Below are 53720 nucleotides of genomic sequence, written 5' to 3'. Positions count from 1 at the left end.
GATGGCCTGGTGCTGCAGAGCCAACAATATCTGACCCCGGAGCTTGCGTTGAAAATTGTGCACCTGCGCCCAGACTGGGAGACCGCCCGGTGAGCCACTTTAAAAAGCTGAGTGCATGCCTGCTGCTGAGCTGCTCGATATTCAGCCTGAGTACAGAAATCCAGGCGGCAGTTACGGTAAGCGGTGATGTGGGTAAACCTGGCAATCTGGCGTACACCCCCGGCATGCGACTGCAGGATGTGATCAACCAGGCCCAGCCAAACCCCGAAGGCTACTGGCTGGCTGGCGCATGGCTACACACGCCCCTGCTGGAGCAGCAAACTCGACTCAAGGTCGGAGTACTGTTTGATTTGAAGATGCTGCAGCGGGGTGCTCTGCTCAATAACAACGAAGCTCTTGCTGCTTTGGCAGGCCGCTTGTATGACGAGGTCAACCGCCTGCCCGTTACCGGGCGCAAAGTCGCCGTACTTGACCCCGTTGCAATGGAAGTGGGCTTTGCCCGCAACTATGTGCTGGCCGATGGCGATCGACTGATCTACCCGGCGCGCACCAACAACGTAAAGGTCGTGGGTGCCGTAGAGCATCCGTGCACCCTGCCCTTTCAGGCCCAGCAAGAAGCCCGCGACTACCTCGACAGCTGCCCGCGGCTGGCCGAAGCCGAGGCTGATTTTCTGTGGCTGATCCACCCCGACGGGCGCTATCAGAATGTGCCGATTGCCGCCTGGAATCGCCAGGACGGTGTACATGCGGTGGCTGGCAGCACAATTTTGGTGCCGGTGCGCAACGACAATGTTGATTTACCCACACCCGATTTGAATGAGCAACTGGCCCAGTTTCTCGCTACTCAACCGTTGGCCGAGGTTGCCCCTTGAAGTTACGTTTTGCTGCTGTTGTATTACTGCCCTGCAGCCTGGCCCATGCCGAGCCGCGCTATACCCAGAATGATTTCGGTGGCGTCGGTTTGCTGCAAACCCCGACGGCACGTATGGCCCCTGCTGGTGAGTTGAGCTTCAACGCCAACCGCACCGAGCCTTATTCTCGTTACAGCCTTTCGTTGCAACCCCTTGACTGGCTTGAAGGGACGTTTCGTTATACCGCTATTACCAACCGGATGTACGGGTCTGAAGCGTTGAGTGGCAACCAGAGCTATAAAGATAAGGCGGTGGATGCAAAAGCCCGACTTTGGCAAGAAAGCCACTGGTTACCTGAAGTTGCGCTAGGGTTTAGAGATATTGGTGGTACCGGTCTGTTTTCCAGTGAGTATTTCGTTGCTAACAAGCGCTATAAAGACTTTGACTTTAGCGCGGGTATTGCATGGGGCTATATTGGTAATCGCGGCGATCTGGACAACCCATTGGGTTATCTCGATGACCGCTTTGACACACGGCCTTCTCATACGAGCGTTGGTGACGTAAATACCAGCACATACTTTCGGGGCTCCCCTGCACTGTTTGGTGGTATTACGTATCAAACACCTTGGGCCCCCTTGAGCTTGAAAGTCGAATATGACGGTAACGATTACAAGCATGAGCCGCAAAACAATAATCAGGTGCAGGACTCACCGATCAACATCGGTGCCGTTTACAAACTGAATGACAATATTGATTTGACCGCAGGCTGGGAACGTGGAAATACCGCATTGTTCGGTATCACCCTGCATACAAACTTCGTTAGCCGTAAAGCACCGGTCAAGACCTACGATCCGCCTGCCGCAACGCTACCTGCCCAAACACCAACCACACCACTGGATTGGGGAATGACTGAAAAGGCCAACCCCTGCGCCGGCGTGCGTCGCAACAAAGAAACACCGAGAGACTTTTACGCTGACTCTGCGGTTTGGGATGCGGTGTTTGCGCAGGCAGCGCAAGAACTGAAAGACGCCATGCAGCTGGCTTACCTGACAGGTCAGCGGCCAGCGGATGTGCTGAAGATTTCAGTCAACGATTTGAGTGATGATTTTTTGATGGTGGGGCAAGGTAAAACACAGAAACGGCTGCGAATATCGCTTCACTATGAAGGCATGACAACAAAGCTGAGCTTATATATTGATGAACTACTGGAGCGTAGAGCTTGCAATGGTATCCGCAACTCTCGACTGATCACCAACGCCAGCGGTTTGCGAATGAGCTCGCAGATGTTACGTAACCGATGGGATGAGGCGCGTGCAAAAGCAGTACAGCAGTGTATCGCTGTAGATGACCAGGAGTTGGCCAAAACGATTCGACAGTTTCAGTTTAGGGATATACGGCCAAAAGCGGCTAGTGAAATTGGACTCGATCACGCCAGTCGGTTGCTTGGGCATTCGAAAGAAGAAATCACGAGGAAAGTTTATCGGAGGATCGGGGAGATGGTTAGACCGACTAAATAGGCAGGTTTACGAATCACCCCCAGTCACTTTTTTAAAATCAAAACCTAGAAATGTATAGCCCCTAGCTACCACCTTAAACCTAAACCATTCAATCTCACCAACTAACATAACGAAATTGCATTTTCACCCCGCACTTCAGCAACCAAATAAACTAGCTACTGAAGCACAGCGCAAAACCATTACCTGCACTTATTTGCAACATAACTTCTAATATATAGATCAATTAACTTGCTAAGCTGCTTATTCGCCTCATCGTGCTTTTGCGGACTTCGCATCTTAGACAAATGACGCTCAAGAAATTTTACAGAAAGCTTAACAATCAGCTTATTATGCTGATCGTAAATTTCTTTCATCCACTGCAACTCCTTATGCTTCTCCAAGTTGTCCGTATGATCCCGACTAACTATAAATGCCAGCTGACCATACTCTTTGTACAGATAACCATTTACCTGCCTGTAATCAGCGGCCGTTAATTCCTTATAGTTTTTGATTTCAAAAATAACCTGCCTTGCTTTATAGTCATTCAAAATCCTTGACCAAACCGGGGTATCAGATAAATTTGTAGCTACAATATCACGCTGCTGGAGCCCATTCTTATTAGGATGCAACTCAACATTAGCTAAATTTGTCGCAAAAAGAATTTTAACGGCTTTCAACACCCACGCTTCAAAATCTACAGCGCCAGATGGACCCTCCGGTATACCACTTAGGTCATTTAGCAAAGCGCCTATTCTTTGTTTCCTTTGCTCCTCAGACACAGAGCTCACTTCAATATCATATTCATCATGAATATTTTCAGCAGCCTCTAAGCTCATGCTCGATTCGTGAACGCTAAGGGCTAGCCAATAACATGGATGTAAAAGCAATCGAGATCCACTTAAGAATTCTTTATCAGGTTCTTTACCGTCATGGCAAAACACATAAGAAGACGACTGAACGTTAAACAAGCCAATAAACCCAATACTATACAGTCGCTGAATAACCTGAACAGGCCCTTCAAGTAGAAGAATATCCTGTTGCTTGATCTTGTCTTTCATTAGTGAGCCTTCAAGGGCTGCACTTATTATCTTAGAGGCTTCTGACACTGTACAATCAGGTGATCGGCCGGAAAACAGAGACGTAAACAAATCCAAAGCAGGGAAAACATTTTCATATTCTTTGTGCAAATCATTCAGTCGGTTTTGCGATATAGTATTAGCTGTAGCCTCTATATCAGACATCAATATCTTATCTCGAGAGTGCATTGATGCACGCAAAAACGCATCATTTAAAAGCACTAATATATCTCTAGGCCTATAGAGAGTTAATTTAAGCGCCTCTCTAAACCCCGTTGCCGACTGGAGCTCATTCGCTGTATATGCATTCCACACACGGGCATTATTTTCAACTTTCGAATTAAACGCAGCCCTAATCCTATTGCAAACCAAATTAAACAGATTATATTCATCCCAATGCAACCTAAGAACCTGCCCCTCAATATTACGAGTAAAATCAGGATCCATCTTGGAGATAGCCCTATGGATATTATCGCGAATAAATGCAAACGCAATCAACCTATCACCAAAAACCTGCTTTATATCTATAACCGCCTGCACAAAGCCGTCAACTATAGCAACACCAATATCATCTGGCGTGTATCCCTCATCAAGACGATCCGCAAAAATAACAAACTGATATTTAGAATCCTCTAACGCATCACTAATTGCAGCCTCTAAAGCATCCAGCTCAAACGCATCGGATAGGTCGGCAATACGAGTTGCTGGGGATACGTCTTTATTTTCACTTAATATCTTTAAGAGCTTCTTGCGAATTTTGCCACTTATATTCTGCTTACTCCCGCCCCACTCCTCAAAATGCTTTTCCACGCCATATTTCGAAAGGTTAACTTTCAATTTATAGTGATTTGATATCTCTGTCAAAACCTCCATATATAACGCATAACGCCAGGCCAACTTGCTCCCTGCTTTTATATGAAGAAAATTCTCACCAAACAATGCAACAACATCACGAAGCCCGATTATCTGCTCTTCAATAGGAGTTACAATAACTGTGTGCGTTCTGGGTTTGCTGTGCCAATGCTTAGAAAGCATATACACCAAAGCACTTTTACCTGTTCCCCGCCTCCCCACCACTACGCATCTATCTGAAGATTCTAATAGAGATTTATAATCCGTAGTTTGCCAAAAACATAAATCCAGCATTTTAAAATCATGTTCTGCTCGTATATCACCTAGAACCTTCCCTTTCATTTGAACCTTCCAAAGCTAAATTATTATTAAGTCTTGGGTCAAACAGAAGCAATTGAGCTAAAGAACAGCGATTTCAGTATGCCATCACAAAACGAATAATATCTATCTTCACCGCAATTTTTTACGCATAAGCTGAAGGTATTGTTCAGAAATTTTTCCGGACGAGGACCCAACCATATCAACGCAGTCAAAAGCTTAGGTAAAGAGAAATGAAATTTACAAGCCTGTCAGTGAGCAAACCTAGAAGGAGGGAAGGAATCGTGTGCCGCCACTAAAACGCCGCAGAACATGTCTCATGGCCGGCAAGTCGAGAGCAGGTAAACACAATTTTTCACCCACATGCGGAACACCTGCCAAAAATGCGGAACACATCCCCCCTTTTTCGCAGGCATAAAAAAACCCCGTAGACCAAGGTCTACGGGGCTTTCGAATGTGGAGGCCGAAGCCGGAATCGAACCGGCGTGGGCGGATTTGCAATCCGATTTCAGCTGGCTATTTTATTGAGGCTATCCCCCAAGACGCCTATAAATAAAGGGTTTCGCCTAATACTCATGCATGGCCATTTATGCCTGTTTGGGACATTAGGTGTCCCAAAATTGTCCCACGGGTTTATGCCCCCTCCCCCGGCGTCCTGCCGAACGATCACCCCCTCAGCGCAAACGAAGACAACCGCGAAGAAATCTGGAGATTGACAGGGTTCGTCATGGCAATGCTTACCACAATATCGGCAGTCAGTTTCATGTTCAGCTTTCCGGCCCCGATCCAGTATTAGCAGCACATACTGACCAATGTGGTCCCCAGCATAAAGCGGGGGGCCACATCGCAAGACCGACCGTTATTAATGGACTGTTTCCTCACGCAACGTCAAAACCCCAAGCAAGTCGCAGCCCTCCTGCAAGAGCAGCGACGACGCTTCACAAATACAGCTCAGATCATGGGGATGGCTACTGTTGCCGCCCATAAGCGACAAGCATTGCAGCAGATTTTTTGCAGCTCTGATGCGTTGATCGGCACAGATCAGTAAGGCAGGAGTCGAAGCATGGGTATCAATCAACAAAACGTTAAAACCATCGGGGTTATCGGTTTGTGGCAAATAGTGCGACATAGGTATCTCCTAGATGAGGTTTTACCGTCTTGCCTGCTTGCACACAGACAAAAAGGTGGCGGCTGCACGCGGGTGTGCAAGACCGGTCTAGGAACCCGGCAGATCCGAAAATCTCCCGCGTGCAACCGCCAAAACGCGGACCGAAGGTGCTGATCCTACTAGGCGAAATGACAAGTTGAAATCCTAATTACAGGCTTGCACACCTAATCGCTGATGAAGTCAGCGATGGTTGGGAATGTATGCAGCATCCTTGGGGCATGACAATAGCGGCTCGATATATTCGGATTTATCCCATTCAAACGAGCGAACCGTCTGACTTTTTCAATCCTGCACAGCAATGCGTAAAAACTTGATGTGCTCTTGAGAAAGGTAGTTCGCCGTTGCGCCGAGCTTCTCGTTCAAAGTGTCGGCACGACTGAATGCGGTCCAATGAAGCATTCCACTATCTGCCCCTGCCACACGCCTTGGCGGCGACGCGCGATTACCAGGCAGTCACCAGTACCGGCTGCGCTCACCACCAGATTCCCACCTGGAGACCAGAACGCGCTGCGCCCTGCGCAGGCCCAGCCTCCAGAGGGGCCGCCATGATTGGCCATCAATATTCCCATTGGATGCTCTTTGGCATAACCCTGAAGCAACCCACTGTCGCGTGCGTAGCCGTTTTCGCTGACGAGCACGCTGGTCGCATACACACCTGCACCTTTAAGGGCGGCGGTATTCGCGTGGCTTGGGTAGGTAAAGTCGGCGCAGATGGACAGCGCAACGTGTTCAGATCGAATGTCCAACAACGCACCACCATAACCTGGGCTGAACACAGCCTCTTCTCCTGAGTGAAGATGCTGCTTGGTATAGGTTGTCTGCGAACCGTCTGCGGCAAAAACCAATGCTGCAATCATGATGGCGTCGCTACCAGGTTGGCGCAGCGGCAGCCCAACGACGGTTGTCATCGCCGACTGCCTGGCCAACTCACGCAACGGTTTCAAGACTTCCGCGTCAGGTGTTTGCGCAAGCTCACGAGCGAGAGACGGCTCATAGCCAGTCAGGGATAACTCCGGAAACAACAGAAAGTCAGCACCTTGCCTGGCGGCGATCTCCATAAACTGGAGATGGCGAGCAATGTTGGTGCTGAGGTCGCCTGCTACTGAGCAATATTGGGCAGCGCAAATATCGAGATTTGTCATCCAACTGCACGTCATCAAAATGATGGCTAGTAAATCATGGTTTAGAGTTGGCTTTCATGGGTATTTTTTGGTTCAGTATTGAATGTAAACCCAACGCAAAACGAACGGCGGCATCGGTTGTGGTACTCGAATAGTTAAATCTAGGGTCAGCTAGACCCCTAGCACCCCATGCTCCCTCTTAAAATCTCGTAACTCATTGTAATTAAAAGAAAAAGATAATTATGAATGATGGCAAAATGTACTGCGATTCGTGCGTAGGCAAACGGTAAACCGTGGCCTGCAGAGTAGGTTTTGCGCAGTTTCGGTACCACCTCACCTCCCGCTTTTGATTACAGCCGTTCCCAGACAATTAACGCTGAGCTGACTGCTTTCGGCCAAAAGCAGTCGCCCACGAACGACCACTTCCGACCCAAAGCTGTCGGTCAAGAATGCCGAAGACATGAATGCATTAATGCACTCATGTCGTTCGGACGCATCTCAGATCATTGCTTGATCAAGTCCCCCGGTTTCCATGCCTTGTCGAAGAACGCCTTGGTCGGGCCGTATAACCGCAGAATTACGAAGTAACCTTCGCCCGGCAGGGTTTTGATCCAGTTTTTACCGGTACCCGGTGAGTCTGGGCCGAAGTGCACGTCGATTGAGCCGTCGGTGTTGGTGACGGGTTTGTCCATGGTGTTCAGCGATGGGAACGGCTGGCCGTTATCCAGGCCTGATGCAGTGATCGAGTCATACGCCGTCACCGACCAGAACAATGCCGCCGGAATGCCTTTGGGAAGGTTCAGCGAGTAGCTGTTGCTGCCGGACAGGAATTGGCCTTTGGTATCGACGAAAGTGGCCGGGTACTTGGCGCCGACGTTTTCCATGTTCACCGCCATGCCCGGGCTGGCCGAGTAGGCATTGGTGAAGAAACCGGTGCGCGGGTCGATGTAATTGAAGGTGTCGGCGGTGAACGTCGCATTGCCGGGGAATACGTTCAACCACTTGCGATCCGGATACCAGGTGCCATTGGCGACAATGGTTTGCGGCATGTAGGAAATGGCATGGCCGATCTTGCTTGCAGTTTTCGCTGCCTTGTCGAGCAGGTCGCGGGTGGTAGCCTCCGGCTTGAACGGTTTGCCTTTGACGATACCCAGTGCGGCAAGCATGCCGCGCATTTCCATGTCTTGCGGGTCAACGTATTCGTGGTCGATGAACCGCGACAGCATGTCGAACGCGCTGCCATCGGTGGGGTAGAGCATGTTGACCGGAGTTTTCGAGGCGTTGGGAAACTCCATCGCTTTGGCCGTGGCCTGTTTGCCCAGCGGATAGATACGCGTCTGCTCCATGAGCGCGACCGGTGCCTCCAGTTGTTTCGGATCCTTGAAGAATCCGCGCCAGAACACGAACACGCCGTAAGTGCGCGAGCGGTAGGTCAGATAGCCCGGCGGTACCTCACCCTTGTAGTCCGGTGGCAGCACAAGATACTTGCCACCCTTGCCTTTGTCCGGCCCCGGCAGCCCAACATCACCACACCACTGGCGACCTTCGATCTGACCTTCAGAGCAGATTGGCCGCTGGAAGAAGTCATCGAGAATGCCCTGCAAACCTGGCGGGACCTCGATGACCATCGGGCCGTCCTGCTTAAGATCCAGATAACCCATGGCGTAGATCACGTCGGAGTTGGGCGTGGTGACCCGGGTCTTGGCGTTGAGGCGATCCTTCCAGATCGGCAGCACGTTGTAACCGGTGCCGAAGGCTTTCTCCGAGCCTTCCTTCATGGCGTACATGTTCAACGCCGGCAACGCCCAGATGTACGACTGCACGGCGCGCTGGAACAGCAATTCGTTTTGCAGTTGTTCCACGCCTTCGAGCGTGGGATACCCGCCCGCAAACGGCAAATCGGCCAGTTGCTCATAGTGCGTGGCGGCCTGGGCGCTGGTGCTGATCGACAGGGCCAGGCCCATTGCGGTCAATGATTTTGCAAGTGTGTTCATCTTGAACATCCTGTCCCGGTCAATTGGTTTTCACTACGGCTGGCGGCACCCACTGGCCGTTCAGCGCGGCCGGTTCAGGCCAATAAGCGCGGATGTATAGCGAGAAATCGGCGCCTTTTGGTGTCGGCAGCCAGTTGCTTTCCTTGTCCTTGCCCGGCGAATCGTTTTGCACGTAGATCGTCAGCGAACCATCGGTATTGGCTTGCAGCGATTTGTTTTTGGTGCCGATCGAATAACGCTTGAGTTCATTCGGGGAGAAGAAGTGTTGTTCGTTGTAGAGCGTCAGCGACCAGAAACCTTTCACCGGTGGCAGCTGACCTTTGGCAAAGGTCACGGTATAGCCATTTTGACCATTGAGGCGGGTGCCGGACTTGTCCAGATCCTGATAGAAGTATTTGGTCTCTTTCTGTTGATTGACGAAGATGTTCGAGCGCGCCACAGCGGTACGGCTGAAGTAGTCGGTACCAAACGCCGCACCGTTGCTGATGGTGCTCCAGTGATCAGGCAGTTGCAGGCCGTAGTTGCGAAATTGCAGCAGCGGATCAATCACTTCGCTGTCGGCTTTTTTCGCCTCATCGATCATCGCCGCCTTGAGTTGCGGATCGGCCTTGGCGATGGCAGCGAGGGCGGCCATTTGCGCGTAACGGGCTTCTTCGCCCGGCAACGGTTTGGCGTCCTTGAGCAGGGCCGGCAACTCGTCGAAGAATTTCTCCGGCATCACCCATTTGGTTTCGCCGCTGCCCGCCGCCTGCGCCGGGAATTTCGGCAGTTTCGCCCAGTCGCGATGTTTGACCTTGCCGTCGTATTGCGACAGCGGGTACATGTCCACGCCCGACAGCGACGCTTGAATGGCTGCGCGGTCGGCTGCGGTATCGTCCTGGAATACTCGGGGAATCACGAAGCCGGTGTTGGTGCGTGCACGGAAGACTTTGGTGATGCCCGCCGGAACTTTGCCATTCCAGTCCGGGCCAACCAGCAGATAGAAGCCAGGTTTGCTGCCGTACATCTTGCCGAGTTCGGCAAAGCTGTCGGAGCGCAGGTCCACCACCTGATACACCCAGAAACGGCTGCCGAAGTCCGGCACTTGCAGCACCACCGGCTCCAGATCCAGCGCAATGCTGCCCGCGCCGTACACCACGTCCTGATTCGGGCACGCTACCAGACGTTCGGCCGGATCAATGTAATCGCTGAGCATCGACAGTCGATTGATTGGCGCGACCGGGACGATGCCACCCATCAAGCCAGGTTCGGGCAGGTCTTTGAAAGCCTGGCGACGGTTGAAAATATTGGCCATCGGCCAACCCCAGAAATACGCTTCGCGCGCCATCATGCGTACATAGGGTTCGGTGACTTTGGTGCCGGCGACGGGGCCGGAAACTTCGTCAGCGCGGCTTTGCGGTGCCAGCAAGGTTGTGGTTGACAGTGCACCAATCAACGTCAATGCGAACAGGTTCAGGCGATGGGGCGATTGATTCATAAAGCATCCTTACTTGCGGGATCACCCTTTGCAGGTGAGTCGCAGGAAAGATAGCCCAAGTTTGGCGGGGTGACGCCTGAACGTCTGCTTTTGGCCGATTCTGTTGAAAACAGTCGGTCATCAAAAACTGCCTGATCATCGACCCGTGAAAATGCCTTTTTTACACGCTGCTACGTGAAATCTGCCTCTGGACACCTCAGCCGAAAGTAAAAATTTCAATGTCGGTCGCGTACTTTTCAGCTGCGGAAACCATGGCCGACTTTTTCAACAGAATCGGCCGGGAGCAGCCCTTCGTGATGGGCTGCTATCGGTCAAAAGCGGATGTACAGAACATGGCCAATTGTTGATGGTTGCCATTATTGCCTAGGCCCGCTCATAGATTCACTATCTAGTCACTTTCAGCATTAATACACGCATGTGTGATGTCGGCAACATCCAGTAAGGAAAGGCCAAGCGCCTTATTGTGCTGTGCGAGTATTGCCCAGGCCTGGGCACCATTAATGTGCGGAACATGCTCGACGACACTTAGCTCGCGCCCTCTTTCATCGCACTTGGCGATCGAGTATGCAAAGCCGTTCTGTCGGCTGTTTACCAAGCAGAAGGCTTGGCGCAGTTCGGGTGTGTGGCCAGTTATGGATTCAATGAAGGTGTTGTAGAGCGGCATCGATGCCGCGCCATTGAAGTTCGTGGCCTGTAGGGGGGCTGGGTGTAGGGTAATTAACCAGGCAGTGACCGCGAATGCATCTTGGCCTCGAGCGTTGACAAAAGTCATCACGATAGGAGTGTGATCGCCGTTGCCATAGTCGGGTTCGTGAGGAGCAAATGCGATTTTATTCTCCACGTAGCTGCCAGGAGACGGAGCGTACAAGTAAGACCAGTGTCGTGGCTTCACATCCCCTTTCGGATCAGGTCTTGAGTAGTGTGAGACGGATAGGCCAGCCGGATTGAAGGATCGGGTGATTAGATTATCTCGAATCTTCTCGGGCAAGCGCCATGGCGCGTCGTTGCCAACGGTCAAGAACCACTTGGGTACAGTTGACGGTATCTCAAGTGAGGCAATGGCAACATGCGTAGTCTCGTGTGAGTGCGCAGGCAAAATTGCGCATGCCCCATTCCAGTCATGGAAACCTAGAAGTTGGCTAAGCATTTCTCTTTGAGAGGCTAGCTTGCTGACACAGCCGAGAGATCTGGATGTGGAGTGGAGAATCTGCGATAGCAGTTTTACATCGTGCGAGGAGAGCGCGGGTATCGACATACGAGGCACCAGATTATCGATCCATGTGCATCTGGTTCCCCGGTTACAGACACTAGATCGGGCTGATGTAGGGCCATGCATGAGCTTGTCGCGTCTCCGCAAGCGGAGAAGCAGAAAGCATTTACCGTACACGTTTGTGCGATGGGGGAGGCAGGGGCTTTCAAAACCGCAGTCAGGATATGATCTATTCGAACTCGCTGCAATGGCCTCGTGAAAAAGAGAGCGAGTATATGTTCTTTGGTATGAAGGCCAGCTTTTGGCCGAAAGTAGACTACCCGACATATGAGTTCAGTCGAAGCCTTCGCTCCCTCAGGAACGAGGCCCAAATTTACGGGTTGAAGCGCCTGCTTGCGGAAGCGATAGTCGAATCGCAGGCAAAAAAACACAGACTTCGGTCTGTGTTTTTTTCAAATGAGGAGGCGCAAGCCGAAACTGAACCGGCGGTGCTGAACTGATTTACACCCTATCAGCCAGACGTCAAAGGATAGGGATTCGAACGTTTTCTGCGTGCATTCCGCGCCGCTACAGACCGTGAATGCGGAGTATTTGGTGCATGGTCTAAAGCCTATACCGGCCTGATGAGGCCTCACATTTGTCCTAAGATTGACCTAATTAACGGCCTTACCAAAGTTTGTTATCCGCCTGCCGGGACAGCGGTTCATGATCGTCAGAAATCGGCCAATAGCGGACCCTTTTCTGTTAAGCGTTTCCTCTAAAAGTTGATCTTGAACCCCAGCATCGCGTCATACCCATAGCTGTCGCCATCAAAGCCCTGGCGATAACTGGCGGAGGCGGTAAACGTGGTGCGTCGATTGGCTTGATAGTACACGCCCAGATTGACCTTGCCCTAGGCTCCCTGAATTTTCGATTCGAACGGAATGTAACCCGACTCAGAAGAGAAATCGGTCTTCGGTTACCCTTGAACTCGTGCCATACACTCGGGCGGATCCAGCCATTGGTAGGCTGTTCGCTTTTGTCAACACCTTCCGTGGCCCAGTCCTTGGCTACGAAATTCAAACACCCGTTCTGGCCAACTATGCAAAACCAGTAATTCTCGTATTTGAATAACTTAAAATACAAAAAACACTCTTTAAAAATGATCAAGCTGCCATTTTCATAAAAACTTATGCAGTGAGCGATATTTTAAAGCGCACAAGCTCGAACCCCCCGAGCATAACCTTTGAAACCCCACACGCAACGAGTACACCATGCTAGCCGTTAATAACACTCACTCAACTTCTGTCATCCCTCCTCAACCCCAAGGATTGGAAAACCAAGATTCCAACAGCATAAAGAGTAATGTTACTTCAGCAGGAAACTCCTCTGAATCATTTTCTACAGCAGCTAACAGCCCCCCCACAAACAACACTAACTCTTTATCTATAACAATACCTAAGCAAATCCACAGGACTCCTTTAAAAGAACGCAGAACCCTCAAAGCAAAACAAATATTAACACTAACACGTGCTTTATTTAAAGGCAGCCCATATAAATCCGATAACAAAATCACATCACGTACAACTTTGGAGGAATGGAGCGCAAAAATAAACACAATAAATAAAGTACGCACATCAGGAACTTTGGAAAAACAATTGGAGCACGCTATCGCCTCTAAATCTGGTAACTGTGGAGAAATGGCATGTCTAGCATATATATTTTGGTATCAAATAGGCCTGTGGCCTGAAATGATCGAGTATGATCCAACCAAAGGGACTTTCGACCATCAGGCCTGCGTAATTAAAATTGGGACTGAGGATTTTGTCATTGCCCCTTGGGCAAATATTTTATGTAGACTCGAGGAACATATCGACGCCCTCGCCAACAAAGTCAAGCAATGGGAATCTCAAGAAAAACATATTGTAACAAGATTCTTCTATGCTATGAGCCAAGATAATATCCCTGGTAAAGAGTTCATGCAACGATATGCGACTACTGAAGAACACATTAGACATCTACGCCTTACCGCGCGGTATGAGCATAAGGAATTAGAGAGACTTGCCAATTCAGATTTCTTCCTGCAAATAACGAAAGATCTAGAGCAAAACCCAACGCGCCAACTAGAAATTTAGTTTTCTTTAAACAAGACCACTTCAAACACATAAATACACAACTTTAAATTCTTTTCTTCTTCAAGTTAGTTCTCTTGATCCTAGAGAATGCAACGTATTGGTGAGCAATTAAACTAATGCTCTTTCCTTAAGTAAGGCTTGGTGGCCGAGCTGGATAGTGACGCATCCAGCTTCGGCCGCTCCTTTTATTTCGTGCATGAGACTTCTTTGGCGTAAGCCTGACACGCTTGCAGCGCGATCAATCCCTGATCACCTTCTCCGACGATGCTGAGAATTCGTTCAGCATGCGCTCGGTCAAGTTCGGCTCTCTGGGCTCCATAAACCATGCCGCCGGGGCCGGTGGTGGCTTGCACGCCACTGCAACGGGCTGTATCCGTTGCGGCGAGTAAGGCTGACAGCCGCAGGTCAGCAGTAGCGATGCGATCACGCAAGCGGGCTTGTGCAGTTTGGGCATTGGTCAGGGCTCGATAGTGGACTTGGTCGCTGGCAGCCAACCATTGCTCCAGGGCACGGCGCTTGCCTTGTTCCTCAATGATTAGCGCGGAGTTGGCGTTGGCCAGATCGGTCAGTACGGTTTGGTGCGCGGCTTTCTGTTGGGCTAGTCGCTGGCCATAAGCATTGGCCTGCCACGTCCATGCAGCCAAGGCACTGACTGCCATCAGGGTGAGGATCAGCAACAGCCCTCCTCCCCACTTCATCGCAACAATGTTCACTCCAATACCTTCAGCGCACGGGCGTACAGCGTCTGACGATCCTTCGCGCCGTTCTGGCCGCCGTTGACCCTCTGAGTGATCATTCTGAAGTCGCCTGTATCGGCCAAGGTGTTCAGGCCGTTGCTTGCCCAGAACCACGCTGCTGACATACAGGCGTGTTGCGGTTTCTCCAGCAGCTCGGGTTGCGCCAGCAAATCCAAGGCCAGCGCTTCACCGCATGCAGCGTAATTGGCACGACCTGTGATCTGAATCAGGCCACGACCCCGATACCTGAAGCCATCTCCCGACTTGGTGTTGCCCAAATCAGCCCGTCCCTCGTATCTGGCCTGAGCAGCGGTCGGCCCCCAAACCTCTTTCATATATCGGAGCTGGCCGGACTCATGCCCTATCTGAGCGATAAACGCTGCTACCCGTTTTGTACCGACGATCTGGTACCGGCTCATCGCTGTATTCAGGACAGGAACAAAAACGCCAGCAACTGGGCTGGCGTTTGGGAGGATCAGGGTTAGTTGTTCTTGAGTAATCGGCATTTACGCACCACCCGGATTTTGAGTTTTGAGATTTCCTACGCGCATTCAGGAGTCGTCTGAATTGCTCGATTGACCCTCATTTCTTTACTTTCCCTTCCAGCGCCAGCCTCCGTGGCAGAAAGCTAAACCATGTAAGTCAAAAAGCAGACCAAGCCCTGCCCTTCCCTTTGTAATAGTACATATCCATGAACAGTAATTTCAGAACCGATATCAATGCGCTACGTGCGCTAGCCGTTGTAGCGGTCGTTTTATTCCACTTCAAAATTGCAGGCTTTGACGGGGGATTTGTAGGAGTCGATGTCTTTTTCGTTGTCTCTGGTTTTCTGATGACGCAGATCATCTGCGGCGGCTTGGCGCAGGATCAGTTTTCGCTCGCAGGGTTTTATGCATCGAGGCTCAGGCGCATCGTCCCGGCCTTGCTCTTTCTGTGTTTGGCGGTTTTAGCCTTCGGTTTTATCTATCTGCCACTCGATGATTTCCGAGGTGCCATCAAGGCCATAAAAAGCAGTCTTTTATTTGCATCCAACTTTTCATTTATGGCCAAGGGCGATTATTTCGACGCCCCGCAACAAGCAAACTGGCTGCTCCATACCTGGTCTTTGTCGGTGGAGTGGCAGTTTTATATGATCTTTCCGATCTTTCTTATGGCTTGCCGTAAATGCTTGGGGGAGCAGAACACAAAACACGCACTGGCCCTTGTCGCTCTGGTGTCTCTTAGCGCTTCGGTCTATTTGAGTCGGTCGAACCCAGCCTTTGCGTTTTATATGCTGCCCACCCGCGCGTGGGAGTTGATCTTTGGTGGGCTGGTTTATCTGTATCCCTTACGTCTCAACACCCAGACCAGCAGTTGGCTCGCTGGGATTGGACTGGCGTTGATACTGCTCAGCATCTTCAGCCTGTCAGAACAGAACGCGTGGCCCGGCTATTTAGCCTTGCTACCAGTATCCGGCACTGCATTCATTCTTGTCGCCAATCAGCACAGGCTATTCAGCAGACTCAATCCCGTGCAGTTTATCGGCACCATTTCTTACTCTGTCTATCTGTGGCATTGGCCGTTGGTGGTGTTTCTTTACCACTGCGGGCTGCTGGGTAACGGGCTTTATGTGTCGGCAGCGATAGGACTTTCATTTGTCCTGGGAGCCCTCTCGTTTTATTTGGTCGAGTCAAAGGCCAGCAGAGCCGCCTTTAATTTCACGACGATTCTCAAATATTCGTCTGCCACCCTCGCAGCAGTCGGCATATCTGCCATTACCGCCTCGGTAGCCAAGGACTACCCAGAATTCCGGTTTGCTTATGTGGATCTTGGCCAACCCGAGTACTCCAGCAAAATGTACTCGCGTGAGTGCTACTCAAACCCATATGGCGCAGCAGACTGCGTGCTTGGCGCAGGAGAGGTGTCCGCCATTTTATTTGGCGATAGCCACGCGGAATCAACTGCTGCGGCCATCCAGCTGGAAAACACTGGCAGCGCATTGCTTTGGGCACGAGGGGGATGCCCGACATTATTGAATTTTGAAATGAACGATAAGGAACTGCAGAGTACTTGCCGTACCTTCAATGCTGACAAGATCGAAACGTTGAAGCACTCGTTTGACGGTGTGCCGGTCATCCTGTTCAGCCGCGCCGGGCTTTACTCCACACCGTCCAGAACCAATGGTTACAGCGTGTACTTCAATAAAGTGCTGCAGCCTGCCGGACATTCGTTTGCTGAAACCTACTCGGCCGAGTACGCCAATACGGTATGTTCCATCGCTCACAACCACCCGGTATACATCGTCAGACCTATCCCCGAAATGCCTTTTAATGTGTACAAGGGGCTAAACCTGAATCAACGAATTTTCGCGCAAAAAAGCGATATCACGATCCCATTTGCAGATTATGAGCAACACAACCGTATCGCCAATATGGCCATTGATCGAGCTGCGCGGCAATGCGCCGTCAAGGTGCTGAACCCAGCGCCTTACCTGTGCCCGCAGGGACAATGCATGGGTTCAAAAAATGGTCGGCCGCTGTATTTCGATGACAACCACTTGGTCGACTTCGGCAATGTGCAACTGATAGGGTTGTTTGCCCCCGTATTTGATCGCCCGCTACTGGTTTCAAAGTCTAAGTAGACTTCAGTACTTGATCACATACAGAAGTGCGACGCTTCTTGGCCTAGCCTCTGAACCACCAGTAGCCGTAACCGTTATGCTGTGTGTGTGATCCGCCACCGCTGAAATGCTGACGCTATGTGCATGGTCTGGTGCTTGCGCAATGTTCACGGTATGAATGTGATCAGGCGCAGCATCCGTTGTTATTGAGTGACTGTGGGCGCCCGCAGCTTGGGTGTATTGCGTGCCATAGATGTTAGCGCCACCGCCGAAGGCACCACTGTCCAGATTCGTTAAGCCCATTGTCAGTCCGTGCTGATGATTGCCATCAACCGTCGTCCCACCGCCGTGCGTATGACTGCCAGCCGCTCCGATTGAGGCATTATGCCCGTGGGCCCCTGCACCTGCAGTACTCGCTTCATGTGTATGTCCGCCCGCCGATGCGGCAGAGGCTTCGTGACCGTGGGAAGCATTCTGCCCTTCTGCTGCACTGCCCAAGATCCTGCCGGGGTCAACACCACGGTCATCATCCCAGCCACGCACAAATTCACCGCGCAGATCCGGCAAACCAAACGTAGTGCTGCCATTACCTGCCCCGAAGCGCGTGCCTATCACATCGAATAGCGCGGCATATTGCGTACGAGAAACCACGTCACCATTACACTTGAGCCAACCTAAAGGTGGCTCTTCGGTAGCCACTGTTTTCACATCTCCTACGTCCGCTCCCGCAGCGAGACCTGAAAACTGGCTCCAATAAGCGCTATTACCGGATGCAGGATCACGTGGACCACCACTGTTGGGGCCACTGGCTTGCAGGGCGACATACAGATTGCCGTTAGTTGAAGCAACAAATGAAGGCGCTTGCGCTGCTCCTGGGCCTTGATAGTCGACGTGTTCCGACCATGCCAAACCAGCCGTAGCGTTGACTAACTCCAGCAGCGACGTAATCCGGTACATAACCTCATTAAACTCTGCGGAGTTCACCAACCGCTGGAATGGCCAGCCCAGGCCAATGGTGCTGATGCCACTCACAGGGTCGCGGTATGACACGCCCGGTACCGGGTTGGCCGGGACCGTGATTTGAGCATCAGCGGCAAAAACCCCCGGCGACAGGGGGCGATCGGCATTGGCCATGTAGTTACCTCCAGACGAAAAAAAACCGCCAGCGGCGGTTTCGGTCTAACGACTCAGTTGTATTTATTAGTGCTCACCACAAAAATTCTGCGCCAAACGAGCAGGATCACTTTTTCGCTCCTAGCGTAACAAGTGACTTAGAATCAATCGTTACCCGCACTGAATAAAAGCGCAACCATTGCCACCAGTTGTGCAGTGGAACGCTTGGCCAACAGCTTCAAGCCCTCGGTATCATCCACTGAGGACTCAATCGCCCACATTTTATGACTCTTTCCTGGGAGGCGGTGGTGGGGGCGGTGGCGCTGAAGGTGCCGTTGTGGGCAGTACGTTCCGGGTTTTCTCACGGTTAACATTAAAACCCTCGTTACCCGTTTGGCGCTCCAAAATCATGCGCCGTGCTGCTTCTTGATCATTCATGTCATGTCTCCTGCGGCTCTAGAAACTCAACCCACTGAACCTCAGCATTGGGGATTAGCAGGTGACTGATCCCATCAGTCTCCATTATTTGACCATCTACAAGCCAGCTTGGGAACTCCATCAAAAAATGACCGCCAATAGGTTCTGCAGGCCATGCAAGCGGGTAGCCCATCAGCCGACGGCCGTCACGCATGTTGAGCACTATCCCGCGATCTGGATACTTGCCAAATGCATAGCGCCACTCACCGACAGATGCTTTGGAAGTGAATCCCAAACGCCGTGCAATCCTGTAAAGCACATCGTGTTGGGACAAGTAGGCCAAGCCAAGGCCTATTGTCACGGCCAGAATGATGGACCAGGTCGTGCCGGTATTTTCCGTCCATAGACCAAACGAATACCACTGACCAACGTAACGGAAAAACCATTCAAGCCCATCAACTAACAGCTTGATAACGCCAGTGCAGATCAGTGCCTGAATCACCCTCTCAAACTGATTGGGTTTGGCGGTGTCGGACAGCCAGTAGAAGATGATCGTAGCAACAAAGCCTGATAGCAATGCCTGTAGGATAGGCAATATGTCACTGGCGATCTCGTTCATTTATCTCTCTAGTAAAGACCCATTAGAATAGTCACCACTTTACCTACACGGCCACTGAATGTGCCAGATATGAACTGAAACTGGCCGTTTATAAAGAAACAAACCATAATACCAATGCTAAAACTCCTACATCCACAGCCCCGCTCTCCATATCCGGCCCAAACCCATTGGCGGGTCGCAGGATAATTCCCTTCAGTCGTGCCCCTGCGGGAAGCGGCAACAAATATTGGTGGTCGGCGCGGGTGTTGCTAAACACACTGGTCAGCTCCTGCAGCAGATAGCGTGGGATGTTGTCGCGCACCAGCAACACGCCTTCCAGAGGCCCAATACGTTGCAGGCCGCAGTCGATGCCGAAAGCCTGACGCACGAACCATAGAATCTCCGGCAGTGAGCCATGCCGGGTATGGTTTTTGGCAATCTTGCCGTAGATACGCAGGCGGAATTCGTCATCGTCGGCCCGGCGTTTACCGAATGAGGGCACACCGGTCAGCCATACCGGCGCGTTGTCTGGTGAACCGAGCACATCGTCCGCACGCAACCACTGGGCTTCGCTGCGGCTGACCACTTCGCGGCCCTGGCCTACGATTCGCCCCAGCACATCCAGTTGTTTGCCGAGCGCCCAGCGCAGATCCCGGCCGATCAGTGCTTCCAGCAAGGTGTCGTAGAGTGCCTGAGCCTCATCGAACTGCACTTGTAGCACTCTGGCCCGCACCGTGGAGCGCTTGAGGCTGTAGAGCTGGCGGTCACAGGCCTGGGCGCTGAGATCGCGTCCGTACTCGTTCTGATAGTCCACGCGACTCATAGCAGGTTGACCGTGATACGTGAGGGGTCGAACGAGGCCCAGGCATTCCAGTTGATCGGGATATCTGCGCCTGCTAATGCGTCTGCATTGGTACCGATGCGAATAGCCCGCAGTGCATGCCCCGGGACACTGTTGATCGGTGTGTAAAGTCGCGGTGCAACCACGCTTTCACCCGGGACAATGCCGTCCTGATCGTAACCAGCCGCAGCTGGAATACCGAGGCCAGGCGCGCCAAAGCGTGAGTAGATGACGATGGCGTCGGCAATTCTGGCAGCGTAATCATCGGTCAGTTGGCCATCGCCCAGCGACTGGATATCGACCTCGACATGGATGGGCACTTCGGCGGGTTTGACCCATTGCACCGGGTAGGTGTCGCCCAAGTTGTCGGTGACCACAAACAGGGTGTTACCGTACCACTCGGTCAGCGCCGGGGAGCGCTCCAGCAGCACTTGGGCCACGTCCTTGTCCGCGCCGCCGACCACTACTGCCGCGATGGCCTTGGCCGGAATGCCGCGTTCGTCCGCCTGCAGGGTGTTGTTGATCAGCACCCGAACAAAGTCGACACCCTGCACATTGCGCAGATTGGCGTAGATGGCTTCGACGGGCGAACTGGCCGGGGCCATGGTCGATTGATCGCGGCGTTGGCGTAAGACTGGGTCGCGCTCTTCGATGGCGCCCGGCACCGCTGCGGCGGCATTGCTCACAGAGTTCCAACCCACCACCGGGGTCATGATCACATTGAGTTGCCCGGGTAAGGCGGTGTACGCGCCCTTTTCTTCCGTATGCGCCGTGACGCTGGCCTGCCCCGCACTATCGAGCGTGACATCGGTCTGGGTCAGCCAGGTAACCTGGCGCTGCGCATCGCTAACCCGCTGCCCCTTGCGGATAACCGTGCCAGCCACGCCCGTAAGCTGCAGTTGCACCGTCGACGGCTTGCCATCAGCCCGCTCGATGCCATTCAAACGCACCAGGCCGGACAATGCCGCGCCCGTTGCTGCGTCGGGATCGAACTGACTGAACACGTTGTGCAGCAGCGCCCATGCATCACCCACCGCTTCCAGCGGGATCTTGACCACCTGCATGGCCGGGTCAGCGGCGGAAAAGTCCGGTTGCAAGCGCTCTCCGGTCACCGGGTCCTGGATCAGCGCCAGCGCCGCACTGGCATCGGCCAGCACATCGGCCAGACGCTTGATCTTGAGGCCGTCAGGGGTCACACCGTAGTCAGCCATTGAATGCCTCGGACAGGGAAAGGGTGTCGCCGTGTGTGGTGCGCACCGTGGCCTGAATGGAAAGCTGTCTGCCGCTCTGGCTCACCGCGAATGCCAGCACGGCCTCGACTTCGGGGTCTTTGAGAATCTCGCGGCGAATCAGCGGGCTGATCAAACGGCTGTTACTGGCGCCGAGCATTTCGCCGTCGTACCAGGGCAAACCAAAAGTACGATCGAGAAACCACTCACCTAGATAAGCATGCAGCCGCACGCGCAAACGCTCGGCCACAGCATCCGGCCCCGTCACCAGTTGTAGGCGCCCGGCGATAACGCGAAAGTCATAGTCGATGGCATCAATATGCAGACTCAGGCTCATAGCGGCGCCCCTGTCGAGTCCTGGCCACGGGTGACGCCGCTGTGGGTATGGCTGTCGCCGATGTTCTTGCCATTGTGGGTCAGGGTGCTGCTGCGGATTTCAACAGCATCGCCAAGAGTGATTGATGAGCCGCCTGCACTGAGGGTGATCAGACCGTCCGTAACGGTGATGGTCGAGCTGCCTACCTGCAGGACGATTGCGCTTTCTCGCAGGCTGACGCAGGTAGAGCCGTCGCGGTTGCGGATCTGAATGGCATCAGTTGAGACATTGGCAATGGCGTTTGGCTCGCTGACGGCGCCGGGCACAAACAAGGCATCGGTAATGTTGTGATGCCGGGGCGACACCGGCTCGGCCGCTGCTTGAACGCCACTGGCGACCTGCCAGTGATCAATACTGCGATCTGCAACAATCAGCAGTCCCTCGTCGCCCGCCTGCATCGGCAGCGTGATGCTCAACCCCAGGGTCTGGGCGTAATAGCTGAAGATTGTGGGTACGCCGGTGACCACCGACAACGGCTCGTCCGAACGCACCCCGTCCAGCGTGGTGACCTGCATGATCGCAGGCTGCACATCCACCGTGCCGTTGGGGTGGACGGCAGTCAGGATACCCGGCGTTGCCGTGCGCAACCGGGCCGACTGCCGATCAAATGCGATGCGCTCCAGCTCTTCCGGCGCGGTGTTGGCGGTGGCTAAGGTCATGGGCGGGCCGTGCTGCGAATGGTCATGGTCCAGTCATCGCCGTGGGTATCGCCCGAAGCATTGACGCTCTGGGCCACGTAATAACCGGTCAGATTGGGTTGGTCATGGGAGTCGACGTAGACCACAGCACCGGGGCGCATGGACGGGTCGAGCTGGGCAATGATCTCCACGCCGTCCTGCGCAGTATCCGGCCCGGATGCCGAGGGCGACAGGCTGATCAGGTTGCGATTGCGTGAGCTAATCACCAGTGCTTCGCCGGGCAGGCCCTGACCGTCCTTGAGCACCTGCAGCACCCCGCCCTGGATCGACCAGGTGACGCCGTAGCGATCCGCCAGCCAGTTCAGGGTTTCCGCCACCCGGCCCGAGGCATGCACGCCCTTGGGCGGCAAATTGCCCGAAACATCAATTGAGCCGAGGTCCACCCCCGGCAGGCTGCGTGCCAGATCACGAAAAACGTCCTTGAGCGGCATGCCGCCGCCATAGGTGCGGTTGAGCATGCCACGCGACTGCGGGCCGTAGCCGTCCAGGGCTTCAATCACCGTCACTCGCTCATCGCCCTCGCGCCGCGTGGCGCAGGAAGCAATGCCGCCACGGGCCAGCAGCTTGAGGCCGTTGTCCTGATAGCCGACGGACAATTGCACCAGCGTGTTTTTGACTGCCATCCGCGCCCAGCGCTCGCTGGCCAGGTTGGTGATCGCCAGCACGATCTTGTTCGGCTCGCTGGTGGCCGAGAGATCGATGGAAAAGCGAATACGAGTGTCCGTGTCCAGGCCGCTGCTTATGATCCGATACGCCTGATTGCTCGGACCGCCACCCTCCACCTCGCTGAGCGGGCCGATCAGCAGTTGGGCCTGACGGATAAAGGTCATGGTTCACTCAAGGATTGAAGATGGAAAACAGCAGCCGGGTATGGGCCACAATGGGCGCCAATGCCACCACTGGCGCCGGGACTCGTTGTTCATACTCGCCGGGCTCAAACTGGATCAGCCGCGCCGTGTCGCCAAGTGACTCCGACGCTGAGCTGTCGGCAGTCATTCGCCATTGCCCCAGACTGTTGCGGCTGCGCGGTGCCTTGTTCAACAGGCTGACACCGGCCACCATTGGCACACCCAGCAGAATTGCTTGCCCTGTGGCTTCGTGAAGGTCCATCAAAAAGCTGTTGCCGATATGCCGGTAGTAAGTGCGCAATGTGAAGGTGCCAATGCCCTGAATATCAACCGTGGCACGCCGTGCACCGTCTGCGCCGGTGGGGATTTCTTTCATTGGCCAATTCCCAGAATACTTTGCAGAGAGCTTTGTTTGGCCTCTTTGGCGGACTCACGGCCTGCATCCTTTTCCGTCGAGGCGGTTTTGTCGGTGGCATTGACCGCTGAGCCGCGTTTGGGTGTCAGCATGCTGGCCGGGACTTCGACGGTTTCCAGAGTCGCTGTCTGCACCCGTTGAAAATTCAAACGCACGCTCAACGCCCCGTCGAACGGCCCGGCGTTCTCGGCATTGGCGCCAAGAAACACCATATCGCTGTACAGCTCGTGGGTGGTCAGCACATCCAGCCGCTCGCGGGCACGGAGTTTGCGCCGTAGCTCGGCAATGATCGTTCGTGCACGCTCACCGCCATCGGCATTGCTGATGCCGCCACGGATTTCCAGACTGTCCGGGAGCACGGTCACATGATCGCTGACCATGCCCCCGCCATCGACCGCATACTGGGTCGCAGTAGCTTCCATGTTGTGGGCCTCGGAGGTGACCGCGTCGAATTCGATATCGGCAATGATCTGGTTACCGGTAAATATCGTGGCCATGGCTTAGCTCGCAGGTTGTGCGCTGGCACCCAGCCAGGCACTAGATGGGCCACCCTGGCGTCGGGCAATTTCGCTGGCCACGCCCATCGGGTTGCCCGCGCCATTGACGTTTATGGTGGTGGTATTTGTGGTGTTGAAGGACTGCGCCGCTTGCTGCAGGGTGGCCGCTGGGACATTGGCCATCATCGGTCCTGACGACGGTTGCGCCACGTTCGCCATCACCAGAGGCCCACGCTCAGCAAAATCCTTGCCGCGATCCCGCGCACCGGGAGCAAACTGCATAAAGCTCTGTTTTGCACCCCCCAAAGCACCCTGTGATGCAGCGTTGAGTTGCTCCACCTTGCGCGTGGCATCCTCTATCCCCGCCACAAACGCCGTGGTGTCGATATCGATCCCGACCTTTTTCAGCCAGTCACCCCCGGCACGCGCCAGCTTGCCCAACCAGTTCCAGACGGTTTCCAGCGCACTGACCACAACCTCAATAGCCGCCTTGAGCCGCTCGAACTGCCCAACCACCACGGTTTTAACCAGAGTGGCCAAAGCACGCAGCACTTTGGCGGCATTGGGGAATCTCTCTTCAAAGAGGCCGAATAGCGCACCGACCACCGAATTTCCGCCCTGAAATGCGACCCACAGGTCGTCAATGATCAGCACCACCAGCGCAATTGCCGCCACAACGGCGGCAGCAGTGGCAATGATCGGCAGAAAGGGCGCAATAAAACTCCAGGCCGCCACCGTGGCAATGCCCAACGCAAGGGTCAGCCCCGTGCCAATGGCGCTGGAAAGGTCCATGGTGCGGCCATCAATGTCGGGCAGCCAGTCGAGCAAGCGCTCTGCGGAGCCAACAAGGTTTTAAGCGCACGCCATGCACCGCCGACGATCTTCGTCACATTGTCGAGGGCGATACCCAAACCATCCCACGCCTGATTCAGCAGCCGCACAACCTTGGGCCGCGCCGCGCTGACAAACTGCTGCATGCGCCTGAAAGCCTCGGTCAGCCCCGGCATCACATGCACCGCGAAATTACGCCCAATGGCTTTAATCGATACCTGTAAATCCAACAGGCTGTCGTTGTAATCGGCGGCCCGTTGCTTGGCTTCCTCCGGCAATACCGCGCCGGTTTCCCGAGCGGCCAGGCGCAAGGCGGCAAGCCCCGCAGCGCCTTGCTGCAACAGCTTGACCATCTGCGGCTTGATACCCAGCGACTTGGCCAGATTGACCTGCTCAGCCTTGCCCAAAGATTCGAACTTGCCGGAAATCTCCTCCAGCATCTGATCGGCAGGTTTGAGCTTGCCGGTAACGTCGACCGCTGACAGACCGAGCCTGGCCAGTGCTTCGTTGGTTTTGCCGGTTTTGGCGTCCACCAATTCAGTGGAGAGCTTGCCCAGCACCAGGCGCATATCTTGAATCGAGTTACCCGAGCGCTGCGCGGCAAACTCCAGCTCCTGCAGCGCCTCGTAACTAACCCCGATAGAATCGGCAAACTTCCCCGCCGCATCCTCGCTCTCGGCCACCGATGAAACAAACGCCACCACCCCGCCTGCCAACGCAGTGACGGCCGCAACGGCGGCGGCCGCGCCTATTTTTACCGCCTTCAGCGTGCTCTGCAGGCTTTGCGCAGCCTGCTGATTGTTCGGGTCGGCGCGCAGGCCGAGTATCGTCACCAGCTCGTCAACGACCATTATTCTTTGCCTCTGCCGCAGCGATCACATGGCCTTCCCACTCCACCCACTCGATCAGGTCGAGCAGGTCATGCAGACGCCAGAAGTCATCCCAGTCGTAGGTGCCATCCTTGAGTTGATGCAACTGGCACATGCCCGCATCAAGCAAACGCGCGATCAGCCATTCGGCTTGTCGGTCTTGCGGGATCTGGACAGACCGAACTGGCCGGCCAGTGCGGACCAGGCCGGGCCGCCCCGGGCGAAAAAACGCCCAACGTGCTCCTTGATCGCCCAGATGGCCACCGGCAGCAAGTCGCCGGGGTGCTCGTCGAACCAGTTGTTGAAGTGCAGGTCATCCGAGAGCTTGGTGGTATCGGCGTAGACCTCATAGTTCAAGGCTTCGCGCATCAGTTGGTGGGCCTTGTTCGGGTCAATGCTGGCCGCCGCGACAATCACCGCCGACAGGGCTTTCTCCATGCTCTGGCCATTGGCGTCCTCTTCCGCATCTACTTTCAGTGAGCTGAGGGAGAATCCGCCCGCGTCCAGACTGGCGATGCCGCTGCCCAGATTAGCGGCCACCTTGAGCGCGAATGGCAAACCATTAAGCGGTTGCATGGGCGTTAGCCGATAGGTGCGGCCTTCAATGTTCAGGGTTTTCTGCTGAATCATGGCGCACCTCAGAAGGGTTGAATGATCTTGCTGGCCAGGAAGCGCACGGTGCGCATTTTCCCGCTCGGGCCGCCGGTGGAAATGTCGCCGATATTCTCGATGGCGCAACCATTGAGCTGGGAGATTTCACCGACACCCGTAGACACGGTGATATTGATCAGCGGCACCGCAAACCCGGTTTTCTGTCCGCGCCACAGGCTGTAGAGCATGGTCAGGGCGCGTGAGACCGGCAGCAGATCCAGCTCAAAAGCACCGGACTCGTCAGAAGCAAAGGAAATCATCGTGCTATGGGTACCCACGGTTTTCTGGGCACCCACGGCGTCGTTGATGATGCGGATGCAATCGGCATCGGCCAGGTTGTCCACCAGCAAACCGTTGATCACCACTGAGGCCTGGGCTTGGTTGTAGGCAATATTGCGCGGCATGATGGCCTCACTCGAATGCGTTGATATGGATGGCGACCGTATGCTGGGCACCGGCCAGATTGACGTCGATACGAATGGGCGGCCCCAGGCGCCCGGCGCGATCTGAGTCGCTGGTTTGCTCCACGCCGACCACGGTCAGGTTGTACGCCGGTACCAGACCGACGCCGGACTGGCTGGCCAGATCAATAACCGGACGATCGGCCAACAGACCATTGCTGACATAGCGCTCAAGGGTCGGGGTCACGCCATCAACGATCAGCGTGCTGCCACTGGGGGTGTAAGGCACTACCCCGTTGCGCAGGAACACGTTGAAGGCGGCGGTCTGCAACTCTTCCACCAGATTGTCGAGGCCAATACGCGAGTCGATAAACCAGCTGCTCGACGCCATGGTGCCGCTGCGGAAAGTACGGGCATTGTTGCCCACTGCCACCAGCGTATTGCCGCGTTTTTTCTCCAGCACACCGAGTTCGGTTTCGTTCAACCCCACCGTGGGAATGCCCGGCAGGTCCTTGAACTTGGCGGTAATCACGCTCTTGGGCAGCGCGTAGTTGACCCCCAGCATGCGCGCCAGAATCGACACTTCAGGGTAGAAACCGACCTTGTCGTGATAAGTGACCGAGGCGCGGGACAACCCGGCCTGATGGGTGGCTGAAGCAATATCGAGGGTGCTGCTGGCATCCAGTGCCAGTGGATCGTTGGAGGCCAGCCCCATAACGCCCTTGCGCGCCTCCATCCACGCGGCGGCATCGCCAGCATCCTGGGTGTCGCGCCAGCTTTCATCCAGCGCCCAGCCATACACAAAACGCCCGCTGCAACGTGCCGCTTCTGCGATCAGCGCCAGCTCGCTGACCAGACCAGCCGGTGTGTAGCCCGGTGTGGTGGTGCCTTCTCGACCATTGAGTAATGTCGGGCCAGAGATATCGACTCCCGATGCTGCCTGACTGAGGATCGATACAGTTGCACCATCCCCGAGCGTGCCCGAAGTGATCTGCAATTGCGTACCGTCAAGTTTGACCGTTGCCCCCGTAAAACCGCTACCGGTCTTGGCTCGCAGTGCGGTCTGGATCAGGCTGGCCACCGTGGTCAGCGACGTTGCCGTGGACAAGTCGAGGCCGGTGATGTTCTCGCTGACGCCATCAATGGCAATTGCAAAACTTCCGTCGAGGATAGCTTTCCAGGTGGCGACATCCTGCTCAATGGCTCCGGTTCGCAGATAGCCCGGTTGCGGCACGCTGAATGCCTGGGCCACCGCCATGGTCTTGGCCCGTGGGCTTTGAGCGAAAAAATCGCGCCCGGCCAGATACGCCTGGGTGCCTGGCGACCAGTCGGCAAACAGGGCATCGGAACTGCTGTAGTAGCGAATTCTCCCCGCGCCCGCAGGCAGTTGGCCGGAAGCGCTGACAAACACCATCACGCTAAGATCTGTGGACAGTTCGGTCTGGGCCTTGCTGAGTTGAATATTGACGTCGATATCACGGGGCAGCGTTTTCGCGCCGCAATCGATGATCTGGACCATTAGCAATCTCCGGATGTAGGCGAGATGGGTGTGACAACAGTGGCCACAAACCCCGCATCGGTTTCGTAGAGGTCGATCTTTTGAGTGGTGAAGTACTCGGGGGCCGAGATTGTGGTGATAACCGCATGCAAGGTCAGTTGAAACTCGGCGCGGGCGCGGATGCGTCCGGTCTCCAGGGCGCTGAGGTTCTGGATTGCAGTCACGGCGCCAAGGCCTGCGATCTTCCACAGATCGCGCCAACGCTGCGCACTCCAGACACTGGCGCGCAATCGAGCCGCGTCAGCCATGGCCTGACCACCGCGCAGAGCCAGTCTGAAAGCCACGTGATGCAACGTGCTGATGGTTTCAGCCTGCCGATCGACTTCAACCCGGTCATGCTGCATCGGCGTACAGGAGCGCACCGACAACGACAGATAAGGGGCCGCAGGCTGCGGCCCGCCATCATCCTCAATCACTGTTTCACGCCCCGTTACTTGTGCGCACCATGCTGAAATCTCAGCCTCCAGCGCTTCAAGCGTGGTCGGGGTCATTGTTCAGGTACCGTGTGGCGATATAGCGCCGGAGTCCCGCCGTACTGCCCGTCCAGTCCTGCAGCTTGACCACCCGCCACAACGAACCGCCGTAGCGAATGATGGTTTGTCGATTGGCGGTTGCGCCCTGCTCCACGTCGTACCAGTTGAGCTGCGTGCGTGTATGGATCAGCACGGCTCCATCACTGCGGTCACCCTCGGGCAAAACGCTCAAGGTGCGATCATCGGCCGGTTGGATCACCCCGCTAATGGTGCGATCGGGTTCGGCGGTCGCTTTCCAACGCCCCGCCACCCGCTCACCCACCAGGTCATACACCGTGATCGAGGTGGCAAACAGGCTTATGGCGGGCATCACCGGCAAGATGATCATTCGCCCGCCCTCACGATAAAGGTGACGCTCTGGCGCAGCAGGCCGGTATCGATCAACGGATTGCTCGACTGTTTGCGCGCAACGGTCGACTCGGCATTGGCCGGGTCTTGCAGCTCGACGATGGCAGCCTGATGCTGTCCGACCGCGACCGGCCCCAGAATCTTCAGCGCCTCGGGTTTGGTCATTTCCAATGCATTAATTTTCAGGATCAGCCGTTGCAGAATCGGGGCGGCCTTTTCACGGGTTTTGTCGGCGCCCTGCTCCATATAGGCCCGGCGTGGCACATGCCCGTTCAGGCTGCCGAAATTGTTCACTGCGGCCACCAACAGCAATGGCGTCCCTTCGGGATAACGGGCGCTTGTTTCCGGTGCTCCCTGCGGAAAACCTACCGCCAGTACTTCCTTGCCTTCGTACTGTTTGAGGAGCTGGCCCAACCATTGAGGGTTGCGCTGGGTGATGCGGTTCGGGTTCATTTCAGCACCCCACCATACGCCCACGGCTCAGACATTCGCGCATCAGCGCAAGATAACGCTGACCATAGGCCGATTGAGAAAAGTAGGCCGTGTCGCAACGGCTGGCTGAGGCCGGTAGCGCGAACGACACCGACAGGCCACCCGCCGAAGCGCTAGCCACCGTCCCCGTTACCTGTCCGACCACCTCACCGCTTTCAGTGATCACGGTCCCGGCCATACGCGATTGCGCCAAAGCCACTTCGTGCGCGGCATAGGTCAGTACGGCGCGCGGGTAACAGCGTCCCCAGCTCTTGCGTGACAGGTGATCGAGCGCGGCGTCGAGCTGAGCCTCGATCACGGCGTCCACTACCGGCCCGTGTTCGGGATACAGCGCCCGGTAGCTGGGTAAATCGACCTGCAGGCTCATGATTTGGCGCGGCGGCCACCGGCAGGCGCATCGGTGTCGGACACCTTGGCCAAGGGCACCTCAACTGCCGTGGCCGTGCTGTCGACTGCAACAGTGCGCTTACCGTTGTCCACCGAGCTATTGCTGACATCCAGCTCCTGCGGTTTTTCGGCTTCCGAGACTTTACTGCCAGGGTCATCCTGATCGACCTTCACGTCAGCACGGGTGGCGACCAACAGGCTGCGGTCAAGCAGAACCGCAACCACCGGCGAGCGGCGCAACCGCTCGAAGCGCTCGTCCTCCAGGGTTACGGTCTCATTGCGCCCCAGCAGGACTTCCTGCTCATTGGGCTGGGTTTTGATAATCACAAACGGATTGCGTGAATGGTTGGTCAGTTTCATGGGGGCGAGACTCCTCAAATGCCGTCGACATAGCGCCATGACAGTGGGTGCTTGATATGGGTGGGGCCGAAGATGTATTCGGCGTAGAGCTTCACGCCGTAGCCCTGGGGTTGTGGCTCCAACACCTGAAAGGTCAGCGGCATGGGCATCCACAAGGTTCTTTTGTTGAGGGTCGCGGCGGCCATACGTGCGGTTTTGCCTGCCCCCGCATCATCCAGATAACGCACCGGCACAATCTTCAAAGGCTGCTTGGTACGGGTGGTGTAGAGATTGGCTTTCTCAACGTATTCCAGCACCGAGATATCACTGTTCTGGCTGACGCGCTGGGTGGCAATCTGGCCGTAGCGCTTGGCCGGGATCAGCAAAGTGCCCGCCAGATGCACGGTATTCGACTGCAGCCAGACACCGGTCAGGGCGTCGTTAACATCGGCCAGAATCTCGTCCGGGTCTTTATCCGGCCATTCGCTGGAATTGCCAGCCTGGTTGGGCGCTGCGGGAGCAACCGGCACACCCGGCAACTCGATCAGGCCGTTGTAATCCACCCCGTCCTCGCCGTACCAGGTCACGCCCTCGATATGCCGTTCACTGCCTTCGCGCATCGACTCGCCCAGCTCGGTAAACAGTCCGGGACCTTCGACACCGAACTCAATGGCGCGAGCGTCCTGAATATCGAAGTCGGCACCCACGCCCGAGGCCTCCAGCGGGATGGTGACTTTGTCCAGCGCTACACCCACGGTGGGCACGTCATTGGCCAGACGCGCACGGAACTGGCCACGGCCCGAACGATCACGCACCAGGTAGCTGGCAGCCCGGGCGCCGGGGTTGATTGAAGTGTCCACGCACTCGGCCGGGATCACCTGGCTCCAGAGGATTTCCGGCAGCTCAACATCCTCGATGCCGGACACGATCTGCTCGAAATTGCTCTGTACGATCTGCATCGCATTGACGCGACCGTACTGGAAGCTGTTGTTTTGGATTCGCATGCTGCTTTTCTCCCGGCCAGAAACGCGAAAACCCGCACAGGGCGGGCTTTTCGAGGGGCTGGCTGTTGATCAGAGGTTGATGACGGCCAATTGCGGGCCGACCTGTTTATGCCAGGTCACTCCAGGCCATTCCAGCAAGCCCTCACCCGCCACGTTGGTGAAACACCCCACTGGCAGGCGGGCCTCGTTGGTGGCATTGATAGCGACAAACACCGGGTCGCCGTGGGCAATACTCAGGTCTTCTGGTTTGCTCACATACGCCAGCACATTCAGGCCCGGCTCGATCACCCCCACCAGCGTTTTTTCACTGAGCAAGGCCCAGCCATTAGCGTCCACTTCGGCGGCGTAGGTGTAGGCAACAATGCCCACCAGTTGCGCGGCCGTAGAGTCGGCCAGCGGGGCCTTGATCGCATAGGGGTTCAGCTCGAATTCATCGTGATTGAGCGTGCCCTTGACCACTGCGCGGCCCACATACACAGAGGTTTCGCTGATGTAACTGCCGTGCGGGTCGCGGCTGACGCTGCGCATATCGGCCAGTTGGCCGGGAAAGCCCGCCACGCGGGCGCTGGGGTAGCTGTTTTGCACAGCAGGTCGGCTATTGCGAGTGGTCATTGTCTGGCTCCATAGAGTTTGTCGAAGCGTGCGCGATTGTCAGCGGTATTCATTGCTGACTGGGTCATTGCACCGGTCTGCACCCGGCTGCCGTTGACCACACGCTTCTGCCCCGGACTGTGGCGCAGGCCCTCATACAGACCGGCGACAAAATTGGCATCGGCCAGTTTGTCTGCCGGGATCTCAGGCAAACCATTCTGGGCACGAACCCGGGTCACGACTTCGGCACGCAAGGCATTGCCGCTAAGGGTTTTCATATCATCGGGCAAGGTCTGGCAGTTCATCACTTGCGTGGCCTCCTCGCGTTGATTGACGATGTCCTGCGCTGCCGTTTCCACAGCTGCCGGGGACATGGCCGCTTCGAGCTGCTCCTTGATCGATTGCAGCTCACCGGTCACACGGGTGTAGTTGGCATCTGCCTCGTCCTTGGCCGCCGTGATGGTCTCCAGTTCGGCCAGCAGGCTTTCAAGTTTGGACGCATCAGCGCCCGCCTTTTCGGATGCCTGCTCGATCTCCTCGACCGCTTTGGCGTCCTCTTCGTTCATCACTTGGATGGTCTTGCCGTTACGCAGACGCACCCGGATCGGATCAGCCATAACGGCCTCCTGCTGCTTGGGTTGTGTGGGTTTGGTGTTGAGAATCCGCACGTCGTGGCCGCCACGCCCGGCACCGGCCGGGAGCAGCGCAACATGGTTGTAGCGGATCTGGGTCTGGCGACCGACATAGCGCTGGCCGTCGTATTCACCCAGTTCAGGCACGCCGTCGGCGTCATAGCCTGAAGACACTTCCGAGACTTGTCGGGTCTTGATTTTGTCTATGGCGGCACGGTCAGTGATGATCAGGTCAGCCAGCAAATAGGGTTCTTCAACCACTGGCGCACCAGCAACGTAACCAATAATGATCCCGGCTTGCGTCTGTGCGTCTTCAATCCAGGTGTGCTGATCGATCACCACCGGCACGCCTTCCAGACTACGCAACGAACGTGATTCGGCCAGGCTGTCGAGGGCAACGAGCATGCCGCCAGAACCTGTGCCGTCCGCCATATACCCCAGCTCAACGTCGGAGTAGTCCATAACGCCCACCGCCAGCACGCGAGCACGGCAGCGCAAGGCGCCAGCGCTAGTCATTTCCCAGGCACCGTCGGCTATTTCAAACGTAGGTCGCATCGAGTTCGTCCAGATCAATAATGGGTTCGGCGCTGCAGCGGCACTGAATGGGCTGGCCAGGGTGGCCGTCTTCGGGCGGTTGATCCCAGCGGAACTCCTGCCCTTCACGCTCCCAATGGTTGCCGTGGACCTCATTGCCCTCGGGGTACAAACCACCCGGGTTGCCCACCACGCGCTGATCCTGCGAATTGCGCCAGGTGTAGCGATTGATCCCCGCATCCTGCTGCCTGATTGCATTGAGTGAGGTGGACAGCTTGCTGGTCTGGTCACGGGCGATGCGCCTGGCTTCGCGCTTGCTCAGATTGCCAATCCTGGCCAGTCGGTTGGTCAGGCTGCCCTCGGCGAAAGTCTTGCCCTGATAGTTGGCGGTCACCGCCTCGATCACCCGGCCCCAGTGGTGCTCGCCAATCGTGCGAATCAACGAGACATTGGCCGCAATGGCTGTTTCGGCGGCGCCAGCAATCGCCACAGACGCCATGATCGTCGCCCACTCGACGCCAAGGGAGCGGGCAATCATCGACTCGACCTGTTCCTTGTTGGCGGCGTTCGCCGCACTGGCCCAAATGGCGGCAGCACGGGGCGCCGCCGCCTGCAACGCCCGACCGGTCGACTCCATCTTGCTGGCAATCAGACCAATCAATTGCGGCCGTGCAACACCCGAGGTGATCGCCAGCGAGATTTCCGCTGTAGACAGCTTCAGCAAGCTGACCTGTTGATACAGCGTGTTGCGATACAGCACCTCGATCGAACGACGAGGCCTGACCGAAGTCCCCGCGCGAATCACCTTGCGGGCCTTTTGCGCACTACGCGGCAGGATTATCGGCATTGCCCAGTACCTCGGTCAGCTTGGCCAGCGCAGCTTTCGGGTCGAGTAACGGGTTAGCTTCCGGGCTGTCGTCGTCGCTTTCGGTCTGTACCGTCAGCAGCCCGCGTTCCCGCGCTTCGGCATAGGCCTCATCCCCACCAATGATCCCGCCAGCGGCCAGCGTGGAAATGACATTGGCATCGATCTGGCGGATATCGGCGGCTTCCTTGTCACTGAGGTTCCACAGCGGCGGGAATTCGATATCAACCCCGTCCGGCAAAGGCTGCCCCGTGACCGATGGATGCAAGATGCGCAACAGCTTGAGCAACTGCGGCTTGATCCGCATGACCTGGAACGAGTCGATGCTGTTGTAGTAATTCTCCAGATCCGAAGTACCGGTGGCGTTCAACCCGCCCGGCGCCTGCCCGAGAAAGCGTGTGGCCGGAATATCCGAGGCCGCTGACAGTACCTGCAAAAAGGCCATCAGCAATTCGGGGACCGACCCAAACGAGGTCGACAGGGTTGCCACTTCTGCGCCGCCTTCCGGACCGGTGTCGAGCAAGGCTGCACGGTACAGGCTCAATTGCTTGGCTATTTCCTCCAGCTCGGCAATCCGCTCACTGCCACTGTTAGTGGCCTGCAAGGTCGCAATATCTGCCTTGATCAACATCAGTGACGCGGTATTGACCAAGTGAAACGCGGCCTGCCGGGTGCCGGTGGCGCGCATCAGATCATCCATCAACGGCTGCAACACCGAATCACCAAACCCCGGACCCAGCAGGCTGCCGAAGCTGAACAGCGAGCCGTCATAGGTCAGCGGCTGACCGTCGAACACCAGCAAACGGGACTCATGCACACGCTTGCCGTTGATGGTGTACATCGCCGGTTTGCCATAGCTGGCCGAAAACGGATCGCTGACCACATCGGCCAGGTACAGGCGGTTGCGCGGGATCACGTTGATAAAGCGCAAATCGCCCTTGCGCACACTCGCAGCTTGAAGCGGTTGCTCGGGCTTGTCCTCGCTGTCCTGTATCCCCATCAGGATTGCAGCCCCCCCCAGCAGGCGCTCAATTATCAGGGTGCGACGCAGGGTATCGATCAGCCCCAGATTGTCGACTGCCCGGGCGATTTCCTCCGCACTATCCCCCAGCCCGGTGTAACTCCACTCTTCGCGCAGGGCATCCGCCACGGGGATGGCCACAATTTTCCGGGCCGCCCAGTCGAAGCGCCACAGGTTGAGCAACTCCTGTTGGGTCAGCACCGCGCCCTGCAGGGGCCGGGCATCGGCGCCGCGATCCTGGCCGCCGCCCGCCCCGCTGCGACCTTGGGTATTGGCATTTTGCGTACGCAGGCGTTGCGTCACCCTGCGTTTACGCGCGGATGCGGAGCGTTTGTTGGCCATAGAAATATTCGATATCAAGGGGCGGTATTGCCCAGATGACGCCCCCCGCCCATACGCCGCCAGACCGACAGGCTGATGCCCATGGCGTCGACCTGATCGTCGTGGGCGTGAGAGTCGTCATCACGAAAGTCCGCGCACTCGTCGGTAAAGGCTTCGGTCCAGGGCTCGCTATCTGGCAACCACACGGCTTCGCCATAGACCAGCCATGCACACTCCCGTGCGCGCCCGGCCTTGTCGGCAGGAAAGCTGTACTGCTCGGGTTTCCAGGGTGTGGCGGCAATGCCCTGGCGGCGCAGGGTCTGCACCAGCGACTGGCCGCTGGCCTTGTCTTCGATATGCAAGGTGCGCGGGCGCGGCAGTTGTTTGTCAGAACGCCACAGGTTCCACAGGCGTTTGGCATTGAGCAACAAGTCGGGAAACTCGGCTCGTTCGCGCCACTGATCCAGCAAGTAAATCCGCTTGGCACCCTCCACGCCCCAGCGTTGAATCACCGAATAATCGCAGCCGTCTTTGGCCTTATAGGCCGTATCGGCGCTGACCAGTGTCGCGGTGATCCGCTGGTTAACCTCTGCCCGGCTGCTGTACCAGCACCACCAGTCCGGGTTAAGGATCTGCCCTTCGCTTTCGCACGGCAGCCCCAGCCAGATGTGTTTGTAACGCTGCGGGTACATGGCCTTGCACAGCGTTGCTTCGGCCAGCAGCTTGTCCGAGACATACGGGTTATCAAGGTAATTGACCTCGATTTTCAGCGTGTCCGGGCGCTCGGTCAGCACATAGTCGGCGTAAACCGGATCATCTTTTTTTCGCGGGTTGAGGGTGAACCAGATTTCGGAGCCGCTTTTGCGGATCGTCGGTACCAGGGTGTCCAGCGAGTCGCGGCTGATGGTCTGCGCTTCTTCGACCCATACCAGGTCGATGCCCTCCATCGACTTGATCGACTCGTAGTTGTAGCGCAGCCCGGCAAAGATGATTTCCGTGCCATTCAGGCCGTAGATGGCGGTTCTGGTCGAGCGGTAAAACCAGCCCAGCCCAAGCCGCGCAATCTCGTCATCCAGCAGCTTCTTGACCGACTCGGCAATCGACTCCTGAGTCTCACGACAGCACAGAATTCGCAGTGACCTGGCATAAGCCAACCCCAACAGAATGCGCGCCACGGTCCAGGACTTGCCACCACCGCGCCCGCCGTACAACACCTTGTAAGGCTTGGGATGCAACAGCGGCTCATAACGCGGCTCAATCCTCGCCTGTATTTTCTCCGGGCGTTTCATGGCAAATCACAAACTCCATCGGCGGGAACGATAACGGCGCGCCTCCGGGGCCAGTCAATTCGCTGGCGGTTCGCTCCTTGAATTTTTCAGGCCGGTGAGCCTTGAGCAACAACGTCATCAACGTATCGGAGTACTCCTGAACCGTGCCGCACTCCTCGCCCTGATAGAACACCGGCTTGGCCACGCCATGAAGTGCGCGACGCCGGGCTTCGGCTTCCAGGCTATCGGTGGCCTCCTCCAGTGCCTCGTCCCAATCAGCCGCAAACTCGGGGTTTTCATCGCGCCAGCAATAGACGGTGCGCCGGTTGACGCTGGCAGCACGGGCGGCGGCCGAGACATTGGCGGTATCACGCAGCGTTTCGAGAAAAGTTTGCCTTGCGTGATCTGTGGTGCGTTGTGAGATTCCGGCCATCACTTTTCTCCGGAATTTGGAAACCGTGCGTTGGCAATGCCCTCCACCCAGCGCATCACCTTGCGCACACCGAAGTAGCCAATCCAGATCCCGGCCGCCGTAGCCAGGTTGGTCGACAGTTCGAAGTATTCCAGCACGGGGATCAAGCTGAGCGTCAGCAGCATGCAGCTTGGACCTTCGATCAGCATTTCCGAGACGGTGCCGCCGCGATGGATGATGCGCAGGATGGCCATTACCAGAGTGAGACCGACTGCGAACAGCACTGGTGAATGTTCCTGTAACCAGTTCAGCAAAGCCGTTTTATCAAACATCTTGCGCATCTCTGATCCCCTGACGGGAAAGCCATTGAAGTGCCAGTGACGTAACATCGAGAAAAAACTTGAGGGTTGAAGCAACGTAAAATATAAGTAAAAATTGCTTTAATACTTATAAAAGACTTATATTTAGCCCTATGAACACGATCAACTGGACTCGGAAAGCTGTTAAGCAGCTCCTGAAGCTGCACTCCCAGCATCAGGTTCAAATTCGTGATGCAGTGTCCGGACTCAAGGACATGCCCGACGTGGTCAATATCACGTCACTGACCAACCACGAATACGGATACCGCCTGCGGGTGGGCAACTACCGGGTCCTGTTCGACTGGGACGGCATGATCAAAGTGGTCAGCATTCAAGAGGTCAAGAAACGCAATGAACGCACCTACTGACATTCAAATCATCAACGGACCTGACGGTAAGCCCGCGTTCGTCGTCATCCCCTATGCGCAGTACGTCGCGCAGCACACTGACAGCGATTTGATTCCGCATGATGTGGTCAGCCGCATGGTGGACGGTGCTACCCCTATCCGCGCATGGCGCGAATATCTGGACCTGACCCAGGACGAAGTGGCCCAGCGTTTGGGGATTTCCCAACCGGCTTACGCGCAGCAAGAAACCGTCTCTAAACCACGTAAAGCTACCCGCGAGAAAATCGCGGCGGCTTTTGGCATCAATGCGGATCAGTTGGAGTTGTAGGGGGATACAGGATAAAGCACGGGATGATTTGCGGCTCAATATGAAAACCACTGTGGCATAAAACCAAACTTTATCCGCGCGGAAAAGTGTTTTTTCATGCCTCTTGTCGGAGCGATTCCAGCACGCAATCGATCCACGCAACGCCCGCCCGCACCAGTTCACGGGCTTTGCCTTCGCTTATGCCGTAGTGACGCCCGAGCCGCAGCATCGGCCACTTGGCACCGTAGTAGAGCCAGATAAAATCGCCCATCTGCTGATCGCGCCGTGTCAGCCGCGCCACGGCACTATCAATCACCCCCGCCAATTCATCGCTGATGCAATACGATTTGCACACCGCAGGCTGGGCAACATGATCGCGCATCAACACCTGCATCGATGACACGTAATGCGGAATGCCCATACCGTCCATGCGCCACCAGCCCCATTGCTCCAGCAGGTATTCGGTGTCGCCTAGTGGTCGTTTAAGTGGTTGGCGAATGGTCATGATGACACCTCAGGCATGATCGTCTCTGCGGATATTGAGCTTGGCCAACAGCATGGCCCGGCAGGATTTCGGGTCTTTGGGGATTTCGAGAATGGCCACCAGCTCGTCAGCGATTTTCACCGAGTGCTCCAGCTGGATCTGTTCCCGTGGTCGCATGCTGTCGCAGCCGATGCCCTTGGCGATTCGCCCTTCCAATGGCTGGCCGGTTTGTGCCCGGCGCGTGACGATGGCGTAGTTACGCTCGAAACGTTGACGCAGTGCCTTGTCGCCCTGCTTTGCTGTTTTCAGGTCAAACGTGCTGGTGGCCTCTGCCGCAACGCGCACAGCGTCATGAGAGTAAACCCCCATCAGGGCCTCGATCCAGGCGTCGCCCTCATGGGGCAGCCCGAGTTGTTCGGCACTGGGCGTACACCACGAGACAAATTCACCCACGCTGGGCAGGAAAGGATTGGCTGACTTGCGCGCCTGCCGAAAGCCGTAGGCCAGTTGCTGCTCGGTGTTGATCCCGCCCTGAACAAACCCGGCGATCCACTCGCGCTTGGCGCGATCGAGCGCTGAGTCGTCAGGCCAGGCCTGGCGCCACGCGGGAAACACGCCTTGCAGCTTGGTGAACACGGTGTTCACGATTTCAGCCGTGCCCGGGTCGACCTTGATCGGTTGAACAATGGGCACCTGTATCAGGGCCTTTTGCGGATCAAGGCCACCGGTGATTTCAGAGATGCGTTTCATAGAATCGACTCCTTGGCCCAGTCAGTGCTGTCGAAGTTCAGTGACGGTGGCCCGCAGGTGTGTGGCGGCGAAGCCATGCGCCGGTTGGCGTCTTCCTGCGCCTTGAGAAACCACGTTCGCCACGTAGCCGCCCAGTCGGCCTTGGTGCCGCCGTTGCCACGCCAGTAGTTCACGAACTTTTCCGTTTCGTTGACCAGGTGGACGGCGGGTGCTCGCTCTGCCGCCCACTTGCGCATGTCGCCGGAGACGTTGAACGGTTCGGGCAAGCGGGTTTTGCGCTTGGGTTTCGGCTCGGGATTTGCGGGTGGCCCGGGCGATTGCGGGGCCATTTCCGGCAAAGGGGGACTAAGGGGGTTTAGATCTTCTTCTGTATCTGCTCTGTTCTGTTCTAGGGCGTTACTGGAACGTTTCGGTAACGTTTCACCCTGTTTCGCCTGTTGTTTCTTCTTGTCCCGATGTGCCCTAACCCTTGCTGTGCTTGAGTCGGAGCGATATTGGCGGGCACTCCAGTTGCGCAGGGTCCAGTCATCATTGATAAAACCCTTGGCCAAAAAAACCACTTTTGTCTCGGCCAAAACAGCCTCTGAAACCCGTAACGCGAACGCTATGGATGTTGCACGTTCTGTTACATGAAACGTTTCAATACCGTTACTGCATTCAAGGCAAAAGAGCATGACCAAACGACGCTGCATGGCCTCGTCCATCATCTGTACTTTGGGGTCAGTGGCGAACTCACCATACAGCCGGAACCAATCCATGATCAGTCCCACTCCAGCTGATGCACGCCTTCAATCTGCTCCATATGCAGCTTGGCCATATGCAGATAGGCAGCGATATCCCGCTCCCTGAAGCAGCGGGCATCCGTGGGCACAATCTTCAGATCGAGCGCGGCCATCAGGTCGGAGAAAAACAACAGCTTTTCCGACTTCAAGCGGCTGATCGTCGTTTCATCGCAACCCATAGCAAGCGCTACCGGCGCACCGCCAATGGATGCAAGACGCTGCAACAGCACCGAGTAGTTCTTGCGGGATCTTTCTGCCTGATCGGGGCTCAATTTGGTGGCTGACATGATCAGGCCACCGCGTCAGCAGAACCCTTGAAGCGTTCCGGATAGAGTATGTGGATTTCGGTGATTTCGTTGTCGAACACCCGGCACAGGCTTTCGGCCAGCGCCGTGGAGGAACGCTGCACCCCGCGTTCAACACGGGACAGGTTGCCGGAATCGACGGTATCGCCCAGTTGCGAAAGACGGGCCGACACATCGGCCAGCGTCCAGTTCCTGGCAATACGTGCACGCTTTAAAGGAGTCATGACTATTCGCCTTGGGATTAAGACAAATACATTTTGCGCAATGCGCAAATAGAGTGCAAGGGTAAATTTGCGCATAGCGCTTTGCGTGAAGTGCAGAGCCCCATGAGAATCAATGCATGGATATAGGAAAAGTCATACGAGACGCGCGCAAAGCCAAAGGCTGGACGCTCGACGAGCTATCAAGCCGGATCGAAACCGATTCCGGGAATCTTTCACGCCTCGAGCGCGGCAAGCAATTTGCCAGCAAAGAGCTGCTTAATAAAATCATGGCGGTCCTGGATCTTCAGCTGGTTCCCTCTCAAGACCCAACAACCGGCCTGAACGGCACAGCTTATCCTGCTGATGCCCGGGTAATCAGGGAAAGCCATGCCAATGTAGAAATGTCTGGAACATCATTTTCCAGACCAAAATTGTATCCATTAATTGACCCCAGCCAGGTCAAGGCATGGGCAGAATCGCCGGGTAACTTCAAACCGGACGATACGCACATGAGCCTTGAATCTACCGAAGAGGCTGGGGAGCGTGGATTCTGGATGGTTGTTAAAGGCGATTACATGGCCTGTAATGGCAATCCGAGCTTCCCAGAGGGGTCTTTAATACTGGTGAAGTCAGAGTCTGAGCCCGTCAGCGGCAAATACTATGTCGTAATACTTGAGAACGGCGAACAAACCTTTAAGCAGTATGTTGTGGATGCGGGCCACAAGTACCTGCGCCCTCTCAATTCAAATTACCGCACCATTGAGATAGACGACACGTGCACGTTTGTAGGCCGTGTAATCGATACGAAAATGACAGGTTTGTAACCCCTACCCTGTCTGAACGAGCCCGCCGAGTGCGGGCTTTTTTTCGTCCATCTCTTTTAAATTTGCGCTTGACGCAAATAAGAATATGCGCATAATGCAAATTATGAGAGTGCGCAACACGCAAATTTTCAGTGCTGCGCATACCTCTTCGCAATGAACAGGTTTAGCGAGGTCGAGCCTTGATCGACCCACGGGTAACCGCGACGCAAGTCGTGCCTCGACCCGGCCGGAGCAGCGTAGATCCGGGCCAGCGCCGCAAGGTAGATCTGGAATGAACATGAGTGCAGGTGGGGCATACCGCGACCTGCGAGAAGGACACATCGCTATCACCTACAGAAGCGTTCAGACAACCTGACGCCCGGGAGTCGCCTAACGAGGTACCTGCCATGAAATATGCAGCCGCCATCGCGCAGTTGGAAATACACGCTCGCAACTGCGAGCACAACGCCGCCATTCAAGAACACGAAGGTCAGCACAAGGACGCCGCCCACAACCGGGCAAATGCTGTCGAGTACCGTCAGGCCATCGATCTACTGAGGGCTTATGAACCGGGAGATCCCACCGGCATTTGCCACGGCACCCCCCGCAAGCCTGCATGGAACAGCCTTCCCAACAACCTTCTGCTCTGAGCAGAACCCCACAACTCATCGCCATTCCCTGGAGGTGAATCATGACTTACGAAGTAATTGTTGAAGCGTTCGTCCTCCAGGTTGAGGTAACGAGCTGCGAAAACACCCCGCCAAACCCTGATTGCTGTTACAGCGACTGGGACTTTTACGGCAGCCATGAACTGGAGTTCACCCTTGTGTCTGGCATCACCTACGACGCCGATGGCATACGGATGGATGCATCGGCCAGTGAGTTGGCCGAAGCGGGCGAACAATACGCCAGCCAGATCGAGGCCGAACTGTGGCGCCAGATCGAAACCAACCTGCAACGTAAACGGTGGGCAGCATGAGCCGCGCACGCAGCATTGCAGTCGGCATCATCAATCCACTCATTGATCAATTGCTCGCAGGCAACACATCCATTCAACTGCACGCCGAAACCAGTATGGCCCTGGAAATGGCCCATTCATTGGGCGCAATTGATCTTGATGAGTACACGGACTACGTGCTCCAGCTAAACCGTATCTATCAGCGCGAGCATGAAGAGTTCATGGCCAAAATGACGGGAGGTCGAGCATGTACATCATCGCCACCAACCGAAAACGATTGATTGAAGCCCTGCACCGTCAGGGCTTTTTTCTGGTCGCAGATCTGCCGCGCCGAATTCAGATCTTTAAGTGGCGCGGCCTGTTGATTGTGAGGTTGCCATGAACGACCGACAACACCAGCGCCGCCAGTACACCTGGCGCGGCGCCGCAATCGCCCTGCTCCTCTTCACCCTCTGGGTGCTGGCCAGCTCGTACGTCACCCAGCTCACACAATAGGCAAACATCATGTCCGTCATCTCTGTGAGGGCCTCATCGTGGGGTTCGCTGTTCGACTGCGCATTCAAGTTCGAGTGGGTTCAACTGCTGGGCCATCGTTCGCCCAGCAGCCCCCGTGCTCACCTCGGCACTTCACTCCACGCAGGCACCGCTGCGTTTGACTCTGCCCGCATCAACGGCAGCCACCTTACCGCCTACGAAACCGCTGAAATGTTCGTACATACGCTGCGGCACCCAGATTACGAGGTGGATTGGCGGGGCTCCGATATCAGCCTGGCTCAGGCCGAAGCCACTGGACTGAAGCTGCACACCACCTACTGCAACGAAATCAGCCCCCGCTACGAATTCGTCGCCGTTGAACGAACGACCACCCCGCTGGATATCGACTGCGGCGCCGGTGTCGTCATCCGCCTGACCGGCCAACTCGACCGCGCACGAATCTGCACAACCAGTGCAGGCAAAGGCATTGCCGATGTGAAGTCAGGTCGCGCAGCAGTGGCCAATGGCGTCGCCAAGACCAAAGGCCACGCCGCCCAGATCGGCACCTACGAAATTCTCGAAGAACACACCACCGGCGAAGCCTGCACGCTACCGGCCCACATTATCGGCCTGAAAACAGGCGGCAAGCCTGAAACCGGCATCGGTGAAATCCACGGAGCCAAGCGAGTGATGGTGGGCACCGAGGAGTTTCCCGGCCTGATCCAGATCGGCGCCGAAATGTTCCGCACCGGCCTGTTCCCGCCCAACCCGCAGAGTTTTCTGTGCAGCGCCAGGTATTGCGGGCGCTGGTCTACCTGCCCTTATCACGAGTAGCCGTCCATGAAGCATCAAGACATGTACATCCGCCTGGTCGACCCTGCTGGCAAACATCCCACACAGATCAATGCACGCCGCGTATGGGACCGCGAGCGGTTCTATCAGGCGCAGGTCAACTTTCACGCAAATCCGAACAGACAGGCCGAAGATCGCCGTTTCGTTTCCGTTGCTACCGAAATCGAATATCTCGAATCCCTGAAGGTGACGCCATGACACTGACCACTCTGGAGCAAATGCAAACCAGCGCAATAGCCAAACCCAAAAACACCGCGCCCATGTCCTTCCTGACCGGTGAAGGCTTTGACCAGCTGTTGCGCGTGTCCAATATGCTGAGCAGCTCGACCATGGTTCCGGTCGCCTACCGAAAATGGAAAGAGGTGAAACAGTTTGGCCAAGTAACCGGCTACGAGGAGAATACTGCCGCCATAGCCAACTGCGCGGTAGCGCTGAACATGGCCCAGCGAATGGGTGCCGACCCGCTGATGATCATGCAGAACCTGCATATCATCGAAGGCCGCCCCTCATGGTCCAGCCCATTTATCATCGCCTCAATCAACAGCTGCGGGCGCTATTCATCGCTGCGCTTCGAGCTTGGCGCCCCCGGCGAAGAAGTTGAAGTGCCCTATACCGCAACGGAATGGATCGATGGCGCCAACGGCAAAAGGCGGTCCAACGAAGTCACCAAAACCGTCAAGGTAAGGCATCAGACCTGCATGGCCTGGACGATTGAAAAGGAAACCGGCGAGCGCCTTGAATCACCGGTCGTCTCCATTCAAATGGCTATCGATGAAGGCTGGCTCACCAAGAAAGGCAGCAAGTGGCAGACGATCCCTGAACTGATGCTGCGCTACCGCTGCGCCAGCTTCTTCGGCCGCCTCTACGCACCAGAACTGCTGATGGGGTTGCAGTCCCGCGAGGAAATCGAGGACTACATCGACGCCAAACCGGATGGCGCCGGTAACTACGCCGTAAACCTGGCCGACCTGCAGGATCAAACCGCCCCGCCGATCCCGGATCAGGAGGATGCCAGTGTCTCTGACGCGGTAATTGTTACAGATACGCCCGAATCCGCAACTGATCAGCCAGCAGCAAAAACCAGAGCAAAACCCAAAGCCACTCAAACCGCTGCCGCCGATACCACCGGCCTCGACTTCGAATAACGCTCATGGGCACTCAATCCGTTGCCGAGATTTATGACCGTGTTGAGGAATTCACAGCCTTGCTGGTCGTGGCAGAGCTGATGGCCAGCGGTGAGTGGGAAGAACACTTCACCAGCGACCTGCGGGCCAATTTTCAACGGTATGGCCCGCACACCCTCCTCAGTGAAAAACAAAAACAAATCCTTGAGCGCATAGCCAGCCACAGCTGAGCATTCAATGGGCGCTCTCTATTCAAGTCTGGAGTAAGCCATGCGTATCGAAAGCATCTACGTCGAAAACTTCCAGGGCCTGCGTCACGCTAACCTTACCCTGTCCGCCCCCATCACCATGGTCTGCGGTCTGAATGGCGCCGGTAAATCCAGCCTGAAAGAGGCTGTAGGCTTGGCACTGGGCGAAGGCGCCCGAGTTGCCCACAAGAAAGACTACGGCCAACTGGTGACCGAAGGCCAAAAGAAGGCCCAGATCATCATCGGTCACGACGGAGTGGCCAGCAGCATCACCCTGCCCAATGGCAAAGCAGAACGAACCGATGTTGCAGGCCAAGAATACCTGCCCTATGTACTCAACCCCGATGCCTTCGCCAAACTCGACGACAAGTCTCGCCGCACCCTGTTGTTCACACTGACCAAATCAAGTGCAAAACCCGCTGTGGCCATTGAGATGCTCGCAGCCCGAGGCGCAGATCCCCTAAAAGTCGAGAAGATCAAACCCCTGCTGCTTAGTGGTTTCAACGCCGCCATGGAACAAGCCAAGACCTATGCGAGCGAAAGCCGGGGTGCGTGGAAAGCGCTTACAGGCGAGATATACGGCAGCGAAAAAGCTGAAGGCTGGATGGTCACCATCCCGGCGCTGGCTGAGGGTATCCCCGAGGTGACGCAGGACGACTTGATTCAGGCGCAGGCCGAGCATGCGCAAGCCATTGAGGAAATTGGCAAAGGCGACCAGTACCTCGGCGGTTTACGGGCCAAACGCGAAGCAAGCGACAACATGCTCGCCCGCAAAGCTGAACTTGAAGAGATCTACCTGCAACTCCATCGCCGCCAAACAAAGCTGGCCACAACCAACAGCGGGCTTGAGGAGTGGAAGGCCAGGATTGCCGAGGTTCAGCTGAAGGTTGAGGCCCACTCCGGCGAGGCCTCATGCAATTGCCCGGGTTGCGGCGTTAAATTGAAAATCGTGGGTAAGGCCCTTGAGCTGTTCAAAGGCAAGACCGCTGATCTCAACAAGCTGGCAGCAGCCGAGCTAGAGCTTCAAAAAGCTAACCATGCCTACAACCTATTGATGCGCACGCAAACCAACGACCTGAAGGCCGTGACCGAATCTGAGCAGGCAGGCCGCGATCTGGAAGCACTGACTGCATCAACTGGAGAACTGATTACAGATGCCATGATCCAACGTGTTGTGGATGCCATTCAGGGGCAACGTAACCTGCGGGATGCTGCCAGCGCCAAAGTTGAAGCCATGCGCGAACGTCTCGAACTGATCACCAGCGCTGAAGAAAAAGCTGCACAGGCAGCGCAGTGTCACGAAGACGTGAAGGCCTGGACGTTAATTACCGCTGCATTGGCGCCTGATGGCATCCCGGGCGAAATACTGACCGGGGCTTTGAAACCCATTAATGACAGCTTGGCCAGGTTGTCCGCTCTGGCGGGGTGGGCCGTTGTTTCAATCGGCGGTGACATGACCATTACCGCTGCAGGTCGACACTACAACCTGTTGTCGGAGTCGGAGCGGTGGCGTTGTGATGCGCTGATTGGGATCGCCATCGCCATTGCATCGGGGCTACGGCTGGTGGTGCTGGATCGATTTGATGTACTTATTACCGAGGCACGCTCTCAGTTTTTCGCATTGCTGTGTGTCTTGGCCAAATCTGGCGAGATCGAAACTGGTATTGTCTGCGGGTCTCTGAAAGAGAAACCTATCGAGTTGCCCACTGAACTCAGCGCTGTTTGGATTGAAAACAGTGTTGCTTACATTGAGGGGGCGTTACAGCGAACAAATGTATAACATAAGAGGCTACACGTCAGCATAAACACTCAAGGCCATAGCCTCTTATTTTTATTACGTACAATTTCAAACTCACCAAATCCTGGCCGTGCTTTAAAGATATCTACGCCTTTGGAAATATCACCCAGGGCGTGCAAAACTTGTCCTTTGGAGATTTCAGAATTACAACCAACGATCACCTCTGCCACTTGAAGTTTCGCATCTGCGAAAGATGCAAAATAAAGATCTTTCTCTCGCTCGGCAGCATCAAGACTTAGAATCATTCGTTCCTCCTGCTCGTAACCCCAATGGCTATGCTTCGTGATAAAAAAACTCATCAACCAACTCAGCTTTTTGTCCTCAGTGTCAACCATTGAAGGATCAAAACCCAATCTATAATCAGTATAATTTATAGAATGAAGATCTATATCTGGAACGTCAAAACCAATACAAATACCTTTATGTTTTTCTGCATAGTGCCCCCACTGCACTGGGCTTTTGTAAGAACGACTAAAGCAAAGAAAACCAAATCGCGAAGCACTTTCAGCTTTGAACTTTCTCATCGCACGCCTAATCTCAACATCTTTCATATTGTGCGCGATCAGCTCAAATGGATCATTAAGCTCCATTATTGTTGCAATTTTTAATCTCCTACGCGCTATATTAATCAGGCCGTAATATGCATCACAGAAATGGTAAACAATCGCCACACTTTTCCCCTTCTAAAACCATCGCCAACTTTCCCTTTAAATATACCGTCGAGGCACGTCTATGCCTATCACTTACGGAAGCATTTGCAGCGGCATCGAAGCTACAACAGCTGCCTGGCATCCGCTGGGCATGCACGCAATGTGGTACTCCGAGATAGAACCCTTCCTATATGTATCCCCACCAATCATTGGGGCTGGGAGCCTGCTATGGAACCAGAGATCATCCACATCCCTGAGCTGGCCAAGCTGCTGGGGCGTACTGAATCGTCTATTCGCAGCGCCCGGCAAGCTGGCGCGTATTGGTTGCCACCTTTTTTCAAGCAAGGAAATCGTATCTGCTGGCGGGTTACGACCGTGCGCAAATTTTTGCAGGAGTGCGAGGAAGGGCACCACACTCCAGTCAGGCCGGGCCGCAAGCGCCAGACACCGCCGAAGCTGTCCAAGGCTGGCTAACCAAGCTTGTCGGCCAATGCGTCAGGGCACAGGTGCGTATAGCGTTTAAGCATGCTCAATGTTTTGTGCCCGGTGATACTGGCCACTTCCATTATCGACAATCCCTTCTCGAAGAGTCGCGACGTCCCTTCATGGCGCATGTCGTGAAAGTGCAAATCGTCTACATTGGCCTCTCGGCATGCTCGCAAAAAATACTGGCTAACCGAATGCGGCGCCAAAGAAAACACACAACCATCAATTCTTGCCGGTAGCAATTCGATCAGCGCCCGGGCGCGAAGGGAAAGCGGCACCAATCGGCGAGTGCCATTTTTGGTGTCCTCCAACAGCGCATGCTTCCCCTTTACATGCTCACGGCGCAACGTTAAAAGCTCGCTGCGGCGCATGGCTGTCTCGATGGCCATCTCAATGACGACTGGCATCTCGCTGTGAATGACTGCAGCAGCTTTAAGGACGGCTTCCAGCTCTTTGCTTGTAGGTCTTCGATCGCGCTCACGACTGCCTTTAGGCATCCTCAGCTTTGCCACCGGGTTGCTCAGCCCTTCAATCCCCCAATCTTTTATTGCGACCGTATACAGGTGGCTAATCAGGGCAAGCGATAGCCGCACGGTATTGGTCGACATACCCTCGGCCAGGCGCGCATCCCTGTACTCAGCCAGATCAGCAGACCGCAGTTCCACCAGGGACTTCGAGCCGTACTTACTGTCGGACCACACCTTGATTCGAGTCTTCTCTTGCCGGGCGCCCTTCTTGTGTATGGAAACTTCCCTTTCATAGCGCTTCAGCGCTTGGGCAACAGTAGTACTTTCAGCTTCACGGATATCTACGAAACGCTTGCGCGAAATGTCACCTTCGATTTCAGTCGCCCAGCGCTGAGCTTCGGCTTTGGTATCAAACGAAGCTGAAAGAGAGGGGTAGCCTTTTTTGCGGATCTTGGCCCGCCATGTGCCGTTAGGGCGCTGTTCGAGGGTAGCCATGTTCGGCATTTTGCCGGGGCGTTTTGGGACATGCAAATTTTGTCAGTGTCCCAGAATTGTCCCAATTGCCCTCCCTCGCCACTAATCTTCAGGCAATAAAAAACCCCGTAGACGTTAATCTACGGGGCTTTCGAATGTGGAGGCCGAAGCCGGAATCGAACCGGCGTGGGCGGATTTGCAATCCGCTGCATAACCATTTTGCTATTCGGCCAATTGTCTTGAAATTTCAGTTGAAACATCAAAAACAAAAGTTTGCTGCTGCGATGTTATCGCTACAAGCATTTGATTCTTCAGCACTTCAGGTAGTTGCCCCCGGGCTGATGGCGCGCATTATGTACTAGAAGGTGGAAGCTGGCAACCCCCTGAATTCTAATAATTTTTAGTTATTTTCCCGCCCCCTGTTTTTAGATCACGACATTGCGCACAAACCGCAGTATTCCTTCCCCCTCGTTGCGGTAGGCATGAGGCCTGTTGCTGGCGTACATGTAAAACTCCCCCGCGCTAAAACGCAGCGCCTGGTCGTCTATCAGCAAGGTCAGGCAACCTTCGATCACGTACAGCTGCTCGCTCCAGCCCTCGGCATCTGCCTGGGAGTGGTATTGCTCGCCCGGTGCCAGGGTCCATTCCCACAGTTCAACTTCCCGCGAGGCGGTGGCCTTGGACAGCAGTACTGCTTTGCTCCCCACCTTCTCGCCCGTCCAGGCTACTTCGTTGATGCGGCTCGGGTCGGGTGAGCCCGGCGCCTGGATCAAGTCGCTGAACGCTACATTCAATGCCTCCGCCACCCGATCAAGGGTGCTCAGGCTGACGTTCTTTTCGCCCGCCTCTATGGCCACCAGCATTCGCCGACTCACGCCAGACAGTTCTGCCAAGGCACTCTGGCTCAGATGCGCCAACAACCTGAGGCGGCGCACGTTCTGGCTCACATGCTGTAAAACGGACGCACGTTGTGAATTTTCTTTGGGCACTATATTGCTCACCTTGTGGGGCTGCGCAGTATACTGCCCAGCTTTGACGCATTGTGCGTCTCCCCTCCTGTAACACGCAAGGTTGCGACGCCATTGAAATCTTTCAGCCTGATGTCTTTGACTTCCCGTTTCAGCAAAGCGGAATGCGTGCTGATCCTGATCACCATGGTGTGGGGCATCACCTTCTTGTTGGTGCAGCATGCGCTGACGGCCAGCGGGCCGATGTTTTTTGTGGGGCTGCGATTTGCCGCTGCGGCAATCATCGTCTCCCTGTTTTCAATGCGCAGCCTGCGCGGCATTACTCTGTTCGAGCTTAAGGCCGGGATGTTTATCGGGGTGTCGATCATGCTTGGCTATGGTTTGCAAACCATTGGGCTGCAGACCATCCCCAGCAGCCAGTCGGCCTTCATTACTGCGCTCTACGTGCCTTTTGTACCGTTACTGCAGTGGCTGGTGCTGGGGCGCCGGCCCGGGTTGATGCCCAGTCTGGGGATCATGCTGGCCTTTGCCGGGCTGATGCTGTTGTCCGGCCCTGGCGGTGCATCCCTGGATTTCAGCCCCGGCGAAATCGCCACGCTGATCAGTGCCATTGCCATAGCGGCTGAAATCATCCTGATCAGTGCCTACGCCGGCAAAGTCGATGTTCGCCGGGTCACCGTGGTGCAGTTGAGTACGGCTTCTATTCTGGCGTTTTTGATGATTGTGCCCACACAAGAAGCCATACCTGACTTTTCATGGCTATTGTTAGCCAGTGCGGTGGGCCTGGGTGCCGCGAGCGCGGTGATTCAGGTGGCCATGAACTGGGCCCAGAAAAGCGTTTCACCCACCCGCGCCACGCTTATTTACGCGGGCGAGCCGGTATGGGCCGGTATCGCAGGGCGTCTGGCCGGTGAGCGCCTGCCCGGTATCGCATTGCTGGGCGCGGTATTGATTGTTGCAGCGGTGATCGTGAGTGAGTTAAAAATCAAAGGCAAAAAGCGCGACGACCCCCAGGAAAAACAAGGGGATCAAGCCTGCGATTAATGCTGAAGATCTGAAAAGCAATACGAATAGTCTTACTCGCAAGCGGTTATACGAGAGGAGAACTGAAGGAAACCTTTACCGGTTATCGACAGACTTTGTAGGATTCAGCCACAGGTTCGCTGTTGGTGATCCGCAACTCGCCACGTATGATCGCTTACAAACTCCTGCAGATTAGAAGCCTATGTCCCTGATAGTTCTACTGCTTCTGCCCTTTGTCGGCAGCTGTCTGGCGGCTGTTTTGCCGCACAACGCCCGTAACAGTGAATCGTTGCTGGCCGGTCTGATTGCATTGATCGGTACAGTTCAAGTAGCCCTGCTCTATCCACAAATCGCCCATGGTGGGGTGATTCGTGAAGAGTTCATGTGGCTGCCCAGTCTCGGCTTGAATTTTGTCCTGCGCCTGGACGGGTTCGCCTGGCTGTTTTCGATCCTGGTGCTGGGCATCGGCACGCTGGTGTCGCTGTACGCCCGTTATTACATGTCACCCGAAGACCCGGTGCCGCGCTTCTTCGCCTTTTTTCTGGCGTTTATGGGCGCCATGCTCGGCCTGGTGCTGTCGGGCAATCTGATTCAGATCGTATTTTTCTGGGAGCTCACCAGCCTCTTTTCATTCTTGCTGATTGGTTATTGGCACCACCGCTCGGATGCCCGACGCGGCGCTTATATGGCGCTGATGGTCACGGGCGCCGGGGGGTTGTGCCTGCTGGCAGGGGTCATGCTGCTCGGCCATGTCGTCGGCAGCTATGATCTGGATGCAGTGCTGGCTGCCGGCGACAAGATTCGCGCCCACAGCCTGTATCCGATCCTGCTCCCGCTCATCCTGATCGGCGCTTTGAGCAAAAGTGCGCAATTCCCGTTTCACTTCTGGCTGCCCCACGCAATGGCGGCGCCCACCCCCGTATCGGCTTATTTGCACTCGGCGACCATGGTCAAGGCCGGGGTGTTTCTGCTTGCCCGCCTCTGGCCTTCGCTCTCGGGCAGTGAGGAGTGGTTCTGGATTGTCAGCGGCGCGGGGGCCTGCACCCTGGTGCTGGGCGCTTATTGCGCCATGTTCCAGAACGACCTCAAAGGCCTGCTGGCCTACTCCACCATCAGCCACCTGGGGCTGATCACCCTGCTGCTCGGCCTTAACAGCCCGCTGGCCGCGGTGGCTGCGGTGTTCCACATTCTGAACCATGCGACCTTCAAGGCCTCGCTGTTCATGGCCGCCGGCATCATCGACCACGAAAGCGGCACGCGGGATATCCGCAAGCTCAGCGGCCTGTTCAAGTTGATGCCCTATACCGCGACCCTGGCCATGGTGGCCAGTGCGTCCATGGCCGGGGTGCCGTTGCTCAACGGTTTCCTGTCCAAAGAGATGTTTTTCGCTGAGACGGTGTTTATCAATTCCACGGCCTGGGTCGAAATTGCCCTGCCGGTGGTCGCGACCATCGCCGGTACATTCAGCGTGGCTTATGCCCTGCGCTTTACCGTGGATGTGTTTTTCGGGCCGCCCGCAACCAACCTGCCCCATACCCCCCACGAGCCGCCACGCTGGATGCGCGCCCCGGTCGAGCTGCTGGTGTTTACCTGCCTGATGGTGGGCATATTCCCGGCACAAACCGTTGGCCCGTTGCTTGCCGCTGCCGCCCAGCCCGTGGTGGGGGGCGAGTTGCCCGAGTACAGCCTGGCCATCTGGCACGGTCTGAATGCGCCGATGATCATGAGCCTGATCGCCATGTCCGGCGGCATCGTGCTCTATGTACTGTTGCGCAAGCAGCTCAAGCTCGAGCGCTTCCCGCTGCCACCGCTGATCAAGTACTTCAATGGCAAGCGCTTCTTCGAGCGCAGCCTGGTGGTGATCATGCGCGGCGCACGGCGCATCGAGCGACGGATCAGTACCCAGCGCCTGCAAACCCAGCTGTTCCTGCTGGTGCTGGCGGCAGTGCTTGCCGGGTTGATCCCGCTGCTCTACAGCGGCCTGGGCTGGGGTGACCGGCCGAAAATTCCGGGCTCGATCGTGTTTGTGACCCTGTGGCTGATTGCGATGGCCTGCGCCCTGGGCGCCGCCTGGCAAGCCAAGTACCACCGTCTCGCAGCACTGACCATGGTCAGCGTATGCGGCCTGATGACCTGTGTGACCTTCGTCTGGTTCTCGGCCCCCGATCTGGCCCTGACCCAGCTGGCGGTTGAAGTCGTGACCACGGTGCTGATCCTGCTGGGCTTGCGCTGGCTGCCCCGGCGGATCGAAGAAGTCTCGCCATTGCCGGGTACCCTGCGCAAGGCGCGTATCCGTCGTCTGCGTGACTTGTTGCTGTCCACGGCGGTGGGGGGCGGCATGGCGATCCTGTCCTATGCCATGCTGACCCGCCAGACCCCCAACGACATTTCATCGTTCTACCTCAGCCGTGCCTTGCCTGAAGGCGGCGGCAGCAATGTGGTGAATGTGATGCTGGTGGACTTCCGGGGCTTTGACACCCTGGGTGAAATCACGGTTCTGGCAGCGGTGGCACTGACCGTGTTCGCCCTGCTGCGACGCTTCCGCCCGTCCAAAGAGAGCATGCAGCTGCCTTCCCAGCAGCGCCGTCTGGCCAAGGACGTGATGACCGATCTGGTCAACCCCCGCAGCGCCAGCGATACCGCACTGGGCTTTATGATGGTGCCCGCGGTGCTGGTGCGCTTGCTGCTGCCGATCGCCTTTGTGGTGTCGATGTACCTGTTCATGCGCGGGCACAACCAGCCGGGCGGAGGGTTCG

General features: G+C 55.9%; 65 protein-coding genes, 1 tRNA gene and 1 pseudogene (2 of these 67 only partly in view). 22 read left to right on the top strand and 45 right to left on the bottom strand.

Annotated features, from left to right (window positions below; translation table 11 throughout):
• The 4 genes and pseudogenes from ACZRMS_RS10370 to ACZRMS_RS10355 all read left to right on the top strand — a co-directional run.
• Window positions 1-93 carry the end of a YjbF family lipoprotein gene (locus tag ACZRMS_RS10370; RefSeq protein WP_463995267.1) on the top strand. 567 nt of this gene lie to the left of the window's left edge, so only the last 93 of its 660 coding nucleotides appear in the window; its start codon lies beyond the left edge, outside the window; the stop codon is at window positions 91-93.
• A 14-nt stretch (window positions 94-107) separates the two neighbouring features.
• Window positions 108-872 (top strand): capsule biosynthesis GfcC family protein, encoded by a 765-nt coding sequence (locus ACZRMS_RS10365; protein ID WP_463995278.1) that lies wholly within the window; start codon window positions 108-110, stop codon window positions 870-872.
• Window positions 869-1816 (top strand): annotated as a pseudogene (locus ACZRMS_RS10360) (YjbH domain-containing protein); the annotation flags it as partial. The gene ACZRMS_RS10365 and the pseudogene ACZRMS_RS10360, both read left to right, overlap by 4 nt.
• Before the next feature lie 30 nt (window positions 1817-1846).
• Complete coding sequence (locus ACZRMS_RS10355; RefSeq protein ID WP_463995277.1) at window positions 1847-2368, top strand: tyrosine-type recombinase/integrase; 522 nt, start codon at window positions 1847-1849, stop codon at window positions 2366-2368.
• A gap of 179 nt (window positions 2369-2547) precedes the next feature.
• On the opposite strand, the gene ACZRMS_RS10350 is transcribed toward ACZRMS_RS10355, so the two are convergent.
• The 6 genes from ACZRMS_RS10350 to ACZRMS_RS10325 all read right to left on the bottom strand — a co-directional run bounded on the left by ACZRMS_RS10350 (window position 2548) and on the right by ACZRMS_RS10325 (window position 11194).
• Window positions 2548-4617, bottom strand: a complete 2070-nt coding sequence (locus tag ACZRMS_RS10350) for a P-loop ATPase, Sll1717 family (protein ID WP_463995266.1) — start codon at window positions 4615-4617, stop codon at window positions 2548-2550.
• 838 nt (window positions 4618-5455) lie between these two features.
• Window positions 5456-5722, bottom strand: a complete 267-nt coding sequence (locus ACZRMS_RS10345) for a hypothetical protein (RefSeq protein ID WP_463995265.1) — start codon at window positions 5720-5722, stop codon at window positions 5456-5458.
• 398 nt (window positions 5723-6120) lie between these two features.
• Window positions 6121-6903, bottom strand: coding sequence for a carbon-nitrogen hydrolase family protein (locus ACZRMS_RS10340; RefSeq protein ID WP_463995264.1), 783 nt, complete (start codon window positions 6901-6903; stop codon window positions 6121-6123).
• A gap of 482 nt (window positions 6904-7385) precedes the next feature.
• Entirely contained in the window at window positions 7386-8876 is a 1491-nt protein-coding gene (locus tag ACZRMS_RS10335; protein WP_463995263.1) for a DUF1254 domain-containing protein, read from the bottom strand.
• 19 nt (window positions 8877-8895) lie between these two features.
• Entirely contained in the window at window positions 8896-10353 is a 1458-nt protein-coding gene (locus tag ACZRMS_RS10330) for a DUF1254 domain-containing protein (protein ID WP_463995262.1), read from the bottom strand.
• Between the two features lie 388 nt (window positions 10354-10741).
• On the bottom strand, window positions 10742-11194 hold the full coding sequence (locus ACZRMS_RS10325) for a hypothetical protein (RefSeq protein ID WP_463995261.1): 453 nt from the start codon (window positions 11192-11194) through the stop codon (window positions 10742-10744).
• 593 nt (window positions 11195-11787) lie between these two features.
• Here ACZRMS_RS10325 and ACZRMS_RS10320 point away from each other — a divergent pair.
• Both ACZRMS_RS10320 and ACZRMS_RS10315 read left to right on the top strand, forming a co-directional pair.
• Window positions 11788-12063 (top strand): hypothetical protein, encoded by a 276-nt coding sequence (locus ACZRMS_RS10320; RefSeq protein ID WP_463995260.1) that lies wholly within the window; start codon window positions 11788-11790, stop codon window positions 12061-12063.
• Between the two features lie 753 nt (window positions 12064-12816).
• Window positions 12817-13677, top strand: a complete 861-nt coding sequence (locus ACZRMS_RS10315; protein ID WP_463995259.1) for a hypothetical protein — start codon at window positions 12817-12819, stop codon at window positions 13675-13677.
• A gap of 185 nt (window positions 13678-13862) precedes the next feature.
• Here ACZRMS_RS10315 and ACZRMS_RS10310 read toward each other — a convergent pair whose 3' ends face one another.
• Both ACZRMS_RS10310 and ACZRMS_RS10305 read right to left on the bottom strand, forming a co-directional pair.
• A complete protein-coding gene (locus ACZRMS_RS10310) occupies window positions 13863-14390 on the bottom strand; it encodes a lysis protein (RefSeq protein WP_463995258.1) in 528 nt (175 codons plus the stop codon).
• Complete coding sequence (locus ACZRMS_RS10305) at window positions 14387-14920, bottom strand: glycoside hydrolase family 19 protein (protein WP_463995257.1); 534 nt, start codon at window positions 14918-14920, stop codon at window positions 14387-14389. Before ACZRMS_RS10305 ends, ACZRMS_RS10310 begins: the two co-directional genes overlap by 4 nt.
• A gap of 185 nt (window positions 14921-15105) precedes the next feature.
• Here ACZRMS_RS10305 and ACZRMS_RS10300 point away from each other — a divergent pair, with 185 nt between their 5' ends.
• Entirely contained in the window at window positions 15106-17034 is a 1929-nt protein-coding gene (locus ACZRMS_RS10300; RefSeq protein ID WP_463995256.1) for an acyltransferase family protein, read from the top strand.
• A gap of 3 nt (window positions 17035-17037) precedes the next feature.
• Here ACZRMS_RS10300 and ACZRMS_RS10295 read toward each other — a convergent pair whose 3' ends face one another.
• The 28 genes from ACZRMS_RS10295 to ACZRMS_RS10160 all read right to left on the bottom strand — a co-directional run bounded on the left by ACZRMS_RS10295 (window position 17038) and on the right by ACZRMS_RS10160 (window position 37443).
• A complete protein-coding gene (locus ACZRMS_RS10295; protein ID WP_463995255.1) occupies window positions 17038-18147 on the bottom strand; it encodes a phage tail protein in 1110 nt (369 codons plus the stop codon).
• Between the two features lie 418 nt (window positions 18148-18565).
• The gene (locus ACZRMS_RS10290; RefSeq protein ID WP_463995254.1) at window positions 18566-19162 is read right to left on the bottom strand and encodes a DUF6338 family protein; all 597 of its coding nucleotides are present in this window, start codon (window positions 19160-19162) and stop codon (window positions 18566-18568) included.
• Window positions 19163-19250: 88 nt separating this feature from the next.
• Complete coding sequence (locus tag ACZRMS_RS10285; protein WP_463995253.1) at window positions 19251-19964, bottom strand: baseplate wedge 1 family protein; 714 nt, start codon at window positions 19962-19964, stop codon at window positions 19251-19253.
• Window positions 19961-21193, bottom strand: a complete 1233-nt coding sequence (locus ACZRMS_RS10280; RefSeq protein WP_463995252.1) for a baseplate J/gp47 family protein — start codon at window positions 21191-21193, stop codon at window positions 19961-19963. The genes ACZRMS_RS10285 and ACZRMS_RS10280 overlap by 4 nt, the downstream gene beginning before the upstream one ends.
• A complete protein-coding gene (locus tag ACZRMS_RS10275) occupies window positions 21186-21548 on the bottom strand; it encodes a contractile injection system sheath initiator (RefSeq protein WP_463995251.1) in 363 nt (120 codons plus the stop codon). The genes ACZRMS_RS10280 and ACZRMS_RS10275 overlap by 8 nt, the downstream gene beginning before the upstream one ends.
• Window positions 21545-22246 (bottom strand): Gp138 family membrane-puncturing spike protein, encoded by a 702-nt coding sequence (locus tag ACZRMS_RS10270; protein WP_463995250.1) that lies wholly within the window; start codon window positions 22244-22246, stop codon window positions 21545-21547. The genes ACZRMS_RS10275 and ACZRMS_RS10270 overlap by 4 nt, the downstream gene beginning before the upstream one ends.
• On the bottom strand, window positions 22243-23115 hold the full coding sequence (locus ACZRMS_RS10265) for a hypothetical protein (RefSeq protein ID WP_463995249.1): 873 nt from the start codon (window positions 23113-23115) through the stop codon (window positions 22243-22245). The genes ACZRMS_RS10270 and ACZRMS_RS10265 overlap by 4 nt, the downstream gene beginning before the upstream one ends.
• A gap of 7 nt (window positions 23116-23122) precedes the next feature.
• Window positions 23123-23509 carry a phage baseplate plug family protein gene (locus ACZRMS_RS10260; RefSeq protein WP_463995248.1) on the bottom strand — a complete coding sequence of 129 codons (387 nt, stop codon included), beginning with the start codon at window positions 23507-23509 and terminating at the stop codon, window positions 23123-23125.
• Window positions 23506-24045 carry a phage baseplate protein gene (locus ACZRMS_RS10255; protein WP_463995247.1) on the bottom strand — a complete coding sequence of 180 codons (540 nt, stop codon included), beginning with the start codon at window positions 24043-24045 and terminating at the stop codon, window positions 23506-23508. Before ACZRMS_RS10255 ends, ACZRMS_RS10260 begins: the two co-directional genes overlap by 4 nt.
• 3 nt (window positions 24046-24048) lie before the next feature.
• Window positions 24049-24837 carry a hypothetical protein gene (locus ACZRMS_RS10250; protein WP_463995246.1) on the bottom strand — a complete coding sequence of 263 codons (789 nt, stop codon included), beginning with the start codon at window positions 24835-24837 and terminating at the stop codon, window positions 24049-24051.
• A complete protein-coding gene (locus ACZRMS_RS10245) occupies window positions 24804-25727 on the bottom strand; it encodes a phage tail tape measure protein (RefSeq protein ID WP_463995245.1) in 924 nt (307 codons plus the stop codon). Before ACZRMS_RS10245 ends, ACZRMS_RS10250 begins: the two co-directional genes overlap by 34 nt.
• Entirely contained in the window at window positions 25717-25860 is a 144-nt protein-coding gene (locus ACZRMS_RS10240; RefSeq protein ID WP_463995244.1) for a hypothetical protein, read from the bottom strand. The genes ACZRMS_RS10245 and ACZRMS_RS10240 overlap by 11 nt, the downstream gene beginning before the upstream one ends.
• Window positions 25861-25883: 23 nt before the next feature.
• The gene (locus ACZRMS_RS10235) at window positions 25884-26375 is read right to left on the bottom strand and encodes a phage tail assembly chaperone (RefSeq protein ID WP_463995243.1); all 492 of its coding nucleotides are present in this window, start codon (window positions 26373-26375) and stop codon (window positions 25884-25886) included.
• An 8-nt stretch (window positions 26376-26383) separates the two neighbouring features.
• Window positions 26384-26800, bottom strand: a complete 417-nt coding sequence (locus tag ACZRMS_RS10230; protein WP_463995242.1) for a hypothetical protein — start codon at window positions 26798-26800, stop codon at window positions 26384-26386.
• 7 nt (window positions 26801-26807) lie between these two features.
• Window positions 26808-28316 carry a DUF3383 family protein gene (locus ACZRMS_RS10225; protein WP_463995241.1) on the bottom strand — a complete coding sequence of 503 codons (1509 nt, stop codon included), beginning with the start codon at window positions 28314-28316 and terminating at the stop codon, window positions 26808-26810.
• Window positions 28316-28846, bottom strand: coding sequence for a phage neck terminator protein (locus tag ACZRMS_RS10220; RefSeq protein WP_463995240.1), 531 nt, complete (start codon window positions 28844-28846; stop codon window positions 28316-28318). The genes ACZRMS_RS10225 and ACZRMS_RS10220 overlap by 1 nt, the downstream gene beginning before the upstream one ends.
• Complete coding sequence (locus ACZRMS_RS10215; RefSeq protein ID WP_463995239.1) at window positions 28827-29216, bottom strand: hypothetical protein; 390 nt, start codon at window positions 29214-29216, stop codon at window positions 28827-28829. The genes ACZRMS_RS10220 and ACZRMS_RS10215 overlap by 20 nt, the downstream gene beginning before the upstream one ends.
• Window positions 29213-29689, bottom strand: a complete 477-nt coding sequence (locus tag ACZRMS_RS10210) for a hypothetical protein (RefSeq protein ID WP_463995238.1) — start codon at window positions 29687-29689, stop codon at window positions 29213-29215. Before ACZRMS_RS10210 ends, ACZRMS_RS10215 begins: the two co-directional genes overlap by 4 nt.
• A 1-nt stretch (window position 29690) precedes the next feature.
• The gene (locus tag ACZRMS_RS10205; RefSeq protein ID WP_463995237.1) at window positions 29691-30095 is read right to left on the bottom strand and encodes a DUF4054 domain-containing protein; all 405 of its coding nucleotides are present in this window, start codon (window positions 30093-30095) and stop codon (window positions 29691-29693) included.
• Window positions 30092-30475: a hypothetical protein gene (locus ACZRMS_RS10200; RefSeq protein WP_463995236.1), complete on the bottom strand. Its 384-nt coding sequence runs from the start codon at window positions 30473-30475 to the stop codon at window positions 30092-30094. Before ACZRMS_RS10200 ends, ACZRMS_RS10205 begins: the two co-directional genes overlap by 4 nt.
• Before the next feature lie 14 nt (window positions 30476-30489).
• Window positions 30490-31458, bottom strand: coding sequence for a major capsid family protein (locus ACZRMS_RS10195; RefSeq protein WP_463995235.1), 969 nt, complete (start codon window positions 31456-31458; stop codon window positions 30490-30492).
• A gap of 69 nt (window positions 31459-31527) precedes the next feature.
• Window positions 31528-32070, bottom strand: coding sequence for a structural cement protein Gp24 (locus ACZRMS_RS10190; RefSeq protein ID WP_463995234.1), 543 nt, complete (start codon window positions 32068-32070; stop codon window positions 31528-31530).
• Entirely contained in the window at window positions 32067-33236 is a 1170-nt protein-coding gene (locus ACZRMS_RS10185) for a DUF2213 domain-containing protein (RefSeq protein WP_463995233.1), read from the bottom strand. Before ACZRMS_RS10185 ends, ACZRMS_RS10190 begins: the two co-directional genes overlap by 4 nt.
• Complete coding sequence (locus tag ACZRMS_RS10180) at window positions 33220-34062, bottom strand: hypothetical protein (RefSeq protein ID WP_463995232.1); 843 nt, start codon at window positions 34060-34062, stop codon at window positions 33220-33222. Before ACZRMS_RS10180 ends, ACZRMS_RS10185 begins: the two co-directional genes overlap by 17 nt.
• The gene (locus ACZRMS_RS10175) at window positions 34040-35443 is read right to left on the bottom strand and encodes an anti-CBASS protein Acb1 family protein (RefSeq protein WP_463995231.1); all 1404 of its coding nucleotides are present in this window, start codon (window positions 35441-35443) and stop codon (window positions 34040-34042) included. Before ACZRMS_RS10175 ends, ACZRMS_RS10180 begins: the two co-directional genes overlap by 23 nt.
• Before the next feature lie 14 nt (window positions 35444-35457).
• Complete coding sequence (locus ACZRMS_RS10170; RefSeq protein WP_463995230.1) at window positions 35458-36711, bottom strand: PBSX family phage terminase large subunit; 1254 nt, start codon at window positions 36709-36711, stop codon at window positions 35458-35460.
• Complete coding sequence (locus ACZRMS_RS10165) at window positions 36677-37123, bottom strand: hypothetical protein (RefSeq protein ID WP_463995229.1); 447 nt, start codon at window positions 37121-37123, stop codon at window positions 36677-36679. The genes ACZRMS_RS10170 and ACZRMS_RS10165 overlap by 35 nt, the downstream gene beginning before the upstream one ends.
• The gene (locus tag ACZRMS_RS10160; protein ID WP_273416095.1) at window positions 37123-37443 is read right to left on the bottom strand and encodes a phage holin family protein; all 321 of its coding nucleotides are present in this window, start codon (window positions 37441-37443) and stop codon (window positions 37123-37125) included. Before ACZRMS_RS10160 ends, ACZRMS_RS10165 begins: the two co-directional genes overlap by 1 nt.
• 131 nt (window positions 37444-37574) lie before the next feature.
• Here ACZRMS_RS10160 and ACZRMS_RS10155 point away from each other — a divergent pair, with 131 nt between their 5' ends.
• Window positions 37575-37829, top strand: a complete 255-nt coding sequence (locus ACZRMS_RS10155; protein ID WP_463995228.1) for a type II toxin-antitoxin system RelE family toxin — start codon at window positions 37575-37577, stop codon at window positions 37827-37829.
• Complete coding sequence (locus tag ACZRMS_RS10150) at window positions 37813-38136, top strand: helix-turn-helix domain-containing protein (RefSeq protein ID WP_463995227.1); 324 nt, start codon at window positions 37813-37815, stop codon at window positions 38134-38136. The genes ACZRMS_RS10155 and ACZRMS_RS10150 overlap by 17 nt, the downstream gene beginning before the upstream one ends.
• Window positions 38137-38230: 94 nt before the next feature.
• Here ACZRMS_RS10150 and ACZRMS_RS10145 read toward each other — a convergent pair whose 3' ends face one another.
• The 5 genes from ACZRMS_RS10145 to ACZRMS_RS10125 are packed head-to-tail and all read right to left on the bottom strand — an operon-like array spanning window position 38231 to window position 40660.
• Window positions 38231-38620, bottom strand: a complete 390-nt coding sequence (locus tag ACZRMS_RS10145) for an antiterminator Q family protein (RefSeq protein WP_463995226.1) — start codon at window positions 38618-38620, stop codon at window positions 38231-38233.
• A 9-nt stretch (window positions 38621-38629) separates the two neighbouring features.
• On the bottom strand, window positions 38630-39349 hold the full coding sequence (locus ACZRMS_RS10140) for a replication protein P (protein ID WP_463995225.1): 720 nt from the start codon (window positions 39347-39349) through the stop codon (window positions 38630-38632).
• On the bottom strand, window positions 39346-40107 hold the full coding sequence (locus tag ACZRMS_RS10135) for a hypothetical protein (RefSeq protein WP_463995224.1): 762 nt from the start codon (window positions 40105-40107) through the stop codon (window positions 39346-39348). The genes ACZRMS_RS10140 and ACZRMS_RS10135 overlap by 4 nt, the downstream gene beginning before the upstream one ends.
• Window positions 40108-40109: 2 nt before the next feature.
• The gene (locus ACZRMS_RS10130; RefSeq protein WP_463995223.1) at window positions 40110-40418 is read right to left on the bottom strand and encodes a CII family transcriptional regulator; all 309 of its coding nucleotides are present in this window, start codon (window positions 40416-40418) and stop codon (window positions 40110-40112) included.
• A 2-nt stretch (window positions 40419-40420) separates the two neighbouring features.
• Complete coding sequence (locus ACZRMS_RS10125) at window positions 40421-40660, bottom strand: helix-turn-helix domain-containing protein (RefSeq protein ID WP_463995222.1); 240 nt, start codon at window positions 40658-40660, stop codon at window positions 40421-40423.
• Window positions 40661-40776: 116 nt separating this feature from the next.
• On the opposite strand from ACZRMS_RS10125, the gene ACZRMS_RS10120 reads away from it, so the two are divergent.
• The 10 genes from ACZRMS_RS10120 to ACZRMS_RS10075 all read left to right on the top strand — a co-directional run bounded on the left by ACZRMS_RS10120 (window position 40777) and on the right by ACZRMS_RS10075 (window position 46878).
• Window positions 40777-41463, top strand: coding sequence for a helix-turn-helix domain-containing protein (locus ACZRMS_RS10120; RefSeq protein ID WP_463995221.1), 687 nt, complete (start codon window positions 40777-40779; stop codon window positions 41461-41463).
• Between the two features lie 386 nt (window positions 41464-41849).
• Window positions 41850-42092 carry a hypothetical protein gene (locus ACZRMS_RS10115; protein WP_463995220.1) on the top strand — a complete coding sequence of 81 codons (243 nt, stop codon included), beginning with the start codon at window positions 41850-41852 and terminating at the stop codon, window positions 42090-42092.
• Window positions 42093-42133: 41 nt separating this feature from the next.
• Window positions 42134-42421: a hypothetical protein gene (locus ACZRMS_RS10110; RefSeq protein WP_463995219.1), complete on the top strand. Its 288-nt coding sequence runs from the start codon at window positions 42134-42136 to the stop codon at window positions 42419-42421.
• Window positions 42418-42681 carry a hypothetical protein gene (locus ACZRMS_RS10105; RefSeq protein ID WP_463995218.1) on the top strand — a complete coding sequence of 88 codons (264 nt, stop codon included), beginning with the start codon at window positions 42418-42420 and terminating at the stop codon, window positions 42679-42681. The genes ACZRMS_RS10110 and ACZRMS_RS10105 overlap by 4 nt, the downstream gene beginning before the upstream one ends.
• Entirely contained in the window at window positions 42648-42782 is a 135-nt protein-coding gene (locus ACZRMS_RS10100; RefSeq protein WP_463995217.1) for a hypothetical protein, read from the top strand. The genes ACZRMS_RS10105 and ACZRMS_RS10100 overlap by 34 nt, the downstream gene beginning before the upstream one ends.
• A 122-nt stretch (window positions 42783-42904) precedes the next feature.
• A complete protein-coding gene (locus tag ACZRMS_RS10095; RefSeq protein ID WP_463995216.1) occupies window positions 42905-43708 on the top strand; it encodes a PD-(D/E)XK nuclease family protein in 804 nt (267 codons plus the stop codon).
• A 6-nt stretch (window positions 43709-43714) separates the two neighbouring features.
• A complete protein-coding gene (locus ACZRMS_RS10090; RefSeq protein ID WP_463995215.1) occupies window positions 43715-43924 on the top strand; it encodes a hypothetical protein in 210 nt (69 codons plus the stop codon).
• 20 nt (window positions 43925-43944) lie between these two features.
• Complete coding sequence (locus ACZRMS_RS10085) at window positions 43945-44871, top strand: hypothetical protein (protein WP_463995214.1); 927 nt, start codon at window positions 43945-43947, stop codon at window positions 44869-44871.
• Between the two features lie 5 nt (window positions 44872-44876).
• The gene (locus ACZRMS_RS10080; protein WP_463995213.1) at window positions 44877-45080 is read left to right on the top strand and encodes a hypothetical protein; all 204 of its coding nucleotides are present in this window, start codon (window positions 44877-44879) and stop codon (window positions 45078-45080) included.
• Between the two features lie 40 nt (window positions 45081-45120).
• Window positions 45121-46878 carry an AAA family ATPase gene (locus ACZRMS_RS10075; RefSeq protein ID WP_463995212.1) on the top strand — a complete coding sequence of 586 codons (1758 nt, stop codon included), beginning with the start codon at window positions 45121-45123 and terminating at the stop codon, window positions 46876-46878.
• A 29-nt stretch (window positions 46879-46907) separates the two neighbouring features.
• Here ACZRMS_RS10075 and ACZRMS_RS10070 read toward each other — a convergent pair whose 3' ends face one another.
• A complete protein-coding gene (locus tag ACZRMS_RS10070) occupies window positions 46908-47567 on the bottom strand; it encodes a DUF2971 domain-containing protein (protein WP_463995211.1) in 660 nt (219 codons plus the stop codon).
• 207 nt (window positions 47568-47774) lie between these two features.
• Here ACZRMS_RS10070 and ACZRMS_RS10065 point away from each other — a divergent pair, with 207 nt between their 5' ends.
• On the top strand, window positions 47775-48020 hold the full coding sequence (locus tag ACZRMS_RS10065) for a helix-turn-helix transcriptional regulator (RefSeq protein ID WP_463995210.1): 246 nt from the start codon (window positions 47775-47777) through the stop codon (window positions 48018-48020).
• Here the strand turns inward: ACZRMS_RS10065 and ACZRMS_RS10060 are convergent.
• The 3 genes from ACZRMS_RS10060 to ACZRMS_RS10050 form a co-directional block, all read right to left on the bottom strand.
• The gene (locus tag ACZRMS_RS10060; protein WP_463995209.1) at window positions 48017-48994 is read right to left on the bottom strand and encodes a tyrosine-type recombinase/integrase; all 978 of its coding nucleotides are present in this window, start codon (window positions 48992-48994) and stop codon (window positions 48017-48019) included. The two genes, ACZRMS_RS10065 and ACZRMS_RS10060, sit on opposite strands and share 4 nt — an antisense overlap.
• 137 nt (window positions 48995-49131) lie before the next feature.
• A tRNA-Cys gene (locus ACZRMS_RS10055) sits at window positions 49132-49205 on the bottom strand.
• A 193-nt stretch (window positions 49206-49398) separates the two neighbouring features.
• Window positions 49399-49962 (bottom strand): helix-turn-helix domain-containing protein, encoded by a 564-nt coding sequence (locus ACZRMS_RS10050; protein WP_463995208.1) that lies wholly within the window; start codon window positions 49960-49962, stop codon window positions 49399-49401.
• 111 nt (window positions 49963-50073) lie between these two features.
• Here ACZRMS_RS10050 and ACZRMS_RS10045 point away from each other — a divergent pair, with 111 nt between their 5' ends.
• Window positions 50074-50985, top strand: a complete 912-nt coding sequence (locus tag ACZRMS_RS10045) for a DMT family transporter (protein ID WP_463995207.1) — start codon at window positions 50074-50076, stop codon at window positions 50983-50985.
• A gap of 181 nt (window positions 50986-51166) precedes the next feature.
• Window positions 51167-53720 carry the 5' portion of a monovalent cation/H+ antiporter subunit A gene (locus ACZRMS_RS10040; protein ID WP_463995206.1) on the top strand. It continues 377 nt past the right edge of the window, so the window shows 2554 of its 2931 coding nt (coding positions 1-2554); its start codon is at window positions 51167-51169; its stop codon lies off the right edge, out of view.

Source organism: Pseudomonas sp. B424 (assembly GCF_055408345.1).
Note: the sequence above shows the minus strand (reverse complement) of the source record. Positions and strands in the feature narration are given on the sequence as shown.

What these genes read in the sequence shown, in the direction of transcription:
- ACZRMS_RS10155 (WP_463995228.1), top strand. Translation starts at nt 37,575, where the DNA reads ATGAACACGATCAACTGGACTCGGAAAGCTGTTAAGCAGCTCCTGAAG.
- ACZRMS_RS10085 (WP_463995214.1), top strand. Translation starts at nt 43,945, where the DNA reads ATGCAAACCAGCGCAATAGCCAAACCCAAAAACACCGCGCCCATGTCC.
- ACZRMS_RS10350 (WP_463995266.1), bottom strand. Translation starts at nt 4,617, where the DNA reads ATGAAAGGGAAGGTTCTAGGTGATATACGAGCAGAACATGATTTTAAA.
- ACZRMS_RS10215 (WP_463995239.1), bottom strand. Translation starts at nt 29,216, where the DNA reads ATGATCATCTTGCCGGTGATGCCCGCCATAAGCCTGTTTGCCACCTCG.
- ACZRMS_RS10195 (WP_463995235.1), bottom strand. Translation starts at nt 31,458, where the DNA reads ATGCGAATCCAAAACAACAGCTTCCAGTACGGTCGCGTCAATGCGATG.
- ACZRMS_RS10330 (WP_463995262.1), bottom strand. Translation starts at nt 10,353, where the DNA reads ATGAATCAATCGCCCCATCGCCTGAACCTGTTCGCATTGACGTTGATT.
- ACZRMS_RS10065 (WP_463995210.1), top strand. Translation starts at nt 47,775, where the DNA reads ATGGAACCAGAGATCATCCACATCCCTGAGCTGGCCAAGCTGCTGGGG.
- ACZRMS_RS10345 (WP_463995265.1), bottom strand. Translation starts at nt 5,722, where the DNA reads ATGTCGCACTATTTGCCACAAACCGATAACCCCGATGGTTTTAACGTT.
- ACZRMS_RS10120 (WP_463995221.1), top strand. Translation starts at nt 40,777, where the DNA reads ATGGATATAGGAAAAGTCATACGAGACGCGCGCAAAGCCAAAGGCTGG.
- ACZRMS_RS10130 (WP_463995223.1), bottom strand. Translation starts at nt 40,418, where the DNA reads ATGTCAGCCACCAAATTGAGCCCCGATCAGGCAGAAAGATCCCGCAAG.
- ACZRMS_RS10275 (WP_463995251.1), bottom strand. Translation starts at nt 21,548, where the DNA reads ATGAGCCTGAGTCTGCATATTGATGCCATCGACTATGACTTTCGCGTT.
- ACZRMS_RS10235 (WP_463995243.1), bottom strand. Translation starts at nt 26,375, where the DNA reads ATGATTCAGCAGAAAACCCTGAACATTGAAGGCCGCACCTATCGGCTA.
- ACZRMS_RS10270 (WP_463995250.1), bottom strand. Translation starts at nt 22,246, where the DNA reads ATGACCTTAGCCACCGCCAACACCGCGCCGGAAGAGCTGGAGCGCATC.
- ACZRMS_RS10200 (WP_463995236.1), bottom strand. Translation starts at nt 30,475, where the DNA reads ATGAAACTGACCAACCATTCACGCAATCCGTTTGTGATTATCAAAACC.
- ACZRMS_RS10170 (WP_463995230.1), bottom strand. Translation starts at nt 36,711, where the DNA reads ATGAAACGCCCGGAGAAAATACAGGCGAGGATTGAGCCGCGTTATGAG.
- ACZRMS_RS10290 (WP_463995254.1), bottom strand. Translation starts at nt 19,162, where the DNA reads ATGAACGAGATCGCCAGTGACATATTGCCTATCCTACAGGCATTGCTA.
- ACZRMS_RS10135 (WP_463995224.1), bottom strand. Translation starts at nt 40,107, where the DNA reads ATGGATTGGTTCCGGCTGTATGGTGAGTTCGCCACTGACCCCAAAGTA.
- ACZRMS_RS10335 (WP_463995263.1), bottom strand. Translation starts at nt 8,876, where the DNA reads ATGAACACACTTGCAAAATCATTGACCGCAATGGGCCTGGCCCTGTCG.
- ACZRMS_RS10060 (WP_463995209.1), bottom strand. Translation starts at nt 48,994, where the DNA reads ATGGCTACCCTCGAACAGCGCCCTAACGGCACATGGCGGGCCAAGATC.
- ACZRMS_RS10205 (WP_463995237.1), bottom strand. Translation starts at nt 30,095, where the DNA reads ATGAGCCTGCAGGTCGATTTACCCAGCTACCGGGCGCTGTATCCCGAA.
- ACZRMS_RS10230 (WP_463995242.1), bottom strand. Translation starts at nt 26,800, where the DNA reads ATGCCGCGCAATATTGCCTACAACCAAGCCCAGGCCTCAGTGGTGATC.
- ACZRMS_RS10300 (WP_463995256.1), top strand. Translation starts at nt 15,106, where the DNA reads ATGAACAGTAATTTCAGAACCGATATCAATGCGCTACGTGCGCTAGCC.
- ACZRMS_RS10315 (WP_463995259.1), top strand. Translation starts at nt 12,817, where the DNA reads ATGCTAGCCGTTAATAACACTCACTCAACTTCTGTCATCCCTCCTCAA.
- ACZRMS_RS10250 (WP_463995246.1), bottom strand. Translation starts at nt 24,837, where the DNA reads ATGGACCTTTCCAGCGCCATTGGCACGGGGCTGACCCTTGCGTTGGGC.
- ACZRMS_RS10080 (WP_463995213.1), top strand. Translation starts at nt 44,877, where the DNA reads ATGGGCACTCAATCCGTTGCCGAGATTTATGACCGTGTTGAGGAATTC.
- ACZRMS_RS10260 (WP_463995248.1), bottom strand. Translation starts at nt 23,509, where the DNA reads ATGAAAGAAATCCCCACCGGCGCAGACGGTGCACGGCGTGCCACGGTT.
- ACZRMS_RS10340 (WP_463995264.1), bottom strand. Translation starts at nt 6,903, where the DNA reads ATGACAAATCTCGATATTTGCGCTGCCCAATATTGCTCAGTAGCAGGC.
- ACZRMS_RS10125 (WP_463995222.1), bottom strand. Translation starts at nt 40,660, where the DNA reads ATGACTCCTTTAAAGCGTGCACGTATTGCCAGGAACTGGACGCTGGCC.
- ACZRMS_RS10175 (WP_463995231.1), bottom strand. Translation starts at nt 35,443, where the DNA reads ATGGCCAACAAACGCTCCGCATCCGCGCGTAAACGCAGGGTGACGCAA.
- ACZRMS_RS10180 (WP_463995232.1), bottom strand. Translation starts at nt 34,062, where the DNA reads ATGCCGATAATCCTGCCGCGTAGTGCGCAAAAGGCCCGCAAGGTGATT.
- ACZRMS_RS10165 (WP_463995229.1), bottom strand. Translation starts at nt 37,123, where the DNA reads ATGGCCGGAATCTCACAACGCACCACAGATCACGCAAGGCAAACTTTT.
- ACZRMS_RS10225 (WP_463995241.1), bottom strand. Translation starts at nt 28,316, where the DNA reads ATGGTCCAGATCATCGATTGCGGCGCGAAAACGCTGCCCCGTGATATC.
- ACZRMS_RS10265 (WP_463995249.1), bottom strand. Translation starts at nt 23,115, where the DNA reads ATGACCTTTATCCGTCAGGCCCAACTGCTGATCGGCCCGCTCAGCGAG.
- ACZRMS_RS10095 (WP_463995216.1), top strand. Translation starts at nt 42,905, where the DNA reads ATGTCCGTCATCTCTGTGAGGGCCTCATCGTGGGGTTCGCTGTTCGAC.
- ACZRMS_RS10140 (WP_463995225.1), bottom strand. Translation starts at nt 39,349, where the DNA reads ATGAAACGCATCTCTGAAATCACCGGTGGCCTTGATCCGCAAAAGGCC.
- ACZRMS_RS10110 (WP_463995219.1), top strand. Translation starts at nt 42,134, where the DNA reads ATGACTTACGAAGTAATTGTTGAAGCGTTCGTCCTCCAGGTTGAGGTA.
- ACZRMS_RS10105 (WP_463995218.1), top strand. Translation starts at nt 42,418, where the DNA reads ATGAGCCGCGCACGCAGCATTGCAGTCGGCATCATCAATCCACTCATT.
- ACZRMS_RS10145 (WP_463995226.1), bottom strand. Translation starts at nt 38,620, where the DNA reads ATGACCATTCGCCAACCACTTAAACGACCACTAGGCGACACCGAATAC.
- ACZRMS_RS10255 (WP_463995247.1), bottom strand. Translation starts at nt 24,045, where the DNA reads ATGGCCACGATATTTACCGGTAACCAGATCATTGCCGATATCGAATTC.
- ACZRMS_RS10320 (WP_463995260.1), top strand. Translation starts at nt 11,788, where the DNA reads ATGATCTATTCGAACTCGCTGCAATGGCCTCGTGAAAAAGAGAGCGAG.
- ACZRMS_RS10090 (WP_463995215.1), top strand. Translation starts at nt 43,715, where the DNA reads ATGAAGCATCAAGACATGTACATCCGCCTGGTCGACCCTGCTGGCAAA.
- ACZRMS_RS10150 (WP_463995227.1), top strand. Translation starts at nt 37,813, where the DNA reads ATGAACGCACCTACTGACATTCAAATCATCAACGGACCTGACGGTAAG.
- ACZRMS_RS10240 (WP_463995244.1), bottom strand. Translation starts at nt 25,860, where the DNA reads ATGTGCCAGTTGCATCAACTCAAGGATGGCACCTACGACTGGGATGAC.
- ACZRMS_RS10295 (WP_463995255.1), bottom strand. Translation starts at nt 18,147, where the DNA reads ATGGCCAATGCCGATCGCCCCCTGTCGCCGGGGGTTTTTGCCGCTGAT.
- ACZRMS_RS10075 (WP_463995212.1), top strand. Translation starts at nt 45,121, where the DNA reads ATGCGTATCGAAAGCATCTACGTCGAAAACTTCCAGGGCCTGCGTCAC.
- ACZRMS_RS10280 (WP_463995252.1), bottom strand. Translation starts at nt 21,193, where the DNA reads ATGGCTGACTACGGTGTGACCCCTGACGGCCTCAAGATCAAGCGTCTG.
- ACZRMS_RS10100 (WP_463995217.1), top strand. Translation starts at nt 42,648, where the DNA reads ATGTACATCATCGCCACCAACCGAAAACGATTGATTGAAGCCCTGCAC.
- ACZRMS_RS10285 (WP_463995253.1), bottom strand. Translation starts at nt 19,964, where the DNA reads ATGAGTCGCGTGGACTATCAGAACGAGTACGGACGCGATCTCAGCGCC.
- ACZRMS_RS10045 (WP_463995207.1), top strand. Translation starts at nt 50,074, where the DNA reads ATGTCTTTGACTTCCCGTTTCAGCAAAGCGGAATGCGTGCTGATCCTG.
- ACZRMS_RS10115 (WP_463995220.1), top strand. Translation starts at nt 41,850, where the DNA reads ATGAAATATGCAGCCGCCATCGCGCAGTTGGAAATACACGCTCGCAAC.
- ACZRMS_RS10185 (WP_463995233.1), bottom strand. Translation starts at nt 33,236, where the DNA reads ATGCGACCTACGTTTGAAATAGCCGACGGTGCCTGGGAAATGACTAGC.
- ACZRMS_RS10190 (WP_463995234.1), bottom strand. Translation starts at nt 32,070, where the DNA reads ATGACCACTCGCAATAGCCGACCTGCTGTGCAAAACAGCTACCCCAGC.
- ACZRMS_RS10160 (WP_273416095.1), bottom strand. Translation starts at nt 37,443, where the DNA reads ATGCGCAAGATGTTTGATAAAACGGCTTTGCTGAACTGGTTACAGGAA.
- ACZRMS_RS10245 (WP_463995245.1), bottom strand. Translation starts at nt 25,727, where the DNA reads ATGGTCGTTGACGAGCTGGTGACGATACTCGGCCTGCGCGCCGACCCG.
- ACZRMS_RS10220 (WP_463995240.1), bottom strand. Translation starts at nt 28,846, where the DNA reads ATGACCCCGACCACGCTTGAAGCGCTGGAGGCTGAGATTTCAGCATGG.
- ACZRMS_RS10305 (WP_463995257.1), bottom strand. Translation starts at nt 14,920, where the DNA reads ATGCCGATTACTCAAGAACAACTAACCCTGATCCTCCCAAACGCCAGC.
- ACZRMS_RS10210 (WP_463995238.1), bottom strand. Translation starts at nt 29,689, where the DNA reads ATGAACCCGAACCGCATCACCCAGCGCAACCCTCAATGGTTGGGCCAG.